Source organism: Pseudomonas sp. B21-054, from assembly GCF_026016345.1.
Lineage (GTDB): Bacteria > Pseudomonadota > Gammaproteobacteria > Pseudomonadales > Pseudomonadaceae > Aquipseudomonas.
This window is the reverse complement of record NZ_CP087204.1, coordinates 1,319,627-1,376,408: the sequence shown is the minus strand read 5'-3', so window position 1 is coordinate 1,376,408 and position 56,782 is coordinate 1,319,627. Positions and strand designations below refer to the sequence as shown.

General features: G+C 61.3%; 53 protein-coding genes and 1 pseudogene (2 of these 54 cut by a window edge). 20 read left to right on the top strand and 34 right to left on the bottom strand.

Annotated elements, in window-relative coordinates; genetic code table 11:
- From fabZ to rpsB, 12 genes and pseudogenes are all read right to left on the bottom strand, one after another.
- Positions 1-427, bottom strand: the 5' portion of a protein-coding gene (gene fabZ, locus LOY70_RS06025; protein ID WP_008154051.1) for a 3-hydroxyacyl-ACP dehydratase FabZ. 14 nt of this gene lie to the left of the window's left edge; 427 of the gene's 441 nt are visible here — the first part of the coding sequence; it begins with the start codon at positions 425-427; its stop codon lies off the left edge, out of view.
- A gap of 102 nt (positions 428-529) precedes the next feature.
- Positions 530-1,585 (bottom strand): UDP-3-O-(3-hydroxymyristoyl)glucosamine N-acyltransferase, encoded by a 1,056-nt coding sequence (gene lpxD, locus LOY70_RS06020; RefSeq protein WP_123415582.1) that lies wholly within the window; start codon positions 1,583-1,585, stop codon positions 530-532.
- Positions 1,586-1,588: 3 nt separating this feature from the next.
- Positions 1,589-2,092, bottom strand: a complete 504-nt coding sequence (locus LOY70_RS06015; RefSeq protein ID WP_003184901.1) for an OmpH family outer membrane protein — start codon at positions 2,090-2,092, stop codon at positions 1,589-1,591.
- 45 nt (positions 2,093-2,137) lie between these two features.
- The gene (gene bamA / locus LOY70_RS06010; protein WP_123342542.1) at positions 2,138-4,513 is read right to left on the bottom strand and encodes an outer membrane protein assembly factor BamA; all 2,376 of its coding nucleotides are present in this window, start codon (positions 4,511-4,513) and stop codon (positions 2,138-2,140) included.
- A 74-nt stretch (positions 4,514-4,587) separates the two neighbouring features.
- Positions 4,588-5,941: pseudogene (rseP, locus tag LOY70_RS06005) on the bottom strand (sigma E protease regulator RseP).
- 52 nt (positions 5,942-5,993) lie between these two features.
- Positions 5,994-7,184: a 1-deoxy-D-xylulose-5-phosphate reductoisomerase gene (gene ispC / locus LOY70_RS06000; protein ID WP_265034162.1), complete on the bottom strand. Its 1,191-nt coding sequence runs from the start codon at positions 7,182-7,184 to the stop codon at positions 5,994-5,996.
- Positions 7,181-7,987 (bottom strand): phosphatidate cytidylyltransferase, encoded by an 807-nt coding sequence (locus tag LOY70_RS05995; RefSeq protein WP_123342545.1) that lies wholly within the window; start codon positions 7,985-7,987, stop codon positions 7,181-7,183. Before LOY70_RS05995 ends, ispC begins: the two co-directional genes overlap by 4 nt.
- Positions 7,987-8,742, bottom strand: a complete 756-nt coding sequence (gene uppS, locus LOY70_RS05990) for a polyprenyl diphosphate synthase (protein ID WP_025212115.1) — start codon at positions 8,740-8,742, stop codon at positions 7,987-7,989. Before uppS ends, LOY70_RS05995 begins: the two co-directional genes overlap by 1 nt.
- A 13-nt stretch (positions 8,743-8,755) precedes the next feature.
- Entirely contained in the window at positions 8,756-9,313 is a 558-nt protein-coding gene (gene frr, locus LOY70_RS05985) for a ribosome recycling factor (protein ID WP_123342546.1), read from the bottom strand.
- A complete protein-coding gene (gene pyrH, locus LOY70_RS05980) occupies positions 9,310-10,053 on the bottom strand; it encodes a UMP kinase (protein WP_003184915.1) in 744 nt (247 codons plus the stop codon). The genes frr and pyrH overlap by 4 nt, the downstream gene beginning before the upstream one ends.
- Before the next feature lie 213 nt (positions 10,054-10,266).
- Positions 10,267-11,133: a translation elongation factor Ts gene (gene tsf / locus LOY70_RS05975; protein ID WP_265034159.1), complete on the bottom strand. Its 867-nt coding sequence runs from the start codon at positions 11,131-11,133 to the stop codon at positions 10,267-10,269.
- 191 nt (positions 11,134-11,324) lie between these two features.
- Entirely contained in the window at positions 11,325-12,062 is a 738-nt protein-coding gene (rpsB, locus tag LOY70_RS05970) for a 30S ribosomal protein S2 (protein WP_003198231.1), read from the bottom strand.
- Positions 12,063-12,509: 447 nt separating this feature from the next.
- Between rpsB and map the strand changes: the two genes are divergently transcribed.
- The 4 genes from map to LOY70_RS05950 all read left to right on the top strand — a co-directional run bounded on the left by map (position 12,510) and on the right by LOY70_RS05950 (position 17,879).
- A complete protein-coding gene (gene map / locus LOY70_RS05965; RefSeq protein WP_003184921.1) occupies positions 12,510-13,292 on the top strand; it encodes a type I methionyl aminopeptidase in 783 nt (260 codons plus the stop codon).
- Positions 13,293-13,336: 44 nt separating this feature from the next.
- A complete protein-coding gene (locus LOY70_RS05960) occupies positions 13,337-16,039 on the top strand; it encodes a [protein-PII] uridylyltransferase (protein ID WP_265034156.1) in 2,703 nt (900 codons plus the stop codon).
- A gap of 135 nt (positions 16,040-16,174) precedes the next feature.
- A complete protein-coding gene (dapC, locus tag LOY70_RS05955; RefSeq protein WP_265034154.1) occupies positions 16,175-17,374 on the top strand; it encodes a succinyldiaminopimelate transaminase in 1,200 nt (399 codons plus the stop codon).
- A 202-nt stretch (positions 17,375-17,576) separates the two neighbouring features.
- On the top strand, positions 17,577-17,879 hold the full coding sequence (locus LOY70_RS05950) for an XRE family transcriptional regulator (RefSeq protein WP_092330670.1): 303 nt from the start codon (positions 17,577-17,579) through the stop codon (positions 17,877-17,879).
- A 293-nt stretch (positions 17,880-18,172) separates the two neighbouring features.
- On the opposite strand, the gene LOY70_RS05945 is transcribed toward LOY70_RS05950, so the two are convergent.
- Complete coding sequence (locus LOY70_RS05945) at positions 18,173-18,532, bottom strand: DUF6124 family protein (RefSeq protein WP_265034152.1); 360 nt, start codon at positions 18,530-18,532, stop codon at positions 18,173-18,175.
- Between the two features lie 479 nt (positions 18,533-19,011).
- Here LOY70_RS05945 and LOY70_RS05940 point away from each other — a divergent pair, with 479 nt between their 5' ends.
- Positions 19,012-19,407, top strand: a complete 396-nt coding sequence (locus LOY70_RS05940) for a type II toxin-antitoxin system PemK/MazF family toxin (protein WP_265034150.1) — start codon at positions 19,012-19,014, stop codon at positions 19,405-19,407.
- Positions 19,408-19,414: 7 nt separating this feature from the next.
- Here LOY70_RS05940 and LOY70_RS05935 read toward each other — a convergent pair whose 3' ends face one another.
- On the bottom strand, positions 19,415-21,061 hold the full coding sequence (locus tag LOY70_RS05935) for a Na+/H+ antiporter (protein ID WP_265034148.1): 1,647 nt from the start codon (positions 21,059-21,061) through the stop codon (positions 19,415-19,417).
- Positions 21,062-21,348: 287 nt separating this feature from the next.
- Here LOY70_RS05935 and LOY70_RS05930 point away from each other — a divergent pair, with 287 nt between their 5' ends.
- The 4 genes from LOY70_RS05930 to LOY70_RS05915 all read left to right on the top strand — a co-directional run bounded on the left by LOY70_RS05930 (position 21,349) and on the right by LOY70_RS05915 (position 24,406).
- Positions 21,349-21,657: an arsenate reductase gene (locus LOY70_RS05930; protein ID WP_246883136.1), complete on the top strand. Its 309-nt coding sequence runs from the start codon at positions 21,349-21,351 to the stop codon at positions 21,655-21,657.
- Between the two features lie 32 nt (positions 21,658-21,689).
- Positions 21,690-22,724, top strand: coding sequence for a 2,3,4,5-tetrahydropyridine-2,6-dicarboxylate N-succinyltransferase (dapD, locus tag LOY70_RS05925; RefSeq protein WP_265034146.1), 1,035 nt, complete (start codon positions 21,690-21,692; stop codon positions 22,722-22,724).
- Between the two features lie 75 nt (positions 22,725-22,799).
- Positions 22,800-24,005 carry an aminotransferase class V-fold PLP-dependent enzyme gene (locus tag LOY70_RS05920; protein ID WP_265034144.1) on the top strand — a complete coding sequence of 402 codons (1,206 nt, stop codon included), beginning with the start codon at positions 22,800-22,802 and terminating at the stop codon, positions 24,003-24,005.
- Positions 24,002-24,406: a SufE family protein gene (locus tag LOY70_RS05915; protein ID WP_265034143.1), complete on the top strand. Its 405-nt coding sequence runs from the start codon at positions 24,002-24,004 to the stop codon at positions 24,404-24,406. The genes LOY70_RS05920 and LOY70_RS05915 overlap by 4 nt, the downstream gene beginning before the upstream one ends.
- A gap of 140 nt (positions 24,407-24,546) precedes the next feature.
- On the opposite strand, the gene tcdA is transcribed toward LOY70_RS05915, so the two are convergent.
- Entirely contained in the window at positions 24,547-25,365 is an 819-nt protein-coding gene (gene tcdA / locus LOY70_RS05910) for a tRNA cyclic N6-threonylcarbamoyladenosine(37) synthase TcdA (protein WP_265034141.1), read from the bottom strand.
- A 392-nt stretch (positions 25,366-25,757) separates the two neighbouring features.
- On the opposite strand from tcdA, the gene dapE reads away from it, so the two are divergent.
- From dapE to LOY70_RS05895, 3 genes are all read left to right on the top strand, one after another.
- Complete coding sequence (gene dapE, locus LOY70_RS05905) at positions 25,758-26,909, top strand: succinyl-diaminopimelate desuccinylase (RefSeq protein WP_123415569.1); 1,152 nt, start codon at positions 25,758-25,760, stop codon at positions 26,907-26,909.
- Positions 26,909-27,718 (top strand): putative RNA methyltransferase, encoded by an 810-nt coding sequence (locus tag LOY70_RS05900; RefSeq protein WP_265034138.1) that lies wholly within the window; start codon positions 26,909-26,911, stop codon positions 27,716-27,718. The genes dapE and LOY70_RS05900 overlap by 1 nt, the downstream gene beginning before the upstream one ends.
- An 82-nt stretch (positions 27,719-27,800) precedes the next feature.
- Complete coding sequence (locus LOY70_RS05895; RefSeq protein WP_265034136.1) at positions 27,801-28,178, top strand: hypothetical protein; 378 nt, start codon at positions 27,801-27,803, stop codon at positions 28,176-28,178.
- Between the two features lie 279 nt (positions 28,179-28,457).
- Here the strand turns inward: LOY70_RS05895 and LOY70_RS05890 are convergent, their stop codons facing one another.
- On the bottom strand, positions 28,458-28,667 hold the full coding sequence (locus LOY70_RS05890; protein ID WP_007927922.1) for a cold-shock protein: 210 nt from the start codon (positions 28,665-28,667) through the stop codon (positions 28,458-28,460).
- 224 nt (positions 28,668-28,891) lie between these two features.
- Between LOY70_RS05890 and plsB the strand changes: the two genes are divergently transcribed.
- The 3 genes from plsB to LOY70_RS05875 are packed head-to-tail and all read left to right on the top strand — an operon-like array spanning position 28,892 to position 32,569.
- Positions 28,892-31,393: a glycerol-3-phosphate 1-O-acyltransferase PlsB gene (gene plsB, locus LOY70_RS05885; protein WP_265034104.1), complete on the top strand. Its 2,502-nt coding sequence runs from the start codon at positions 28,892-28,894 to the stop codon at positions 31,391-31,393.
- A gap of 55 nt (positions 31,394-31,448) precedes the next feature.
- On the top strand, positions 31,449-31,847 hold the full coding sequence (locus LOY70_RS05880) for a YbaY family lipoprotein (RefSeq protein WP_123415567.1): 399 nt from the start codon (positions 31,449-31,451) through the stop codon (positions 31,845-31,847).
- 32 nt (positions 31,848-31,879) lie between these two features.
- Positions 31,880-32,569 (top strand): DUF4197 domain-containing protein, encoded by a 690-nt coding sequence (locus LOY70_RS05875; protein ID WP_025212095.1) that lies wholly within the window; start codon positions 31,880-31,882, stop codon positions 32,567-32,569.
- A gap of 137 nt (positions 32,570-32,706) precedes the next feature.
- Here LOY70_RS05875 and LOY70_RS05870 read toward each other — a convergent pair whose 3' ends face one another.
- Both LOY70_RS05870 and LOY70_RS05865 read right to left on the bottom strand, forming a co-directional pair.
- Positions 32,707-35,772: an efflux RND transporter permease subunit gene (locus tag LOY70_RS05870; protein WP_265034101.1), complete on the bottom strand. Its 3,066-nt coding sequence runs from the start codon at positions 35,770-35,772 to the stop codon at positions 32,707-32,709.
- A gap of 6 nt (positions 35,773-35,778) precedes the next feature.
- A complete protein-coding gene (locus LOY70_RS05865) occupies positions 35,779-36,879 on the bottom strand; it encodes an efflux RND transporter periplasmic adaptor subunit (RefSeq protein WP_265034099.1) in 1,101 nt (366 codons plus the stop codon).
- 94 nt (positions 36,880-36,973) lie between these two features.
- Here LOY70_RS05865 and LOY70_RS05860 point away from each other — a divergent pair, with 94 nt between their 5' ends.
- Positions 36,974-37,609 carry a TetR/AcrR family transcriptional regulator gene (locus LOY70_RS05860; RefSeq protein ID WP_265034097.1) on the top strand — a complete coding sequence of 212 codons (636 nt, stop codon included), beginning with the start codon at positions 36,974-36,976 and terminating at the stop codon, positions 37,607-37,609.
- Positions 37,610-37,731: 122 nt separating this feature from the next.
- On the opposite strand, the gene LOY70_RS05855 is transcribed toward LOY70_RS05860, so the two are convergent.
- Positions 37,732-38,514, bottom strand: a complete 783-nt coding sequence (locus LOY70_RS05855; protein WP_265034095.1) for a class I SAM-dependent methyltransferase — start codon at positions 38,512-38,514, stop codon at positions 37,732-37,734.
- A 108-nt stretch (positions 38,515-38,622) separates the two neighbouring features.
- On the opposite strand from LOY70_RS05855, the gene LOY70_RS05850 reads away from it, so the two are divergent.
- Positions 38,623-39,243, top strand: coding sequence for an energy transducer TonB (locus LOY70_RS05850; RefSeq protein ID WP_265034094.1), 621 nt, complete (start codon positions 38,623-38,625; stop codon positions 39,241-39,243).
- A 13-nt stretch (positions 39,244-39,256) separates the two neighbouring features.
- Here LOY70_RS05850 and LOY70_RS05845 read toward each other — a convergent pair whose 3' ends face one another.
- The 7 genes from LOY70_RS05845 to ppc all read right to left on the bottom strand — a co-directional run bounded on the left by LOY70_RS05845 (position 39,257) and on the right by ppc (position 46,750).
- Positions 39,257-39,955, bottom strand: coding sequence for an extensin family protein (locus LOY70_RS05845; RefSeq protein WP_265034092.1), 699 nt, complete (start codon positions 39,953-39,955; stop codon positions 39,257-39,259).
- A gap of 16 nt (positions 39,956-39,971) precedes the next feature.
- Positions 39,972-40,793 carry an isocitrate lyase/PEP mutase family protein gene (locus tag LOY70_RS05840; protein ID WP_265034090.1) on the bottom strand — a complete coding sequence of 274 codons (822 nt, stop codon included), beginning with the start codon at positions 40,791-40,793 and terminating at the stop codon, positions 39,972-39,974.
- 33 nt (positions 40,794-40,826) lie between these two features.
- Positions 40,827-41,687: a DUF72 domain-containing protein gene (locus LOY70_RS05835; RefSeq protein WP_265034089.1), complete on the bottom strand. Its 861-nt coding sequence runs from the start codon at positions 41,685-41,687 to the stop codon at positions 40,827-40,829.
- A complete protein-coding gene (locus LOY70_RS05830; protein WP_265034087.1) occupies positions 41,687-41,995 on the bottom strand; it encodes a hypothetical protein in 309 nt (102 codons plus the stop codon). Before LOY70_RS05830 ends, LOY70_RS05835 begins: the two co-directional genes overlap by 1 nt.
- A gap of 412 nt (positions 41,996-42,407) precedes the next feature.
- Complete coding sequence (gene tsaB / locus LOY70_RS05825; RefSeq protein ID WP_265034086.1) at positions 42,408-43,085, bottom strand: tRNA (adenosine(37)-N6)-threonylcarbamoyltransferase complex dimerization subunit type 1 TsaB; 678 nt, start codon at positions 43,083-43,085, stop codon at positions 42,408-42,410.
- Between the two features lie 94 nt (positions 43,086-43,179).
- Entirely contained in the window at positions 43,180-43,830 is a 651-nt protein-coding gene (adk, locus tag LOY70_RS05820) for an adenylate kinase (RefSeq protein ID WP_265034084.1), read from the bottom strand.
- Between the two features lie 289 nt (positions 43,831-44,119).
- A complete protein-coding gene (gene ppc / locus LOY70_RS05815) occupies positions 44,120-46,750 on the bottom strand; it encodes a phosphoenolpyruvate carboxylase (RefSeq protein WP_265034083.1) in 2,631 nt (876 codons plus the stop codon).
- 191 nt (positions 46,751-46,941) lie between these two features.
- On the opposite strand from ppc, the gene LOY70_RS05810 reads away from it, so the two are divergent.
- The 3 genes from LOY70_RS05810 (at position 46,942) to LOY70_RS05800 (ending at position 48,826) form a co-directional block, all read left to right on the top strand.
- Positions 46,942-47,286, top strand: coding sequence for a hypothetical protein (locus tag LOY70_RS05810; RefSeq protein WP_025212083.1), 345 nt, complete (start codon positions 46,942-46,944; stop codon positions 47,284-47,286).
- A gap of 286 nt (positions 47,287-47,572) precedes the next feature.
- Positions 47,573-47,986, top strand: a complete 414-nt coding sequence (locus LOY70_RS05805) for a DUF4398 domain-containing protein (protein ID WP_025212082.1) — start codon at positions 47,573-47,575, stop codon at positions 47,984-47,986.
- Positions 47,987-48,037: 51 nt separating this feature from the next.
- Positions 48,038-48,826 (top strand): OmpA family protein, encoded by a 789-nt coding sequence (locus tag LOY70_RS05800; RefSeq protein ID WP_123342964.1) that lies wholly within the window; start codon positions 48,038-48,040, stop codon positions 48,824-48,826.
- A 192-nt stretch (positions 48,827-49,018) separates the two neighbouring features.
- Here the strand turns inward: LOY70_RS05800 and LOY70_RS05795 are convergent, their stop codons facing one another.
- The 8 genes from LOY70_RS05795 to LOY70_RS05760 all read right to left on the bottom strand — a co-directional run.
- Positions 49,019-49,348, bottom strand: coding sequence for a hypothetical protein (locus tag LOY70_RS05795; protein ID WP_123415556.1), 330 nt, complete (start codon positions 49,346-49,348; stop codon positions 49,019-49,021).
- On the bottom strand, positions 49,345-50,250 hold the full coding sequence (locus tag LOY70_RS05790; RefSeq protein WP_265034081.1) for an alpha/beta hydrolase: 906 nt from the start codon (positions 50,248-50,250) through the stop codon (positions 49,345-49,347). Before LOY70_RS05790 ends, LOY70_RS05795 begins: the two co-directional genes overlap by 4 nt.
- 148 nt (positions 50,251-50,398) lie before the next feature.
- Complete coding sequence (locus LOY70_RS05785) at positions 50,399-51,676, bottom strand: flavohemoglobin expression-modulating QEGLA motif protein (protein ID WP_265034080.1); 1,278 nt, start codon at positions 51,674-51,676, stop codon at positions 50,399-50,401.
- A gap of 36 nt (positions 51,677-51,712) precedes the next feature.
- Positions 51,713-52,267, bottom strand: a complete 555-nt coding sequence (locus LOY70_RS05780; RefSeq protein WP_123342577.1) for a hypothetical protein — start codon at positions 52,265-52,267, stop codon at positions 51,713-51,715.
- Between the two features lie 158 nt (positions 52,268-52,425).
- Positions 52,426-53,130: a TetR/AcrR family transcriptional regulator gene (locus LOY70_RS05775; RefSeq protein ID WP_265037974.1), complete on the bottom strand. Its 705-nt coding sequence runs from the start codon at positions 53,128-53,130 to the stop codon at positions 52,426-52,428.
- A 113-nt stretch (positions 53,131-53,243) separates the two neighbouring features.
- Positions 53,244-54,746, bottom strand: a complete 1,503-nt coding sequence (gene lysS / locus LOY70_RS05770) for a lysine--tRNA ligase (protein WP_265034079.1) — start codon at positions 54,744-54,746, stop codon at positions 53,244-53,246.
- Positions 54,747-54,854: 108 nt separating this feature from the next.
- Positions 54,855-55,950, bottom strand: a protein-coding gene (gene prfB, locus LOY70_RS05765; RefSeq protein WP_265034078.1) for a peptide chain release factor 2 whose coding sequence is annotated in 2 segments (ribosomal slippage) — positions 54,855-55,877 and positions 55,879-55,950 — 1,095 coding nt in all. Because the reading frame shifts where the segments join, the coding sequence is not laid out codon by codon here.
- 276 nt (positions 55,951-56,226) lie between these two features.
- On the bottom strand, positions 56,227-56,782 hold the 3' portion of the coding sequence (locus LOY70_RS05760) for a diguanylate cyclase domain-containing protein (protein ID WP_265034077.1). The gene runs 446 nt beyond the window's last position; only the last 556 of its 1,002 coding nucleotides appear in the window; its start codon lies beyond the right edge, outside the window; it ends in the stop codon at positions 56,227-56,229.

Sequence of the window (56,782 nt, the reverse complement as noted above, 5' to 3'; positions counted from 1 at the left end):
CCGCACAGATGATTTCAGCGGAGCAGACCGGCTTGCCGTCGACCGAAGCCTGGCATTCGAACTTCCAGATCTGGCGCTTGCAACTGATGAACCTGGCCTCGAGGATCAACTGATCGCCCGGGGTGACCGGCTGGCGGAAACGCAGCTTGTCGGAGCCGACAAAGTAGTAAAGCGTGCCGTCGGCTGGCTTTACGTCGAGCATTTTGAAACCAAGGATCCCGGCAGCCTGAGCCATCGCTTCGATGATCAGCACGCCCGGCATGATTGGATGCGCGGGGAAGTGACCATTGAAGAACGGCTCGTTGATGCTGACATTCTTGTAGGCGCGAATGCGCTTGCCTTCAACATCCAGGTCCACCACCCGATCCACCAACAGGAACGGGTAACGGTGAGGCAGGTATTCGCGAATCTCGTTGATGTCCATCATTTCGGGGGAAGCCTATGTAAAGATTGGGGGCGCGAGTGGCGCGCACTCCGCTAGCAAATCAAGGAGCCTTAACGGCCGTGAACACTTGATATGAAAATGGTATCAGCCATCTGATGAAGCATTACCGTCAGGGGTCACGTCCCCTACACGCTTTTCCACCTGTCGCAGACGTCGCGCGATGTCATCGAGCTGACGAATACGGGCCGCGCTCTTGCGCCATTCGGCCGCCGGCTGCATCGCCGTACCGGAAGAATAGGCACCCGGCTCGGTAATCGAGTGGGTCACCATGGTCATCCCGGTCAGGAATACGTTGTCGCAGATATCGATATGTCCCACCAACCCCACGCCACCAGCCAGCATGCAGTGCTTGCCGATCTTGGTGCTGCCGGAGATGCCCACGCAGGCGGCCATGGCCGTGTGGTCACCGACCTGGACGTTGTGGGCGATCTGGATCTGGTTGTCGAGCTTGACGCCATTGCCAATGACCGTATCGGCCAGTGCACCACGGTCGATCGCGGTGTTGACGCCGATTTCCACATCATCGCCAACCGTGACGCCACCGATCTGGGCGATCTTCTGCCAGATGCCTTTCTCGTTGGCGAAACCGAATCCTTCGCCACCCAGCACCGCGCCAGACTGAATCACCACGCGCTTGCCGATGCGAACATCGTGATACAGGGTGACCCGCGGAGCCAGCCAGCCGCCTTCGCCGACCTCGCTGCGCGCCCCGATGAAGCAATGGGCGCCCAACGTGACACCGGCACCGATGCGGGCCGCACTTTCGATGACCACAAAAGGGCCGATGCTGGCCGTGGGATCGACCACCGCATCTGCCGCGATCACGGCACTGGGATGGATACCCGCGGCCGGCTTGGGCTTGGGATCGAACAGATGGGATATCCGCGCATACGCCAGGTACGGATCGGGCACGATCAGCGCATCGCCGGCAAACCCTTCGGCATCAGCGGCCTTGAGCAACAGCGCGGCAGCCCGGCTGTCGGCCAGGTACTTGCGGTATTGGGGATTTGCCAGAAAGCTCAACTGAGCTGGGCCAGCCTCTTGCAAAGTGGCTAGCCCAGTAATTGTCTTCTCCGGGTCGCCACGCAGGGTGGCGCCGAGGAACTCGGCCAATTGGCCGAGCTTGATGGTCGCGCTCATGGATTACTTCAGCTGATTCATGCGCTCGATGACCTGACGCGTGATGTCGTACTGAGGCTTGACATCAATCACTGCGCCACGCTCGAACACCAGGTCAAAACCACCTTTCTTGATGACTTCTTCCACCGCACTGTCGAGCTTCGGCTTGAGCTGCTTGAGCATTTCGCGGTCGGCAACGGCTTTCGCTTCGTTCAGTTCCTTGGACTGGAACTGGAAGTCACGGGCCTTTTGCTTGAATTCAAGCTCCAGGCGCTCGCGCTCGCCTTGGGCCATCTTGTCGCCACCGGCGACCAGGCGGTCCTGGATCCCCTTGGCGCTGCTTTCCAGGCCCTTGAGCTTGGTCAGCTGCGGGCCGAATTTTTTCTCGGCATCCACGGCGTATTTCTTCGCCGCATCGGATTCCAGCAGGGCCATCTGATAATTCAGTACGGCGATCTTCATGTCGGCAAAAGCCGGGCCCGCGACCAGTACGGTCGCCAGGAGAACCAATTGAGTCAACTTACGCACGATGTACTCCTACAAAATCCATTGTCGTTATCTTGGGTCAGACGCTTAGAACGTCTGGCCGAGGGAGAATTGGAACACTTGAGTTTCAGCGTCATCCGGTTTCTTGATCGGCATCGCCAGGGCGAAGCTCAACGGACCCAGTGCGGTGACCCAAGTCACGCCCACACCTACGGAACTGGCCATATTGCTCAAGCTGATGTCGTTGCACTTGGTGTTGGAACTAGTACCGTTGGTGTTGGTGGTGTCGCTGCACGAAGAATCGAATACGTTACCCACGTCCCAGAATACCGAGGTACGCAGGGAGCGCTGATCCTTGACGAACGGCATCGGGAACAGAACCTCGACGCCACCCTGGATCAGCACGTTGCCACCGAATGGAAGCGGATCCTGGTCCGGGTCAGCGATGGTTCCAGGGTTGGTGCCCCGGCTCGGCGTACTACGCGGCCCAAGGGTGTTGTCCTTGAAACCACGGACCGAGTTGAAGCCACCGGCATAGTAGTTCTCGTAGAACGGCAAGCCATCAGTCGAACCGTAACCGTCGCCATAGCCCAGCTCGGTGTGCAGGCGCATGGTGTAGGTGTCAGTCAGCGGCTGGAACAGCTGGCCGCGATAATCGAGCTTGAAGAACGACAGGTCGCTACCAGGCGTGGTGGTTTCCAATACCAGGCTCTGGGAATGGCCACGAGTCGCCAGTACGCCCTTGTTCAGGGTCGACTCAGACCAACCGGCGGACGCCTTGAAGTTCAGGTAGTTATCGCCTTCCTTCTCAACGAAGTCGAAGATCTCGTCAACGGTATACCGACCGGTGTTGATCTTGTCCTGCTGGGCGGTAAGACCGAATGTCAGGCGCGAGGTCTCGCTGATTGGATAACCCACGTTGACGCCGGCACCCAGGCTGTCCACCGCATAGCTGGAGATATCCGCATCGAGCTCGTCATAGTCAGTGGTGCGATAGAAGGCGTTATAGCCCAGGCTCACACCGTCAGCGGTCCAGTAGGGGTCTACATAACCGAAGTTGTAGCGGGTCTGGTACTCACTGCGGGTCAAGCCGATGCTGACCTTGTTACCAGTACCCAGGAAGTTGTTCTGGGTGATCGAGCCGCCCAGGATCAGGCCGGCACTCTGGGCGAAACCGACACTGGCGGTGATCGAACCGGAGGCCTGCTCTTCGACGCTGTAGTTCACATCGACCTGGTCATCGACGCCCGGTACTGCCGGGGTCTCGACGTTGACTTCCTTGAAGAAGCCCAGGCGCTCCAGACGGGTCTTGGACTGGTCTATCAGGTAGGTCGATGCCCAGCCACCTTCCATCTGGCGCATTTCGCGGCGCAGCACTTCGTCCTCGGACTTGGTGTTGCCACGGAAGTTGATGCGGTTGACGTAGGCACGCTTGCCCGGGTCCACGGCGAAGGTGATGTCGACGGTGTGGTCTTCATCATGGGGCTGCGGCACGCCGTTGACGTTGGCGAAGGTATAACCCTCGTTACCCAGGCGACGGGTGATCAGCTCGGACGTGGTGGTCATCAGCTTGCGCGAGAACACCTGGCCCTTCTGCACCAGCAGCAGCGACTTGACCTGGTCTTCAGGCACCTTCAGGTCACCGCTGAGCTTGACGTCACGAACGGTGTACTTCTCGCCTTCGTTGACGTTGACGGTGATGTAGACGTGCTTCTTGTCCGGGGTGATGGACACCTGGGTGGAAGCGATGTCCATGTTGATGTAGCCGCGGTCCAGGTAGTAGGAACGCAGGCGCTCCAGGTCACCGGAGAGTTTTTCACGGGCGTACTTGTCGTCGTTCTTGAAGAACGACAGCCAGTTGGTGGTCTTGAGTTCGAAGAGATCGATCAGGTCTTCATCAGGGAAAACCGTGTTGCCCACCACGTTGATGTGCTGGATGGCCGCCACGGTGCCTTCGTTGATGTTGACCTTCAGGCCGACGCGGTTGCGCGGCTGCGGCACCACTTCGGTGTCGACGGTGGCCGAGTAGCGACCCTGGGCGACGTATTGACGCTGCAGTTCGTTACGCACGCCTTCGAGGGTGGCACGCTGGAAGATCTCGCCTTCGGCCAGGCCGGATTGCTTGAGGCCTTTCATCAGGTCTTCAGTGGAGATCGCCTTGTTGCCTTCGATCTCGATACTGGCGACCGATGGGCGCTCGACAACCGTGATGACCAGGACATTGCCGTCACGACCCAATTGGATATCTTGAAAGAAGCCGGTTTTGAACAGCGCACGAGTGGATTCCACCAGGCGCCGATCATCCGCCTGCTCGCCGACGTTCAACGGCAAGGCACCAAAGACGCTACCCGCGGAGACCCGCTGGAGGCCATTGACGCGAATATCAGAGATAGTGAAGGACTCGGCGTGAACTTCGGCGATCATCAATACGGTGAGAACCGCAGTTAGCAGCAGACGTTTCATGAAGTCCTTTCTTATTCCAACTGGCAATAAACAAACTGCCGCAAAATGCGGCAGATTCGCAATTCAGCGACGCGTTACAGACGACCCAGATCGTTGACCAGGGCAAGCAACATGACCCCGACCACCAAGCTGATACCGATCTGTATCCCCCAACCTTGCACCCGATCCGACAAGGGACGACCACGCGCCCACTCGATCAGATAGAACAGCAAATGCCCCCCATCCAGTACTGGAATGGGTAGCAAATTCAGAACCCCCAGGCTAATGCTCAGATAAGCAAGGAAATTCAGGAAATCAGCGACGCCCGACTGGGCAGAAGCGCCCGCCACTTTAGCAATGGTTATCGGTCCACTCAAGTTTTTTACCGAGAGCTCACCGAACAACATTTTCTTGAGTGAGTCCAGGGTCAGGACACTCATGGTCCAGGTACGACGCGCACCCTCGCCAATCGCCGCCACAGGGCCGAAGCTGACCTCGCGAATCATCTCCGGTGGCCAGTCGACCGCCTTGACGCCCGCCCCCAGGTAACCGGTCGGTGCCTTGCTCTCGCCACGGGCAGCCAAGGCTACCGGGACGTCGATTGAAGCACCGTCGCGCTCGACGCGCAGGACAATTTTGGCGTCAGGACGGACACGGACCGAATCGACCACCTGCTGCCAGTCGCTGACCGGTTGGCCATCGAGCGTCAGCAATCGGTCACCGGTCTTCAGGCCCGCGGCCTGGGCCGGGCCTTTCGGATCGAGTTCGGCGAGCACCGGTGGCAACGCCGGACGCCATGGACGGATGCCCAGGGAACGGATCGGATCCGGCTCGTCGGCGCCCTTGAGCCAGCTATCCAGCACCAGCTCCCGAGGCGAATCCGTCGTAGAGCCCTGCTCACGCACCATCAATTGCAACGAACCGCTCTCGCCCAGGCGCCGCACCAGCTGCAGATTGACGGCGGCCCAACCCGAAGTCGGCTCGCCATCGATAGCGACGATTTCCTCCCCCGCGCCGAGCCCGGCCCGGGCCGCAATACTGCCGGCCTCCACCGCACCGATGACAGGACGCACCTGCTCGCTGCCCAGCATGGCCAACGCCCAGAAAAAAAACCATGGCCAACAGAAAGTTGGCAATCGGCCCCGCCGCCACGATGGCGATACGCTGGCGGACCGTCTTGCGATTGAAGGATTGATCGAGCTGATCGGCAGGTACTTCACCCTCGCGCTCGTCAAGCATCTTCACGTAGCCACCCAACGGGATGGCCGCCACGACGAACTCGGTGCCGTGCTTGTCGTGCCAGCGCAGCAACGGCATGCCAAAGCCCACGGAAAAACGCAGGACCTTGACGCCACAGCGACGCGCGACCCAGAAATGACCGAATTCGTGAAATGTGACCAGCACCCCCAACGCAACCAGGGTGCCGACAATCATATAGAGCGCGCTCATCTGTTTTCTCCGCAATCCTGTCCAGGGCAGCCCTGGCTAACGTCTCGCAGCTTCAACGCCCGTGGCGCCGCAGCCATTGGCCCGCCAACTCGCGAGCCCTGGCGTCCGCAGTGAATACCGCGTCGAGGTCATCGACCGAAACCACGGCCTCGAGGTTCAAGACCTCCTCGATGATACTCGCGATCTCGGGGTAACGGACACGTTCCTCGAGAAACGCTGCAACCGCCACTTCATTGGCGGCGTTGAGCATGGCCGGCGCACTGTTGCCCGCCTCGGCCGCCTGTCGCGCCAGGCGCAGACAGGGGAAACGCTGCTCATCGGGCGCCTGGAAATCCAGGCGAGCGATGGCAAACAGGTCCAGCGGCGCCACGCCCGAATCGATTCGCTCCGGCCAGGCCAGCGCATTGGCGATCGGCGTGCGCATGTCCGGGTTGCCCAACTGGGCCAGCACCGACCCGTCTATATAATCCACCAGGGAGTGAATCACGCTCTGCGGATGGATCACCACCTCGACCTGGGATGGCTTGGCATCGAACAGCCAGCAGGCCTCGATCAGCTCCAACCCCTTGTTCATCATGCTGGCCGAATCCACGGAAATCTTGCGCCCCATGGACCAATTCGGATGCGCACAGGCTTGCTCGGGCGAAACATGCACCAATTCTTCCAGCGGTGTCTGCCGGAACGGACCACCGGACGCTGTCAGCAAAATCCGCCGGACGCCCACAGCACCCAGGCCACGGGAAAAATCCTGCGGCATGCACTGAAAAATCGCGTTGTGTTCACTGTCGATGGGCAGCAGCACCGAACCGCTTTTGCGCACAGCCTGCATGAACAGCGCACCCGACATCACCAGCGCTTCTTTATTGGCCAACAGGATCTTCTTGCCAGCCTCCACCGCCGCCAACGTCGGACGCAGGCCCGCCGCCCCGACGATCGCCGCCATCACCGCGTCGACTTCAGGGTCGGAGGCCACCTGACACAAACCCTCTTCTCCCACCAGGACCCGCGTAGGCAAACCGGCCGCTCGCAGATCATCCTGCAACGCCCGCGCCACGCCGGCCTCGGGCACCACGGCAAAGCGCGGCGTGTGGCGTATGCACAACGCCAGCAACTCGCTCAAGCGCGTAAAACCACTCAGGGCGAAAACCTGGTAGCGCCCGGGGTGCCGGCCGATGACGTCAAGCGTACTCAGGCCAATCGAGCCGGTCGCACCCAGGACAGTGACCTGCTGAGGACGACTCACGGCGCCGCCATCCACAGCAGCACGGCGAAGATCGGGATCGCGGCGGTCAGGCTGTCGATGCGATCCAGCACACCACCGTGACCCGGCAACAGATTACTGCTGTCCTTGATCCCGGACTGACGCTTGAACATGCTTTCGGTCAGGTCGCCGACCACCGACACAAATACGATAAGCGCGGCACCAAACAGGCCCATCAGCAGCTGGGCGACCGTCCAGTCCCGCACGAAACCGACCACGGTCGTAATCACCAGGCTCAGGGCCAGGCCACCGTAGACACCTTCCCAGCTCTTGCCGGGGCTGACCTTCGGTGCCAGCTTGCGCTTGCCGAAGGCCTTGCCAGAGAAATAAGCCCCGACGTCGGCGCCCCAGACCAGCACCATCACGGCCATGATCTGCCAGTTACCCAACACGCCTTGCTTGATCCAGATCAGCCCCTGCCAGGCCGGCAACAGGATCAACAGGCCGATCATCAGCTTGGTCGCCGCATTGGCCCAATGGTGCGTGGTACGCGGATAGGTGAGCACCAGGAAGGTTGCCGTCGCCCACCACAGGACCGCTGCTCCCAGCACCCAAGGCGCGATGCCTGGCACCAGGTACATGACGAAGAGCATGGCCGCCACGACTGCTGCGTAGGTGACGCGCGCCGACTGCGCAGGAAAACCTGCCAGACGCGCCCACTCCCACGCCCCCAAGGTCACCACCAGCCCGATGAACAGGGCAAAACTTGCCCCTTCGAGCAAAAAGAACCCGCACAGGGCGATGGGCAACAGGATCAGGGCAGTGATGATTCGTTGTTTGAGCATTAAACCCGGGCTCCAGCTTCGATCTGCTCGCTCGTTTTACCGAAGCGACGCTGACGGGAAGCGAAATCGGCCAGTGCGGTGCGCATGGCTTCGTGTTTGAAGTCCGGCCAGAACAGGTCGGAGAAGTACAACTCGGCATACGCCAGCTGCCAGAGCAGAAAATTGCTGATGCGATGTTCGCCACCGGTACGGATGCACAAGTCCGGCAGCGGCAGGTCGCCGGTAGCCAGACAGGTTTGCAACAGCTCGGGGGTGATGTCTTCGGGCCGCAGGTGGCCGGCCTGGACTTCCCGCGCCAACCGCTGGGCCGCCTGGGCGATGTCCCACTGGCCGCCATAGTTGGCGGCGATCTGCAGGACAAACCGGTCGGCACCGGCGGTCGCAGCCTCGGCTTCACGCATCGCGGCTTGCAGCTCAGGATGAAAACGCGAGCGATCGCCAATGATGCGCAGGCTGATGCTGTTCTCGTTGAGACGCTTGGCCTCACGACGCAAGGCCTTGAGGAACAGATCCATCAAGGCACTGACTTCATCGGCCGGACGCTGCCAGTTCTCGCTGGAGAACGCGAACAGGGTCAACACTTCGACACCGGCTTCGGCGCACACCTCGATGACCGCGCGAACCGCATCGACCCCCGCCTTGTGCCCGGCAACGCCAGGCATAAAGCGTTTCTTGGCCCAGCGATTATTGCCGTCCATGATGATCGCCACGTGGCGCGGCACCGCGAACGGCACGGCCTGCTTGGTCTTATCCATGAAAACGAGACCCTTATACGGCCATCAGGTCTTTTTCTTTCTGCGCCAAATCCGCGTCGATTTTAGCCACGTACTTCTTGGTCAGATCATCAATTTCGCCGGTAGCGCGACGCTCTTCGTCTTCGCTGATTTCCTTTTCCTTGACCAGGTCCTTGAGCTGACTGTTGGCATCACGGCGGATGTTGCGCACGGCAACGCGGGCGTCTTCAGCCACGTCACGAGCCTGTTTGGTGAAGCCCTTGCGGGTTTCCTCGGTCAGGGCCGGCATGGAGATCAGCAGCAGCTCACCCAGGTTGGTCGGGTTCAGGTTCAGGCCGGCACTGCCGATGGCCTTGTCGACCGCGCCCAGCATGTTGCGCTCAAACGCCACGACTTGCAGGGTGCGAGCGTCTTTAACGGTGATGTTGGCCACTTGCTTGATCGGCGTGTCAGCGCCGTAGTACGGCACCATCACACCTTCCAGGATGCTCGGATGCGCCTGGCCGGTACGAATGCGACCGAAGTTGTGCGCCAGGGATTCCAGGGATTTCTGCATGCGCTGTTCAGCGTCTTTCTTGATTTCGTTGATCATTGTTGCGCTTCCTCGATCAGTGTTCCTTCGGCGCCGCCATGCACGATATTCAGCAGGGCGCCAGGCTTGTTCATATTAAAGACACGTAGCGGCATCTTGTGGTCACGGCAAAGGCAGATAGCCGTCAGATCCATTACACCCAGCTTGCGATCCAGCACTTCATCGTAGGTCAGATGATCGAACTTCTCGGCATGCGGGTCTTTGAACGGGTCAGCGGTATAGACGCCGTCGACCTTGGTTGCCTTGAGCACGACATCGGCATCGATCTCGATCGCTCGCAGGCAGGCGGCCGAATCCGTGGTGAAGAACGGATTGCCGGTACCCGCGGCAAAAATCACCACTTCCTTGGCATTGAGGTGACGCATGGCTTTGCGGCGGTCGTAGTGATCGGTCACGCCGACCATGGAAATGGCCGACATGACGATGGCCGAGATATTGGCACGCTCGAGCGCATCGCGCATAGCCAGGGCGTTCATCACAGTGGCCAGCATGCCCATGTGGTCGCCCGTGACCCGATCCATGCCGGCCGCGCTCAGCGCCGCGCCGCGAAACAGGTTGCCGCCGCCGATGACCAGGCCGACCTGAACGCCGATCCCGACCAGCTGGCCGACTTCCAGCGCCATGCGATCCAGCACCTTCGGATCGATCCCGAACTCTTCCGAGCCCATCAGGGCCTCGCCGCTAAGCTTGAGTAGAATGCGTTTATAGCGAGCCTGATAACCACTGCCCTGCTGAGCCATTGCGAATCTCTCCTGCGGCGTATTTTCGAAAATTCTTTTCAGACTGTTTGCAGCCTGCTCTTACTCTAGTCTGGCGCTGACACAGCACCATCGGAACACGGCTTTGTAAGCCAGTTCCGACAGGAAACCAATAGAAATCGGCGTCCCCATCCAAAAAGAGGCTGCGCGCGTTAAGCGGGCAGCCTCTTCAGGGCGACAGTTATAAAAACTGTCTTATTGCTTGGACGCAGCCGCAAGCTGGGCAGCAACTTCATCAGCGAAGTTGTCTACTGGCTTCTCGATGCCTTCGCCCACTTTGAAGTAGGTGAAGGAAACGATTTCAGCGCCGCCTTTCTTGGCCAGTTCACCGACCTTGATTTCAGGGTTCTTGACGAACGCCTGCTCAACCAGGCTCGCTTCAGCCAGGAACTTGGTGATACGACCGGCAACCATTTTTTCAACGATTTCGGCTGGCTTGCCTTTGATCTTGTCTTCGTTGAGCTGCATGAACACAGCTTTTTCACGCTCGATGGCGTCAGCGGAGACTTCCGAAGGCAGCAGGAACTCAGGGTTGCTGGCAGCGACGTGCATCGCGATGTCCTTGGCCAGTTCCACGTTGCCGCCTTTGAGGGCTACAACGACGCCGATCTTGTTGCCGTGCAGGTAAGAACCGACAACGTCACCTTCGATGCGAACCAGGCGACGGATGTTGACGTTTTCGCCTACTTTGGCAACCAGTGCTTCACGCGCCGATTCCTGGGCGGCGATCAGCGGAGCGGCGTCGGTCAGCTTGTCAGCGAAGGCTTTTTCTACGCTGGCAGCAACGAATGCCTTGAAGTCGTCTTGCAGGGCCAGGAAGTCAGTCTGCGAGTTGACTTCAATGATAACGGCAGCCTTGCCGTCTTCCTTGATGCCGATCGCGCCTTCAGCGGCAATGTTGCCGGCTTTCTTGGCAGCCTTGATGGCGCCCGAAGCACGCATGTCATCAATGGCTTTCTCGATGTCGCCGCCAGCCTTGGTCAAGGCCTTCTTGCAGTCCATCATGCCTTCGCCGGTACGCTCGCGCAGTTCTTTGACCAACGCTGCAGTAATCTCTGCCATTTCAAAATCCTCTTGGATAGGTTTTCAACCATTCCACCCGACCGAACGGGCGTTCAATTCTTCCCGAACCACCCTTGTTAGCCGCTGCACGTTACAGATGCTGTAGCTGCGCTGCCGACAAATGGTTTTCGAGGTGGCAAAAAGGGGGCCAAGCCCCCTTTTTGCTTACTGAGTCAACGCCAGGGCGTCACTTACTCAGCGGCTGCTGCCGGAGCTTCTTCAGCGAAGACTTCGGTGCCGCCATTCACGTTGTTGCGACCACGGATCACGGCGTCAGCCATCGAACCCATGTACAGCTGGATGGCGCGAATGGCGTCATCGTTGCCTGGGATGATGTAGTCAACGCCTTCCGGGCTGCTGTTGGTATCGACAACGCCGATGACCGGGATACCCAGCTTGTTGGCTTCGGTGATCGCGATGCGCTCGTGGTCAACGTCGATCACGAACAGTGCGTCAGGCAGACCGCCCATGTCCTTGATACCGCCCAGGGAGCGGTCCAGCTTCTCAAGATCGCGAGTGCGCATCAGCGCTTCTTTCTTGGTCAGCTTGGCGAAAGTACCGTCTTCGGACTGGACTTCAAGGTCACGCAGACGCTTGATGGAAGCGCGAATGGTCTTGAAGTTGGTCAGCATGCCGCCCAACCAGCGGTGGTCGACGTACGGCGAACCGCAACGTGCTGCTTCTTCAGCAACGATCTTGCCAGCGGAACGCTTGGTGCCGACGAACAGAATCTTGTTTTTGCCCTGGGCCAGGCGTTCTACGAAGGTCAGTGCCTCGTTGAACATCGGCAGGGTTTTTTCAAGGTTGATGATGTGGATCTTGTTACGCGCGCCGAAAATGTACTTGCCCATTTTCGGGTTCCAGTAACGGGTCTGGTGACCGAAGTGCACACCGGCCTTCAGCATATCGCGCATGTTGACTTGGGACATGATAGTTCCTTGATAAGTCGGGTTTGGCCTCCACGTATCCCAATGACCAACCAGCGGCCTATATAAGCCGAGGCACCCAGGTCATCGTGTCGACACGTGTGTGGATTTAAGCTTGCGGGGTCATCCCCGGAAAGCGGCGCATTTTATACCACAGCAAGGGCGAAAACGGAACATGGATTCTGAAAACCTCTTGTGGCGAGGGGATTTATCCCCGCTGGGACGCGTAGCGGCCCCATACCAGGCGATTCAATCGACTTGATAGACCATGCTGCCTGATTTGGGGCTGCTGCGCAGCCCAACGGGGATAAATCCCCTCACCACAGAGTTCCAGCCTGGAGAGCTCATTGTACTGATCGTCTGTTAGAATCGCGTTTTCAGGGCCGCACGGATCCCCATCCGCCGCCTATTTCGCTTTGAACAGCGCCGTCGAGCGCAGAGAGAGCCTGTATGACTGTCACCCTCAAGACCCCCGAGGACATCGCAAAAATGCGTGTCGCCGGCAAACTCGCCGCCGACGTCCTGGAAATGATTGCCGATTACGTCAAGCCGGGTGTAACCACCGAAGAGCTGGACCGCATCTGCCATGACTACATCGTCAACGAGCAGAAGGCCATCCCTGCTCCGCTCAACTATAAAGGCTTCCCGAAGTCGATCTGCACCTCGATCAACCACGTGGTCTGCCATGGCATTCCCAACGAAAAACCGTTGAAGGATGGCGACACCCTGAACATCGACGTCACCGTCATCAAGGACGGCTACCACGGCGATACCAGCCGCATGTTCCATGTCGGCAACGTGCCGGAGTGGGCTCAGCGCCTGTCGAAAGTCACCCAGGAATGCATGTACATGGCCATCGAGCTGGTGAAACCGGGCTGCCGCCTGGGGGACATCGGCGAGGTGATCCAGAAGCACGCGCAGAAGAACGGCTTCTCGGTGGTGCGCGAATTCTGCGGCCACGGTATCGGCAAGGTGTTTCATGAAGAGCCACAGATCCTGCACTACGGCCGCGCCGGCACCGGCATGGAACTGCAGGCGGGCATGACCTTCACCATCGAGCCGATGATCAACCAGGGTCGCGCCGACACCAAGGTACTGGGCGACGGCTGGACCGCCATTACCAAGGACCGCAAATTGTCGGCCCAGTGGGAACACACCCTGCTGGTCACCGAGACCGGCTACGAAATCTTCACCCTGCGCAGCGACGACACCATCGCCCGCGTTTCCGCCTGACCCGCACACAGTCTTTAGCTATAGATAGAAAGGAAAGCCATTCAATGCCGCAGGTGGATCCCGAACTCTTCGACCGCGGCCAGTTCCAGGCGGAACTGGCCCTGAAGGCAAGCCCCATCTCGGCGTTCAAGAAGGCGATCCGCCAGGCCCATGATGTGCTCGACCAACGCTTTCGCAATGGCCGGGATATCCGTCGACTGATCGAGGACCGCGCCTGGTTCGTCGATAACATCCTGCAAAAGGCCTGGGACCAGTTCGACTGGAGCGAAGACGCCGACATCGCCCTGGTGGCGGTGGGCGGCTATGGGCGCGGCGAACTGCACCCCTACTCCGACATCGACCTGCTGATCCTGCTGGACAGCGCCGATCACGAAGTTTTCCGCGATTCCATCGAGCGGTTCCTGACGCTGCTGTGGGACATCGGCCTGGAAGTCGGCCAGAGCGTGCGCTCGGTGCAGGAATGCGCCGAGGAGGCCCGCGCCGACCTGACGGTGATCACCAACCTGATGGAAAGCCGCACCATCGCCGGCCCCGAGCGCCTGCGCCAGCGCATGCTCGATGTCACCAGCACGGCGCACATGTGGCCGAGCAAGGATTTTTTCCTGGCCAAGCACGCCGAGCAGAAAGCCCGTCACCATAAGTACAACGACACCGAATACAACCTGGAACCCAACGTCAAGGGCTCGCCCGGCGGGCTGCGGGACATCCAGACGATCCTCTGGGTAGCCCGTCGCCAGTACGGCACGCTAAACCTGCGCGCCCTGGCCGGCGAAGGGTTCCTGGTGGAAAGCGAAAATGCCTTGCTGGCCTCGTCCCAGGAATTCCTGTGGAAGGTCCGCTACGCCCTGCACATGCTCGCCGGGCGCTCCGAGGATCGCCTGCTGTTTGATCACCAACGCTCCATCGCCGGCCTGTTGGGTTTCGAAGGGCAGGATGCCAAGCAGTCCATCGAAAACTTCATGCAGCAGTACTACCGCGTGGTGATGAGCATCGCCCAGCTCAGCGAGCTGATCATCCAGCACTTCGAGGAAGTCATCCTCGCCCCCGAGGACGAAGAGCCGCCGCAGCCGATCAACTCACGCTTCCAACTGCACGACGGCTACATCGAAGCGCGCAACGCCAATGTGTTCCGCCGCACGCCCTTCGCCATGCTCGAGATCTTCGTGCTCATGGCCCAGCAGCCGGAAATCAAGGGCGTACGCGCCGACACCATCCGCTTGCTGCGGGAAAACCGTCATCTGATCGATGAAGATTTCCGTCACGACATCCGCAACACCAGCCTGTTCATCGAGTTGTTCAAGTGCAAGATCGGCGTGCACCGCAACCTGCGCCGGATGAACCGCTACGGGATCCTCGGGCGCTATCTGCCGGAGTTCGGTTTCATCGTCGGACAGATGCAGCACGACCTGTTCCACATCTATACGGTCGATGCCCATACCCTGAACCTGATCAAGCACCTGCGTAAGCTGCAGTACACCCAGGTGTCGGAGAAATTCCCGCTGGCCAGCAAGCTCATGGGCAAGCTGCCCAAGCCCGAGCTGATCTACATGGCCGGGCTGTACCACGACATTGGCAAGGGCCGCCAGGGTGACCACTCCGAAATCGGCGCGGTGGATGCCGAGGCGTTCTGTCAGCGCCATCAATTGCCCCTGTGGGATAGCCGGCTGATCGTCTGGCTGGTGCAGAACCACCTGGTGATGTCCACCACCGCCCAGCGCAAGGACTTGTCCGACCCGCAGGTGATCCACGACTTCGCCCAGATCGTCGGCGATGAAACGCGCCTGGATTACCTCTACGTGCTGACCGTGGCCGACATCAACGCCACCAACCCGAGCCTGTGGAACTCCTGGCGCGCCAGCCTGTTGCGCCAGCTCTACACCGAGACCAAGCGGGCCTTGCGCCGCGGCCTGGAAAACCCGGTGGACCGCGAAGAGCAGATCCGTCGCACCCAAAGCGCGGCCCTGGACATCCTGGTGCGCGGCGGCACCGATCCAGACGATGTCGAGCAGCTCTGGTCGCAATTGGGCGATGACTATTTCCTGCGCCACACCGCCGGCGACGTCGCCTGGCACAGCGACGCGATCTTGCAGCAACCGGCCGATGGCGGGCCGCTGGTGCTGATCAAGGAAACCACCCAGCGCGAGTTCGAGGGCGGCACGCAGATCTTCATCTACGCGCCGGACCAGCACGACTTCTTCGCCGTGACCGTGGCGGCGATGGACCAGCTCAACCTCAACATCCATGACGCCCGGGTCATCACCTCCAGCAGCCAGTTCACCCTCGACACCTACATCGTGCTCGACACCGACGGCGACTCGATTGGCGACAACCCGGCGCGGGTCAAGCAGATTCGCGACGGCCTCACCGAAGCCCTGCGCAACCCGGCGGACTACCCGACCATCATCCAGCGCCGGGTGCCGCGCCAGCTCAAGCACTTCGCCTTTGCGCCCCAGGTGACGATCCACAACGACGCCCAGCGCCAGGTCACCGTGTTGGAACTCAGCGCCCCGGATCGCCCGGGCCTGCTGGCGCGGATCGGCCATATTTTCCTGGAGTTCGATCTGTCGCTGCAAAACGCCAAGATCGCCACCCTCGGCGAACGGGTAGAAGACGTGTTTTTCATCACCGACGCTCACAACCAGCCGCTGTCCGATCCGCAACTGTGCAGCCGCCTGCAGGAGGCCATCGTCCGGCACCTGAGCGTCAACCAGGAACCCGATGCTCACCTGACACGCATCAGCATCTGAACGAACAATCCCCCTCTGTGGGAGCGAGCTTGCTCGCGATAGCGGCGGAACATCCAGCATTGATGCTGCTGACACACCGCCATCGCGAGCAAGCTCGCTCCCACAAGGACCGCGCCCACATTGACGAGGCCCTCGATGAACAACGCTTTGAACCAGTTGCAGCCCTACCCGTTCGAAAAGCTCCGCGCCCTGCTCGGCAGCGTCACGCCCAATTCCGACAAACGCCCCATTGCGTTGTCCATCGGTGAACCCAAGCATCGCTCGCCCAGCTTCGTGGCTGAAGCCCTGGCCAGTAATCTGGAAAAAATGGCCGTGTACCCGACCACCCTCGGCATCCCGGAACTGCGTGAAGCCATCACCGGCTGGTGCGAGCGTCGCTTCAACGTGCCGAACGGCTGGCTGGACCCAGCGCGCCACGTGCTGCCGGTCAATGGCACCCGTGAAGCCTTGTTCGCCTTCACCCAGACCGTGGTCAACCGTGGCGACGACGCCCTGGTGGTCAGCCCGAACCCGTTCTACCAGATCTACGAAGGCGCGGCGTTCCTGGCGGGGGCCAAGCCGCACTACCTGCCGTGCCTGGACGCGAACGGCTTCAACCCGGATTTCGACGCCGTCTCGCCGGACATCTGGAAACGCTGCCAGATCCTGTTCCTGTGCTCCCCGGGCAACCCGACCGGTGCGTTGATCCCGGTGGACGTGCTGAAAAAACTCATCGCCCTGGCTGACAAACATGACTTCGTCATCGCCGCGGATGAGTGCTACAGCGAACTGTACTTCGACGAACAGACCCCGCCGCCAGGGCTGCTCAGCGCCTGCGTCGAACTGGGTCGCCAGGATTTCAAGCGCTGCGTGGTGTTCCACAGCCTGTCCAAGCGCTCCAACCTGCCCGGCCTGCGCTCCGGTTTCGTCGCTGGCGACGCGGACATCCTCAAGGGCTTCCTGCTGTACCGCACCTATCACGGCTGCGCCATGCCGGTTCAGACCCAACTGGCGAGCATCGCCGCGTGGAACGACGAAGTGCACGTACGCGCCAACCGTGCGCTGTACCGGGAAAAATTCGACGCCGTGCTGGAAATCCTCAGCCCGGTGCTGGACGTGCAGCGTCCCGATGGCAGTTTCTACCTGTGGCCAAACGTGGCCGGCGATGATGCAGCGTTCTGTCGCGACCTGTTCGAACAGGAACACGTCACCGTGGTGCCGGGCTCCTACCTGTCCCGCGATGTGGATGGCGTCAACCCGGGCGCCGGGCGCGTGCGCATGGCCCTGGTTGCGCCATTGGCCGAATGCGTGGAAGCGGCGGAGCGGATTCGCGCGTTTATCCAGCGTCGAGGCTGATGGCTGTACCGGGCTGAAGTGGACCGCTGTTGTGGCGAGGGAGCTTGCTCCCGCTGGGCTGCGCAGCGGCCCCAACAGCAACATCCGTACCGGCCACCACCTACCCCTGTACAAATACTCAGTGATGTCTAGGTTGCGCAATGCACCTATTTCGGTACACCTCATTCATAATGGATATCGCGCCATTATGATGAGGTACGGCATGAACAAGCACATCGGATCTGATTTTGACGATTTCCTCGCCGAGCAAGGCATCGCCGAAGAAGTTTCCGCCGCTGCGCTCAAACGCGTTATTGCCTGGCAGATTGCCGAAGCCATGAAGCTTCAGAAAGTGACCAAAAAGGCCTTGGCACAACGGATGCACACCAGTCGCACTGCTGTTGATCGTGCGCTGGATCAGAACGATGCAGGAATGACACTGGCAACGCTTGCCAGCGCGGCGCGTGCGTTGGGTCAGAGGGTGGAAGTGCGGCTGGTTCCTGAGCAGGAAGGGGCTCACGCATAAATGCTGTTGTGGCGAGGGGATTTATCCCCGCTGGGCTGCGAAGCGGCCCCAAAGCAGTCCACTCAATCTGCCTGACACACCGAGGCGCCAGATTTTAGGGCTGCTGCGCAGCCCAGCGGGGATAAATCCCCTCGCCACAGGTCCAGTGTTCTGCCGGGATTTTTGTGTTTGCCTTTCGATTTATCGCGAGCAAGCTCGCTCCCACAGTGGATGGGTGTTGTTCACAAAACCTGTGATCGACACTGCCACCTGTGTGAGCGAGCTTGCTCGCGATGGGGCCGGCACTTACTACATCAGGCCCGAAGCTCTGCCCGATCCAGGCACTTGTTCGCCAGCAACTCCCCCAACTCGATCATCTGCGCCACTCCCAATGCTACATGCCGCCGCGAGCCGTCCAGGTCAAACGCCAGGTCGCTGAGCATCGCATTGGCCGAAGCCAGGGTTTCGCTGAGGTTGGCTAGCAAGGCTTCGGTATCGACACTGTCCACCACCGTGAACAACTGCACCGAGGGCTTGGGGTCTGACTCGCTGTCGTCAGGCTTGAGGTAATGATCCAGCGCACGATCAGCGGCTTCTTGCAGCTTTTCAGGGGCGTAGTCGCCGTAGGGGAAGGTGGAGGCAAGTTTGGGTGAGGTTTGAGATTCTTTGGTCATGAAACTGCTACCTAGAGCTGAGGTATTGGAAACTCTGCACTTAATAGCGCAGAAGTATGTGCTCCTAGGGAAAGTTCGGATTCTCACGTCCGGTCGCTGATTTGGCAGCGACACCCAAAGGCTAGAGCCCTCGCTTCCGACGGACAACCTTAAAAACTTGTCGGAAACTTCGGTGCGTCTGACAGACCGCGACCGCCAGCTCAGACAAGAAAAGAAATAAAACGTACTGAGATACGCGAAGACATTGATTTCGTTGGCTTAGTACACCGACCCATCCCATGCAACACTGTTTCAAGCGTTCAAGCTGGCTTGAATTCGCTATCGCCGGTAGCCATAATCGATCCCGTCACCAGCGAAAGCTGGCAGGAGTCTGGGTCCCTCTCGGGGTTGACCCAGCGGCGCAGAAAGGGCGAAGCAAGCTCAACTGCGCGTCGATTGAAGCCGCCTTCGGGCGGCTTTGCTTTTTATGAGGATAAGGAATGCCTCTCTATTACCATCCCAAGCAAGGCGATGTTCTTCTTTGCGACTTCACGCGGGGCTTTGTTGCTCCTGAAATGCTAAAAATCCGCAAGGTAGTGGTGATCTCTCTTACCGCCACACACAGTCGCAAGCTCTGTACTGTGGTGCCGATTTCCTCCACGGCACCACAAACTCAGCAGGACTGGCACCACCTTCTCCATACCAACCCACGCCAATCCGATGGCTACAAAGAGCTGTGGGTAAAGTGCGACATGATCTATACCGTGAGCTTCGAGCGTTTGGACAAGCTGCACCGAAGGACTCGATCCAAGGGACGAGAGTACTTTGTTCCTCGCCTGGGTTCTGAAGACATGCAAGGCGTGATTGCCGGTGTGAAGGCCTACCTACCGCTCTGACCCCAACCTATTTACCCAACCCCAAATTCGCCTCCGCCAAATCCAACTCCCCCAGCACCTCACGCAACACATCATCGCCAATCTGGTGGTGACGGCTGAGGCGATACAACTCCAGCCGCTGCGCCCGGAAAGCCTTCAAGCGCAGCCGGCGCTCCAGCAGGTCCATTTCGAACGCCAGCGCCTGGGCTTCGGCGGAATCGTTGAACACGTCGAGCTGGTGGCGATACTCGGACATCAGCCGCGCCTTGACCTCGGTCGCCAGCGCCGCCTGGGCTGCATCCGGCGTACTGCCCGCCTCGATCGGTTCTTCCACTTCCAGCGCATGGATCGCCGCTTCAGCGGTTTTGCGCCAGGCCTCGCGGACTTCGTTGCGCCGTTTGTCATCAGGGCTCTTTTCGATGCCCCGCAGCAACAACGGCAAGGCGATGCACGCCGCGATCAGCGACAGCAGAATCACCCCGGCGGCGATGAAGATCAGCAGGTCCCGCTCGGGAAACGCCTCGCCCGCGCCCAACAGCAATGGCACCGACAGCACGCCCGCCAGCGTCACCGCACCGCGCACTCCGCCGAAGGTCAACAGCCAGCATGAACGTGCGTTCGGAACCAAGGTCAGCTCGCCCTGACCACGCCAGCGTCGCAGCAGCCCGGACAGGCGCCAGATACTTTGTACCCAGACAAACCGCAGCACCAGCAACACCAGGAAAATCGCCACTACATCCAGGCAGCGGTAGAACAGCGTTGGCCACAGCGTGGTCTCGAGGTGAGTCACCGCCTTGATGATGTCCGGCAACTGCAGCCCCAGCAGAAGGAAGATCAGGCCGTTGAAAGCGAACTCCAACAGCGACCAGACACTGCGATTGAGCAACCGCGTGCCGGTCTGGCGCGGCAGCAGGTCGAGCCAGCTCTGCATCATCCCCGCCGCCACCGCCGAGAGAATGCCCGAGGCGCCCAAGCGCTCAGCCAGTACATAGGCGGCAAACGGCAGCAGCAACATGAACACCACATGAGTGGCTGGGTCATCCCAACCCCGGGCAATCATCCACGCCCGCAGCCGGCCCAGCAGCCAACTCAGGGCCACGCCGACCAGCAGGCCGCCGACCGCCACCAATACGAACGTCAGGCTCGCACTGGCCAGGGAAAAGACCCCGGTAATGGCCGCCGCCAGGGCGAACTTGAAGGTCACCAGGCCCGACGCATCGTTCATCAGCGCCTCACCCTGGAGCATGTGCATCAGGGGGCCGGGCAAGCGGTCGCGGGCAATCGCCGACACCGCCACCGCGTCGGTCGGCGACAGCACCGCCGCCAGGGCGAAGGCCACTGGCAACGGGATACTCGGCAGCAGCCAATGAATGAAATAACCGGCGCCCACCACGGTGAACAACACCAGCCCCACCGCCAGCGTCAGGATCGGCCCCCGCAGGCGCCACAACTCGCGCTTGGGCATGCGCCAGCCGTCGGAGAACAGCAGCGGCGGCAGGAACAGAAACAGGAACAACTCAGGATCGAGGGCCACGTGCAGGCCCAGGGACGGCCAGGCCAGCAAGGCGCCCGCGCCAATCTGTACCAGCGGCAACGGCAGCGGGATCAACCGTCCGAGCAGGCGCGAAACACCCACCAGCATCAACAGGATCAGGACGGTATAGGCGCTCTGCATAGCGGTTTCCAATGACAGCGACACACATCCGGCAACAGCTTGCCGTTGAAGTGCCATATTAACCGCCTAGGATTAACTTGGCCGTTACACCTATGTCGCAGCCCCACCTCTTGTGGGAGCAAGCTCCCTTCCACAGGTTTTGGTGTGCATCAACCTGGGCCGTCGCGAAACCGTCCGGTCATGGCATAATCCTTCACCTTTTATTTCCAGCACCTGCAAAGGGGGCAATTTCCTTGACCGATTCAAGCAAAACGTTGCACCTTTTCGGCATCAAAGCCTGTGACACCATGAAAAAGGCGCGCACCTGGCTCGATGAACACGCTGTACGCTACGACTTTCACGATTACAAGACCGCCGGCATCGACCGTGAACACCTGACCCAATGGTGCAACGAGCATGGCTGGCAAGTAGTGTTGAACCGTGCCGGTACGACCTTTCGCAAACTCGACGACGAACGCAAAGCCGATCTCGACCAGACGAAAGCCATCGAACTGATGCTCGCCCAACCCTCGATGATCAAGCGCCCGGTGCTCGATCTCGGTGACCGAACCCTGATTGGCTTCAAGCCAGATATTTATGCGGCAGAGATCAAGTAAGCCTGCCCAGTCCATTTTGTAGAGGTAATTTCATGTCCACTACCCTGTTCAGCCTGGCCTTCGGTGTCGGCACTCAAAACCGTCAAGGCGCCTGGCTGGAAGTGTTCTACGCACAGCCGCTGCTCAACCCGTCGGCAGACATCATCAAGGCCATCGCGCCGATCCTCGGCTACAGCGAAGGCAATCAGGCCATCACCTTCACCACCGCCCAGGCCTCGCAACTGGCTGAAGCCATCAAGGGCGTCGATGCCGCGCAAGCCGCACTGCTGACCCGCCTGGCAGAAAGCCACAAGCCGCTGGTCGCCACCCTGCTGGCCGAAGATGGTCAACTGAGCTCCACGCCTGAGGCTTACCTCAAGCTGCACCTGCTGTCCCATCGCCTGGTCAAGCCCCACGGCCTGAACCTGGCCGGCATCTTCCCTCTGCTGCCGAACGTGGCCTGGACCAGCCAGGGCGCGATCGACCTGAGCGAACTGGCCGAGCACCAGCTCGAAGCCCGTCTGCGCGGCGAGTTGCTGGAAGTGTTCTCGGTGGACAAGTTCCCGAAAATGACTGATTACGTGGTTCCGGCCGGCGTGCGTATCGCCGATGCCGCACGGGTCCGCCTGGGCGCCTACGTGGGCGAAGGCACCACCGTGATGCACGAAGGTTTCGTCAACTTCAACGCCGGCACCGAAGGCCCGGGCATGATCGAAGGCCGTGTCTCGGCGGGCGTGTTCGTCGGCAAGGGTTCGGACCTGGGCGGCGGCTGCTCCACCATGGGCACCCTGTCGGGCGGCGGCAACATCGTGATCAAGGTGGGCGAAGGCTGCCTGATCGGCGCCAACGCCGGCATCGGTATCCCGCTGGGCGATCGCAACACCGTGGAGTCGGGCCTGTACGTGACCGCCGGCACCAAGGTGAAGCTGCTGGACGAGCACAACCAACTGGTCAAAGTGGTCAAGGCCCGCGACCTGGCCGGCCAGCCCGACCTGTTGTTCCGTCGCAATTCCGAGACCGGCGCGGTGGAATGCAAGACCCATAAATCGGCCATCGAGCTGAACGAAGCACTGCACGCGCACAACTAAGCCGCGTCCCCCCTCACCTGTGGGAGCAACCTTGCTCCCACAGGGTCCGGCGTAACTCCAGCAGGGCCCGAAAGCATGTTGATCCAATCCCCCTGGCGTGCCGATTTCCCGGCCATCGCCGCCCTGCAACGGCAAGGCCAGACCTACCTGGACAGCGCCGCCACCACGCAAAAACCCCAAGCACTATTGGATGCCCTGACGCATTACTACACCAACGGCGCAGCCAATGTGCACCGTGCGCAACATCTGCCAGGCGCCCATGCCACCCAGGCGTTCGAAGACAGCCGCCTCAAGGTCGCGCAATGGCTCAACGCCGGGGATGGCGGGCAGATCGTCTTCACCCACGGCGCGACTTCGGCGTTGAACCTGCTGGCCTACGGGCTGGAACACCGGTTCAACCCGGGCGATGAAATCGTCATCAGCGCCCTGGAACACCACGCCAACCTGCTGCCCTGGCAACAACTGGCCGAACGTCGCTCGTTGACGCTGGTGGTGTTGCCGCTGGATGCCGACGGGGTAATCGACCTGGGCACCGCCGCCGACCTGATCGGCCCACGCACGCGACTGCTGGCGGTGAGCCAGTTGTCCAACGTGCTGGGCACCTGGCAACCCTTGCCGGCGCTGCTGGCACTGGCCAAGGCCCAAGGGGCGTTGACGGTGATCGACGGCGCCCAGGGCGTGGTCCATGGCCGTCATGACGTGCAGGCCCTGGGTTGCGATTTCTACGTGTTTTCCAGCCACAAGCTCTACGGCCCCGAAGGCTTGGGCGTGCTGTACGGCCGTACCGAAGCGCTTCACACACTGCACCACTGGCAGTTTGGCGGCGAGATGGTGCAACAGGCCGATTACTACAGCGCCACCTTCCGTCCGGCGCCGCTGGGTTTCGAAGCCGGCACGCCGCCGATTGCCAGCGTGATCGGCCTGGGGGCGACGCTGGATTACCTGTCCGGCCTCGACCCGCAAGCGCTCATTGACCATGAGGCGGCGCTGCACGATTACCTGCTGCACGGCTTGCTGGCCCGCAACGGCGTACGCCTGGTGGGCAATCCACGCCAGGCACTGGTCAGCTTCGTGGTCGAGGGCGTACACAACGCCGACCTGGCCCACCTGCTGACCGAGCAAGGCATCGCCGTGCGCGCCGGGCATCACTGCGCCATGCCACTGTTCAGGCATCTGAAGCTTTCCGGGGCGATCCGCGTGTCGCTGGCGCTGTACAACGACTCCGCCGACATCGAGCGTTTCTTCGACGCCTTGGATCAGGCCTTGGAGATGTTGCGATGAACCTGCCGGCCGATGCCGCCATGGCGCTACAGGTTTTCCAGGACGCCTCGGGCTGGGAACAACGGGCCAGGCTGCTGATGCAATGGGGCGAACGTCTGCCGCCCCTGAGCGACGAGGACAAGTGCGAGGCCAACCTTGTCCACGGCTGTGAGAGTCAGGTGTGGTTGGTGGGGCGGTTGGCTGATGGGCATTGGCAGTTTTGCGCCAGTAGCGATGCGCGGTTGATCCGCGGGTTGGTGGCGTTGCTGCTGGCGCGGGTCAACGGGTTGACCGCCGAGGAGTTGCAGCAAGTGGATTTACCGGATTGGTTCAACCAGTTGGGATTGTCGCGGCAACTGTCGCCGTCGCGTAGCAATGGCTTGAATGCGGTGCTGCAGCGGATGCGCGAGTTGACTCAATGATTGTGGCGAGGGGATTTATCCCCGTTGGGCTGCGAAGCAGCCCTAAAGCAGTCAACTCAAGCTGTCTGACACAGCGCATTGTTAGGTTTGAGGGCTGCTTCGCAGCCCAGCGGGGATAAATCCCCTCGCCACAAAAGCGCTCACTGCCCAGGCTGGACCCTATCCGCCGGTCGCCGCACACCCGCCACAATCTTATCCACAGCCTTGGTCGCCGCGACCATGCCAAACGTCGCCGTGACCATCATCACCGCGCCAAACCCACCGGCGCAGTCGAGCTTCACACCATCCCCGACAAAACTCTTCTGCAAGCAAATGCTGCCGTCTGGCTTCGGATAGCGCAGTTGTTCGGTGGAGAACACGCAGGGCACGCTGTAGTGGCGGGTCACGGTGCGGGAGAAACCGTAGTCGCGGCGCAAGGTGGAGCGCACCTTGGAGGCCAGCGGATCGTTGAACGTACGGTTGAGGTCGCAGACCTGGATCAGCGTCGGGTCGATCTGCCCGCCCGCGCCGCCGGTGGTGATGATCTGGACCTTGCGGCGCTTGCACCAGGCGATCAGCGCCGCCTTGGCGTTGACGCTGTCGATGCAGTCGATCACGCAATCGATGTTCGGCGTGATGTATTCGGCCATGGTGTCGCGGGTGACGAAGTCGGCCACCGCATGCACCGTGCAATCGGGGTTGATTCCCCGCAGCCGCTCGGCCATCACCTCGACCTTGGGCTTGCCGACGGTGCTGTTCAGGGCATGCAACTGACGGTTGGCGTTGCTGACGCAGACGTCGTCCAGGTCGAACAACGAAATCTCGCCCACACCGCAACGGGCGATGGCTTCCGCCGCCCAGGAACCGACGCCACCGACGCCGACAATCGCCACATGGGCCGCCCGCAGGCGCTCCAGGCCGTCGATGCCATACAAGCGGGCGATGCCGGCAAACCGTGGATCTTCTGTACTCATGACCAATACCCCAAAAACCGGCGCGCATTATAGGGCTTTGTCTCGGCAATTTAAGCAAAACCTCTGTGGGAGCGAGCTTGCTCGCGATGGCGTCGGATCAGCCAGCATCGATGTCGACTGATACACCGTCATCGCGAGCAAGCTCGCTCCCACAGGTTCTGTGTCACACACCGTCGGCATACTTGGGCCCATGGTGGTCGTTTTGCTATAAGATAACCGCCATTTTTGCGAACCTTGGCCCAAATGCAATCCAACGGCCGAACTCAGGACCTGTGGGAGCGGGCTTGCTCGCGAAAGCGGTGTATCAGGCGATACATGTGTGACTGACACACCGCCTTCGCGAGCAAGCCCGCTCCCACAGAGATCCGTGTCTCCTTTCCATGTTTCCGGAGTTTTCCATGACGGCCCACGCCGACCTCTCGCCGACCCTGCAACTCGCCTGCGACCTGATCCGCCGTCCGTCCGTGACGCCGGTGGATGCCGATTGTCAGAAACTGATGATGCAGCGCCTGGGCGACGCCGGTTTCAAGCTCGAGCCGATGCGCATCGAGGATGTGGATAACTTCTGGGCCAGCCACGGTAAGCATGACGGCCCGGTGCTGTGTTTCGCCGGGCACACCGATGTGGTGCCGACCGGTCCGGTGCAAGCCTGGCAGCTCGACCCGTTCGATGCGGTCATCGATGAGCACGGCATGCTTTGCGGCCGTGGCGCGGCGGACATGAAGGGCAGCCTCGCGGCGATGATCGTGGCCGCCGAGCGCTTCGTCGCCGACTACCCGGACCACAAGGGCTCGCTGACCTTCCTGATCACCAGTGATGAAGAAGGCCCGGCCCACCATGGCACCAAGGCCGTGGTCGAGCGCCTCAAGGCGCGTCAGGAACGGCTGGACTGGTGCATCGTCGGCGAGCCGTCGAGCACCACCCTGGTGGGCGATGTGGTCAAGAACGGCCGGCGCGGTTCCCTGGGCGCGAAGCTGACCGTGCGCGGCAAGCAAGGCCACGTGGCTTATCCACACTTGGCGAAAAACCCGATTCACCTGGCCGCCCCCGCTCTGGCAGAGTTGGCCGCCGAGCATTGGGACCATGGCAACGACTTCTTCCCGCCCACCAGTTTCCAGATCTCCAACCTCAATTCCGGCACCGGCGCGACCAACGTGATCCCCGGTGACCTGGAGGCGGTGTTCAACTTCCGCTTCTCCACCGAATCCACCGTCGAAGGCCTGCAACAGCGCGTCGCCGATATCCTCGACAAGCATCAGTTGGACTGGCACATCGACTGGGCGCTGTCCGGCCTGCCGTTTCTCACCGAGCCGGGGGCGCTGCTGGACGCGGTGTCGTCGAGCATCAAGGACGTCACCGGGCGCGAGACGAAAGCGTCCACCAGCGGCGGCACGTCCGACGGTCGTTTTATCGCCACCATGGGCACGCAAGTGGTCGAGCTGGGGCCGGTCAACGCGACCATCCACCAGGTCAACGAACGGGTGCTGGCGGCCGATCTCGACGTGCTGACCGAGATCTACTACAAGACGCTGATCAAGTTGCTCGCCTGATGCTCGCCTGCCCGATCTGCAGTGAACCGCTGAATGCGGTGGACAACGGCGTGGTGTGCCCGGCCGGCCACCGCTTCGACCGTGCGCGGCAGGGTTACCTGAACCTGTTGCCGGTGCAGCACAAGAACAGCCGCGACCCCGGCGACAACCAGGCCATGGTCGAAGCCCGGCGCGATTTTCTTAACGCCGGGCATTACGCCCCCGTTGCCCGACGCCTGGCCGAACTGGCCGCCGAGCGCGCGCCCGGGCGCTGGTTGGACATCGGCTGCGGCGAGGGTTACTACACCGCACAGATCGCCGAGGCGCTGCCCAATGCCGATGGCTATGCCCTGGACATTTCCCGCGAGGCGGTCAAGCGTGCCTGCAAACGCAACCCGCAACTGACCTGGTTGATCGCCAGCATGGCCCGGGTGCCGTTGGCGGACGGTTGCTGCCAGTTCCTGGCCAGCGTGTTCAGCCCGCTGGACTGGCAAGAGGCCAAGCGCCTGCTCAGCCCGGGTGGCGGCTTGATGAAAGTCGGCCCGACCGCCGGCCATCTGATGGAATTGCGCGAGCGGTTGTACGACGAAGTGCGCGAGTACACCGATGACAAACACCTGGCCCTGGTGCCGTCGGGCATGGTGCTGGATCACAGCGAAACCCTCGAATTCAAGCTGACCCTCGACAGTGGCCAGGACCGCGCCAACCTGCTGGCCATGACGCCCCACGGCTGGCGCGCCAGTGCCGAACGCCGCGCCAGTGTGATCGAGCAGGCCGAGCCGTTCGAGGTCAGCGTGTCGATGCGCTACGATTATTTCGTTCTTCAATAACCTTTTGATTCCGGCCCCGGGCAACCGCTCGGGGCCCGTTAAATCCGCGAATGGATTTTTCAAGACCGCAGCGAGGACATCCATGCGCCAGCCCGATATCGAGATTTACCTCAAAGACGCCGACGTCGACCACAAGGCCATCGCCGCCTGGCTCAGCCAGGCCCTGGGCCCGTGCAGCGAATGGGTGCAGAAAGGCCAGACCTACAAGTGCAAGGCCGGCAGCATCCCGGTGACCTGGCTGCCAAAGGCCGTGGGCAAATGGAACAGCCTGTACCTGGAAAGCGACCAGACCCCGTGGGAAGACGACATCGCCTGCGCCCGCGCCGCCTTCGCCGCACTGAATGTCGAAGTGCGTTGCGCGCCTGGCTCGTGGGTGGAGGAAGAAGGTGAGGAATCAGCGGATCGCTGGATTCGCATCAGCGTTGATGGGGAAGAAGAGATTACCTGGAAGACGGCCTAACGCAGACCTCCAGCCCACCGAAGAGCCAATGTGGGAGCGAGCTTGCTCGCGATAGCGGTCTGCCTGAGACGATGATGTTGAATGTACCGCCGTCATCGCGAGCAAGCTCGCTCCCACAGGGAATGTGTGGCGGGCACGAAATAGTGAACACCCCATTCAAAACTGTGGGAGCGGGCTTGCTCGCGATAGCGGTAGATCAGCCAGACTAGAAGTGACTGACACACCGCTATCGCGAGCAAGCCCGCTCCCACAGGGATTTACTGTGGCGGCAAGCGCGGTTTACAACCCCACCACATCCTCAGCCTGCAAGCCCTTCTGCCCTTCCACGACTGCGTATTCGACCTGCTGGCCTTCCGTCAGGGAACGGTGCCCCTCACCGCGGATGGCACGGTAATGCACAAATACATCCGCCCCGCCTTCACGCTGAATGAAGCCGTAGCCTTTGGCGTCGTTGAACCACTTCACACTGCCGGTCTCGCGTGTTGCCATGATGCTCACTCCCATTTTTTATTTTTAAGTCGGCTTTTCGATGGAAAGCCGTACGAACTTTCACCACCGTCAGGCCGTCCATGGGGAGGCCGGGCAGCAACATGGCGAGTATATGACACCCGGAAAAACTCTCAACTGACTTTACTTCGGCGCTTTTTTGCCGATTTTCGACGAATCCGGCACACTACCGACCGCTCCACCCCACTCACTCATGCAGAAGCCGTATGACCCGCTCCCCGTTCCGCCGTCTTGTGTTTGGCACCCTGCGCCGACTGTTGTATCTCTGGGTTCGCTCCGAGACGATCAACCAGTCGTCCTTCACCCTCAACCTCGACCGCAGTCGTCCGGTGTTCTACGTCCTGCAAGATCCTTCGCTCACCGACCTGGCCGTGCTCGACACCGAGTGCACCAAGGCAGGCCTGCCGCGTCCGGTGCTGCCGGTCTCGGTGGGCAACCTGTTGGAGCCGGCGGCGTTTTTCTACCTGACACCGGCGCCGGACTGGCTCGGACGCCAGGACAAACGTGGTGCGCCGCCGACCCTGACGCGGCTGGTCAATGCCCTGTCCCACAACGCTGCCGAAGACGCACAGATCATTCCGGTCAGCGTGTTCTGGGGCCAGTCGCCCGACAGCGAATCCAGCCCGTGGAAGCTGTTGTTCGCCGACAGCTGGGCCGTCACCGGGCGCTTGCGCCGCCTGTTGAGCATCATGATCCTGGGACGCAAGACCCGCGTGCAGTTCTCCGCGCCGATCCATCTGCGCGAGCTGATCGAACACGACAAGGGCCACGAACGCACCGTGCGCATGGCCCAGCGGATCCTGCGGGTGCACTTTCGCAACTTGAAAGCGGCGGTCATCGGCCCCGACATCTCCCACCGACGCAACCTGGTCAAGGGCCTGTTGAACCAGCCGCTGGTCAAGCAGGCGATTGCCGAGGAAGCCGAGCGGGAAAAGATCGCCCCGGAAAAAGCCAAGGCCCAGGCCCTGCGCTACGGCAACGAAATCGCCTCGGATTACACCTACACCGCGATCCGCTTCCTGGAAGTGGTGTTGAGCTGGTTCTGGAACAAGATCTACGACGGCATCAAGGTCAACCACATCGAAGGCGTGCAGAACGTCGCCCAGGGCCACGAAGTCATCTACGTGCCGTGCCATCGCAGCCACATCGACTACCTGCTGCTGTCGTACCTGCTGTTTCGCAACGGCCTGACGCCACCGCACATCGCCGCCGGCATCAACCTCAACATGCCGGTCATCGGCGGCCTGCTGCGTCGTGGCGGGGCGTTTTTCATGCGCCGTACCTTCAAGGGCAACCCGCTCTACACCGCCGTGTTCAACGAATACCTGCACACGCTGTTCACCAAGGGCTTTCCGGTGGAGTATTTCGTCGAAGGCGGACGCTCGCGCACCGGGCGCATGCTGCAACCCAAGACCGGCATGCTCGCCATTACTTTGCGCAGTTTCCTGCGTTCATCGCGCATGCCCATCGTCTTCGTGCCGGTCTACATCGGCTATGAGCGGGTACTGGAAGGCCGCACCTACCTGGGCGAGCTGCGTGGGGCCAGCAAGAAGAAAGAATCGATCTTCGACATCTTCAAGGTCATCGGCGCCCTCAAGCAACGCTTCGGCCAGGTGGCGGTGAACTTCGGCGAGCCGATCAAGCTGGCGGAATTCCTCGACGGTGAACAGCCAGATTGGCGCCAACAGGAGCTGGGCCCGCAGTTCAAGCCAGCCTGGCTCAACGCGACCACCCACCGCCTCGGCGAGCGCGTGGCCCGGCACCTGAACGAAGCCGCGGCCATCAACCCGGTCAACCTCGTCGCCCTGGCGCTGCTCTCCACCAGCCGCCTGGCCCTGGACGACCGTGCCATGGCCCGGGTGCTGGACCTGTACCTGGCGCTGCTGCGCAAAGTGCCGTATTCGCCCCACACCACCTTGCCCGAAGGCGACGGCCAAGCGCTGATCGAACACGTGAAGGGCATGGACCTGCTGTCGGAACAGAGCGATGCCCTGGGCAAGATTCTGTATCTGGATGAACAGAACGCGGTGCTGATGACCTACTACCGCAATAACGTGCTGCACATCTTCGCCCTGCCCGCGTTGCTCGCCAGCTTCTTCCAGAGCAGCTCACGCATGAGCCGCGAGCAGATCCTGCGCTATACCCGCGCCTTGTACCCCTACCTGCAATCGGAGCTGTTCATTCGCTGGTCGCTGGAAGAATTGGACGGCGTGGTCGACCAATGGCTCGACGCGTTTGTGGAACAGGGCCTGCTGCGTTTCGAAAACGACCTGTACCTGCGGCCGGCGCCGAGTTCGCGGCACTTCGTGCTGCTGACCCTGCTGTCCAAAAGCATCGCCCAGACCTTGCAGCGCTTCTACATGACCGTCTCGCTGCTGCTCAACAGCGGCCAGAACACGGTCAGCGCCGAAGAACTGGAAGACCTTTGCACGGTCATGGCCCAGCGCCTGTCGATCCTGCACGGTTTGAACGCCCCGGAGTTCTTCGACAAGAGCCTGTTCCGCCACTTTATCCAGACTATGCTGGACCTTGATGTACTGCGCCGCGACGAGGCCGGCAAGCTCAGCTACCACGAGCTGCTGGGCGAATTGGCCGAAGGCGCGGCCAAGCGGGTGCTGCCGGCGGAGATTCGCCTGTCGATCCGCCAGGTGGCGTTGCATCGCAGTGAAGACGCGGCGGATCAGGTTGCCCCGGTGACGCAGGACTGATTCCCACAGGCGCCAGTTTTTTCCCCCTGGCGCCCTCAATATGGAAATACACCCCATGAAAAAACTCCTTCTCATCACCGCCGCCACGCTCCTGAGCGCCTGCTCCAGCGCACCGTTGGCGGGCAAGAGCAGCCTCGACGGCGAAGTGTTCTACCTGCAACGCATCGCCCTGCCGCCCACTGCCACCTTGAGCGTGAGCCTGCAAGACGTGTCCCTGGCCGACGCCCCCGCGGTGGTCCTCGACGAGCAACACGGCCCGGTCAAAGGCCAGGTCCCGCTGCCGTTCCACCTCAGTTATGATCCGACCCAGGTCAAGCCCGGCCACCGTTATGCCGTGAGCGCCCGCATCGAAGTGGACGGCCAGTTGATGTTTATCACCACCGAACAACACACCGTGCAACTCGATGGCAAGGATCCGCAGCCGTTGAAGATCCGCGTCAACGCCGCACGCTGATTCCTTTTCAAATTCTCTTCAAGGAAGCTGTCATGCTCCGTTCTACCCTCCGTTTCACCGGCCTGTGCGCGGGCCTGTTGATCTGCGCCAATGCCATGGCCCTGTCCCTTGGCGATCTGTCGCAAAAAGATGCCACGGGCGGTCTCAAGGACGCCCTGACCCAAGGCGCCCAAGTGGCGGTCAAGCAACTGGGCACACCCGGCGGTTTCAGCAATAACCCAGAGGTTAAGATCGAGCTGCCGGGCAAGCTCGGCAAAGTCGCCAGCAAGATGAAAGCCTTCGGCATGGGCGAGCAGGTCGATCAACTGGAAACCAGCATGAACCAGGCCGCTGAAGCCGCCGTGGTCCAGGCCCAGCCGATCCTGGTCAACGCCGTGAAAAACATGAGCGTGGACGATGCCAAGGGCATCCTCAGCGGTGGCAAGGACTCCGCCACGCAATACCTGAACAAAAGCAGCCGCGAGCAGATCCGCGCCAAGTTCCTGCCCATCGTCAAGCAAGCCACCGACAAGGTCGGCCTGGCACAGAAATACAACAGCTTCGCCGGCCAGGCCGCGACCTTCGGCGTGCTGGACGCCAAAAGCGCCAACATCGAAAACTACGTGACCGAACAGGCGCTGGATGGGTTGTTCGAGATGATCGGCAAGCAGGAAGCCACCATCCGCCAGAACCCGGCGGCTGCGGCGACCAGTTTGGCGAAGAAGGTTTTCGGCACTCTCTGAAACCCGGCGCAAAATAAGTGTGGGAGCGAGCTTGCTCGCGATGGCGGTGTAACAGTCAACGGAGATGTTGAGGCTGATACCGTCATCGCGAGCAAGCTCGCTCCCACATGGGGTCTACGGTGCACACAGGATTGGGCTCAGGTTTTCTTGACCCTGAACCACGCCGCATACAACGCCGGCAAAAACAGCAACGTCAACGCCGTCGCCACGATCAGCCCGCCCATGATCGCCACGGCCATCGGGCCGAAGAACAGGCTGCGCGACAGCGGGATCATCGCCAGTACCGCCGCCAATGCGGTGAGCACAATCGGGCGGAAGCGTCGCACGGTCGCTTCGATGATCGCCTGCCAGGGTGCGAGCCCGGCCTTGATGTCCTGTTCAATCTGGTCCACCAGAATCACCGAGTTGCGCATGATCATTCCCGACAGCGCGATGGTGCCGAGCATGGCGACAAAACCGAACGGCTGGCGGAACACTAGCAGGAACAGCGTGACACCGATCAGCCCCAGGGGCGCCGTGAGAAACACCATGGCCGTGCGTGAGAAACTGCGCAGTTGCAGCATCAGCAACGTCAGTACCACCACGATGAACAATGGCACACCGGCATTCACCGATTTTTGCCCGCGAGCCGAATCCTCCACCGTACCGCCCACTTCCAGCAAATAGCCATCCGGCAACTCTGCGCGAATCGGCTCCAGGGTCGGGAAGATCTGCTGCACCAGGGTCGCCGGTTGTTCCTTGCCGTAGATATCGGCCCGCACAGTCACGTTCGGCAGACGGTTGCGGTGCCAGATCACCCCCTCTTCGAAGCCATACTCCAGCGTCGCGATCTGTGACAGCGCAACGCTTTTACCACTGTCGGTGGGCACTGCCAGGCTCGGCAGCAGCGACAGTTCGGTGCGCTCATGCACCGTGCCGCGCAGCAGGATTTCGATCAACTCGTTGTCTTCCCGGTACTGGCTGACGCTGGACCCGGTGAGAGAACTTTGCAGGAAGCTCGACAGATTGGCCGTGCTCACGCCCAAGGCCCGGGCGCGGTCCTGATCGACGTTCAGGTACACCACTTTGCTCGGTTCTTCCCAATCCAGATGCACATTAACCACGTAGGGATTTTCACGGACCTTCGTCGCCACTTTCCGTGCAAGGGCCCGGACTTCTTCGATGTGCTCACCGGTTATGCGGAACTGCACCGGGTACCCCACAGGCGGACCGTTTTCCAGGCGCGTGACCCGCGAGCGCAGGGTCGGGAATTGTTCGTTCAAGGTGCTGATCAACCAACTGCGCAACGGCTCGCGGTCTTCGATGGTCTTGGCGAGCACCACGAACTGGGCAAAGCTCGACGCCGGCAGCTGTTGATCCAGCGGCAAGTAGAAGCGCGGTGAACCGGTGCCGACGTAGGCCACATAGTTGTCGATACCTACGTGGTCCTTGAGCAGGGCTTCAAGGCGCTTGACCTGTTCGGCGGTGTTACTCAGGGAAGCGCCTTCCTGCAGTTTCAGATCGACCATCAGCTCCAGTCGCCCCGACGCCGGGAAAAACTGTTGCGGCACAAACCGAAACAGCACCACCGAGCCGATAAACAGCAGCGCGGTCAGGGTGATGACGGTTTTGCGCCGACGCACGCACCATTCCACCAACCGCCGGACCCGTTGATAAAACGGCGTGCCGTAAGGGTCGGTCTGGCCATCGTTGGTGCCGTGTTTGGCCGCATGGATTTTCGCCAGGTCCGGCAGGAATTTCTCCCCCAGGTACGGCACGAACACCACGGCGGCCACCCACGAAGCGAGCAGCGCCAAGGTCACGACCTGGAAAATCGAACGGGTGTATTCGCCGGTGCCGGATTGCGCAGTGGCGATCGGCAGGAAGCCCGCTGCCGTGATCAACGTACCGGTGAGCATCGGGAACGCCGTGCTGGTCCAGGCGAAACTGGCGGCCTTGATCCGGTCGAAGCCCTGCTCCATTTTGATCGCCATCATCTCCACCGCGATGATCGCATCATCCACCAGCAGTCCCAGCGCCAGCACCAGCGCACCGAGGGAGATCTTGTGCAGGCCGATCCCCAGGTAGTACATCGCGGCGAAGGTCATCGCCAGCACCAACGGGATCGCCAGGGCCACCACCATGCCGGTGCGCAACCCGAGGGAGAAAAAGCTCACCAGCAACACAATCGTCAGCGCTTCGACCAAGACCTGGACGAACTCGCCCACACCGGTTTTCACCGCCGCCGGCTGGTCCGAAACCTTGCGCAGTTGCATGCCGGCCGGAAGGTTGTTCTGCAAACGGGCAAACTCGACCTCCAGGGCCTTGCCGAGGATCAGGATATCGCCGCCCTGCTTCATGGCCACGGCCAAGCCGATGGCATCTTCACCCATGAAGCGCATGCGCGGGGCCGGCGGATCGTTGAAACCGCGACGCACCTCGGCCACATCGTCGATACGGAAGGTGCGATCGGCGACCCGGATTGGAAAGTTGCGAATATCCTCTACTGTCTGAAAATTCCCTGAAACCCGTAGCTGCAGTCGCTCACTGGCGGTTTCGAAGAAGCCGGCGGTCGATACCGCGTTCTGCGCTTCAAGGGCCTGCTGGACCGCCGCCAACGGCAAGCCGAGGGTCGCCAACTTGACGTTCGACAGTTCGATCCAGATTTTTTCGTCCTGCAGACCGAGCAGCTCGACCTTGCCCACATCCTTGACCCGTTGCAGCTGGATCTGGATGCGGTCGGCGTAATCCTTGAGCACCGCGTAGTCGAATCCATCACCGGTCAGCGCGTAGATATTGCCGAAGGTGGTGCCGAACTCATCATTGAAGAACGGCCCGTGGATACCCGCCGGCAAGGTGTCGCGGATGTCTCCGATCTTCTTGCGGATCTGGTACCAAAGCTCGGGAATCTGCGCCGAATGCAAGGAATCGCGGGCCATGAAGGTCACCTGGGACTCACCCGGGCGGGAGAACGAGACAATCCTTTCGTAATCGCCGGTTTCCATCAGCTTCTTTTCGATGCGTTCGGTGACCTGGCGCGAGACTTCCTCGGCCGTGGCGCCCGGCCAGTTGGTATGAATGACCATGGCTTTGAAGGTGAACGGCGGGTCTTCGCTCTGGCCGAGCTTGGTGTAGGAAAGCGCACCGACGACGGCCAGCAACAGCATCAGGAACAGCACGATCTGGCGATTACGCAGCGCCCATTCGGAAAGATTGAAGCCCATCGGGGATTACTCCTTGGCCGCCAGGTTGACCACGCGGTTGGAGCGATCCACCGGCCGCACCTGCTGGCCGTCGAGGAGCACATGCACGCCAGCTGCCACGACCCAATCATCGGGGCCCAGGCCTTCCAGCACCGGAACGGTTTTTTCACCGAAGGCGCCGACGCGCACCGGGACTTTTTTCACGGTGTTGTTGGCGTTGAGCACCCAGACAAAAGTCGCGCCGTTCTCGGCAGTCAGGGCCGACAACGGCACCGACAGCGAGACCTTGTCGGCGGCCTGGATAAACACCCGGGCGCTCTGGCCCAACTCAGCCGGAACGCTGCCAGCGGTGAACGCGACACGGGCGGCGAAGGTGCGAGACTTGGGGTCGGCGGCTGGCGAGAGTTCGCGGATGCGCCCGCTGAAACGCTGGTCGGGCTGGCTCCACAGCTCCACCGAAACCGGCTGGCCGATCTTGAACCGACCAAAACTCTGCTCCGGCAGGTCGATCAGCACTTCCCGCTCGCCATCGGTGGCAAGGGTGAACACCGTTTGACCTGCCGATACCACCTGCCCGACTTCCACCGAACGCCGGGCCACCACACCATCCTGCGGGGCACGCAGTACCGCGTAGCTGGCCTGATTGTTGGCGACGTCGAACTCGGCCTTGATCTGCTTGAGCCGCGCAGCGCCGGAACGGTAAAGGTTTTCCGCGTTGTCGTACTGGGAGCGGCTGACCATCTGCCGCTCCATCAAGGTCTTGTAGCGGTCACGCTCGGCACGCACCAGGTTCAGGTTGGCCTCGGCGGCGGCGACCTGGGCGCGGGAGGCTTCCAGTTGCAGGCGCACATCCTCCGGGTCGAGTTCGGCCAGTGCCTGATTGGCCTTGACCCGCTGCCCCTCTTCGACCAGTCGTCGGCTCACCTTACCGCCAATGCGAAAAGCCAGGTCGGGCTCGAAACGGGCGCGCACTTCGCCGGGGTAACTGTCCATCGCCTGGGCCGAAGGCTGTGGTTTCACCACCATGGCGGGGCGCACGGCCACGGGCACCGGCTCGTCATGACCACACGCAGACAATAAAAACGCCAGGCTGACTGGCAGGGCGAGGGACAACGCATAGCGGAACATGGCGAGTAACCTTTCGCTAATGGTGCTTGGAATAATTATACTGACGAGTATGTTATTAATAGCAAACTCACCAGTCCAGTATTAAAAGCGAAGAATGTCGAACAATCTTTCCCCCCCAAACGGCCCTGGCCGTCCGAAGGACCTGGCCAAACGCCAAGCCATTCTCGACGCGGCAAAAAAACTGTTCCTGAGCCTGGGGTATGCCAGTACCAGCATGGACGCCGTCGCCGCTGAGGCGGGCGTATCTAAACTGACGGTCTACAGCCACTTCAACGACAAGGAAACGCTGTTTTCCGCTGCCGTCGTGGCCAAGTGCGAAGAACAGGTGCCGCCGCTGTTTTACGAATGGCCTGATGGCGTGCCGATCGAGAATGTGTTGTTGAACATTGCCCGTGGCTTTAACCAACTGATCAACAGCGACGAATCGGTGAACCTGCATCGGCTGATCATGGCCCTGGGCAGCCAGGATCCGAAGCTCTCGACGATTTTCTACGAAGCCGGGCCCCAGCGGATGCTCTCAGGCATGGAGCGGCTGCTGAGCAAGGTCAACCAAAGCGGTGCCCTGAGCATCGACAAACCGCGCAATGCCGCCGAGCATTTCTTCTGCCTGATCAAGGGCGCGGCGAACTTCCGCTTGTTATTCGGCTGCGGCCCTCAATTGGAAGGCGAAGCGGCCGAGGCCCATGTACAGGAAGTGGTGGGGTTGTTTGTGCGGGCTTATCGGCCATAGGTCGAGCCCGTAGCCTTTCGCTGGCTGGGAGGGCCTCATCGCGAGCAAGCTCCCACAGGGTTTGATAAACGCTACAGATCCAATGTGGGAGCGAGCTTGCTCGCGATGCAGGCGACGCGGCCTCAGGGCTTGAGCGCTTTCTTGGGATAGATGTCATACCGGCTGGATTTGCCATCGAGCCCATGACTCGGCTTCGGCCCTTCGATGCACGGGGCCTTGCGTGGGCGCTTGACCACCACCCGGTGAGTCGCCAGGGCCAGGGCCGCGGCCAGCAGTGCCGGGGCGTCCTGGTCATCGCCCACCAAGGGCCGGAACAGGCGCATTTCCTTCTTCACCAGGGCGGTTTTCTCACGATGAGGAAACATCGGGTCCAGGTAGATGACCTGGGGGGGCTCGCCCTCCCAGTTGCGCATCACCTCGATGGAATTGCCCTTGAGCAAGCGCATGCGCGCCACGATGGGCGCCACGTCGAAATCCTCCGCCGCACGGGCCAGGCCGTCTTCCAGCAGCGCTCCAATCAGCGGCTGGCGCTCGATCAGGCTCATTTCACACCCCAGGCTGGCCAGCACAAAGGCATCCTTGCCCAACCCGGCGGTGGCATCCAGCACCCGCGGACGCACACCCTGGGCGATCCCGACCGCCTTGGCGATCATCTGGCCGCTGCCGCCGCCGTACAACCGACGATGGGCCGCACCGCCTTCGACGAAGTCCACCCGCACCGGCCCCGGCGCGTCCGGCCCCAGTTGCTGCAATTGCAGCCCTTGTTCGCCGACCTGCAAGGCAAACTCGCCATCGTCCACCTGCATAGGCAGGCCAAGCCGCTCGGCCCACTGCTCGGCCTGGGGCTGGAAGGCGGGGGCCAAGGCTTGGACATGGATGCGGCAGGCCACCGGTTGCTCACTCATGGACGTTGTTCATTCATGGAAACATGCTCAAAAAATTAATGATCGGCAAAAACGGCCGATAACAAAGGTGAACGGCATTTTGCCAGAGCTGAGCGTCGACCGAGAAAAATGTCAGACATTCAATCCACATCGATAGGCGTTATCTCCCCTTACGGCGATTACAGCCTGCGAAACACCCAAGCCCTGAGCGGCGTCAGTCACCTGTGGCAAGATTTTTTCGCCCGGGCCCTGGCCGATCAACTGGGTGATAACGCTCCGGCGCCTGGCAGCTATCAGCCAGTCGCCCTCGATGAAGCGGTTGAACCAACCCTCGGCGCCGAACTGCTGGAACACATTGTCAGCCAGCGCACCTGCGAAGTGATCGAAACCCCGGTCAAACCGCCTGAGCCGCTGTTCCTGCCCATCGCCGAATTCGAACTCGACCTGCTGGACAAACCTTTCCCGCCCTTCCCACCGGAAGAAATCGCCGCCCAGCAAAAACAGCAGACCTTCGAGAGCCACTGGGTTCGCCCACTCGTCCTCGCCGCCGGCCAACCGCTGCCTGAACCTGGCCCGGCGCCGCAGCCGCGTCCATTGCACCTGCCGATTGCCGAATTCGAACTCGACCTGCTGGACAAGCCCTTCCCGCCGTTCCCGGAAGAAGAGCTCGTGGCACAGCAGAAGCAACTGGACTTCGACACCCGCTGGGCACGCCCGATCGTGCTGCAGAACCTGCGTATCGCTGCCTGACCCGCTCAGGACACTAGCGACAGATCCACCATGGCCCGACATCCAGATGAAAATGGTTGCGGTGCGCCGCGTTGTAATCCGGACTCAAGACCACACTGAACATATCGCAGGCACCCTCGCGTACCTGCCGTAGGAACCGCGCATCGGCGTTGTCCTTCGGCCAGTCCCTGAGCACGCTGACCGTGCGGCCATCGGCCAGGCGAAACCCGGCGATATCCAACGCACTGGCCGTGGCGTGCTGGCTGCGCGCCCCACTTTCCCGACCGTACATGTTGCGACAGGCAAAACTGCCGAGGTGATCGACCCGCGTCACTTTCTGTCCATAGGTCGCCGCTGCCGCCGGTTGTAGCGCATGACGCTCGAACAGCGCGAACGCCACCGCCAATGGGCAACTGGCGAGGAAACTGCTGCTCAGTGCCACCTCCCCACCCTGCACCCTCAACACGTTGGTCAACGGGCACGACGTATTGGCGCCACTGTCGGCTTGGCGAGCGGTCCGCAGCCCCGAGGTGGCGAGGGCCTGGTCACACAGCTGCGGGTCGTTGCGCAGGGCCATGAGCTTGTAGCGGGTCAGCAGGTTGGGTGGCTGGTTGACATCCAGGGGCGCCCAGGGATTCCACTGTGGCGGCAGCGGCAGCCAGCCACGCCATACCGCCAGCGCGGCGAAGCCAACGATCAGCGCCACGACCATTAAACCTTTCAAAAACCGCACGACACTGCCTCGGGCATCAACCCTTGAATAATTGGTTGGCCTGTTTGAACGGCATCGAGCGACGGGTGAACGTGAACGTGCCCTGCTGCTGGATTTCCTCGGCCGCGCGGAAAAACTCGCCATACGCGGCCAAGGCCAGGGCCGATCCGACGCTGATGCGCTTGACCCCCAACTCGCTCAACTGCGCCACTGTCAGGTCCAGTGCCCCAGACATCAACACATTCACCGGCTTCGGCGCCACGGCCTGCACCACCGCGAGCACTTGTTTGGCCGAACTCAGCCCCGGGGCGTAGAGCACGTCGGCACCGGCCTCGGCAAACGCCTTCAGGCGACGAATCGTGTCATCCAGATCGGGATTGCCGTGCAGGAAATTCTCCGCACGGGCAGTCAGCAGGAACGGATACGGCAAGCTGCGCACGGCGTCAGCAGCGGCTTTGACCCGCGCCACGGCATGCTCGAAGCAATAGATCGGGCTGTCTTCGCGCCCCGTGGCATCTTCGATGGAGCCACCTACCGCACCGGCATGCGCCGCACGGAGCAGGTTGCGGGCGCAATCCTCGGGCGCGTCGGCAAAGCCGTTCTCCAGGTCGACCGCCACTGGCAGGTCGGTGGTGGCGACAATCGCCCGTACGTTGGCCAGGGTGTCTTCCAACCCCAATGCACCATCAGGCCGTGCCAGGGAAAAAGCGTGGCCGGCACTGGTGGTCGCCAAGGCCTCGAAACCGAGGCTGGCCAGCATCTTGGCGGAACCGGCGTCCCACGGATTGGGAATGACAAAAGCCTCTTCGCGTTCGTGCAAGGCCTTGAACGCCTGGGCTCGACGGGTTTGCGCATCCATGTTGTTCGCTCCGGAGCAGAGAAGGATCAGGCCTCAGAGCAAACCCAGTTGCTCGGCGGCGGGCTCTCTATATAGCTCAGGCAGGGCCGGCAAGCCAGGCAAACGACTCATCAAGCGGCGGTGAAAGTGCTGGGCGAGCTTTGCTGCCAGCAGGTTGTCGGCGGTGTGCAGGAAGATATAAGGCGTACGCCCCTCTTCGATCCACCCGGCGATTTTTTCTACCCAGGGCGTCAGGAATGGCTCGTTGGCCTCCAACACGGGATGGCCGATAAAGCGCACCTGCGGACATTGGGTGAACGCCGTCGGCCGCGGTGGCACTCGCGGTTTTTTCGATTGGGCATGGAGCACGCCGGGGTCGGTCGAGGTGCAACTGAACAGCGCCCGGGGATCGAGGCAGATGCGTTCGATACCGCGGTCGAGCAACAGGCGATTGAGGCGCCGTTCGGCATCGCCCTTGGCAAAGAACTCATCGTGGCGCACTTCCACGGCCAACGGCCGCTCGAAGGCGTCGATGAAACCTGCCAACTCGGGCAATCGATTGGGGGTAAAGACCTTGGATAATTGCAGCCAGAACGGCGAAACCCGCTCACCCAGGGGGCTGAGCAATTGTACGAAGGTTTCGGCGGCTGTCAGGCGTTCGCGCAAGTCGCCATTGTGGCTGATGTCACCGGGTAGTTTGGCAGTGAAGCGAAAATGCCCGGGCATGGTTTCGGCCCAACGCTGGACGATGGCCGCAGAGGGACTGGCGTAGAAAGTCGTATTGCCTTCCACGGCATTGAACACTTGGGAATAGAGATTCAGGAAGTCGGAGGTTTTGGCGTCCTGGGGATAAAGGTAATCGCGCCAGGCGTTTTCGCTCCAGGACGGGCAGCCCAGGTAATAAGGCAACACCATCAGATGTAGAGGTCGAGTCCCAGCACTTCCATATCCCAATCGACGAAACCGGCGGTGCTCAGGTAGCTGGCCAGGGCGGTAGCCACGCTGCGGCTCATGGAACGGTGATACAGCATGTCTTGCTGACGGGCGGGAAGATTGCTCAGGCGTTGCGCAGAAGCTTTGGCGGCACGGGCGGCCAGTTGCTCTTCAGACGGAAATTCCAGTTCGCCATCGATGTCCTCGAAAGACTCAGGCTCAGTCGCCTTGCCTGCACGAGGCTTGCGCTTGATGGGGTAGGACTGGGATGGAACGCCGTCTATACGCATAACAGAATGCTCGGTATCAATGATGGCAATTTAGCGGCACTTTCGCAGCCGCGCAAATGCGCAAGTGATAACTAGAACACATAAAGTCAAAAAGGTTTAAAAACGGGCGGAAAAAGTGACGACTGGCAATATTTGACGTGACTTTTGGGTGGGGAAATGACTTTTGGTGGGGAGGGTCGGTGTGGCGAGGGAGTGCCTTTGTGGCAGGGATCCTTTGTGGCAGGGATCCTTTGTGGCAGGGATCCTTTGTGGCAGGGATCCTTTGTGGCGAGGGGATTTATCCCCGCTCGAGTGCGCAGCACTCGCCAAATGAGCGCATGGCACAACACTGTCGGGGGGGGTGCTTCGCACCCCAGCGGGGATAAATCCCCTCGCCACAATGGTGTTCGCCTGAATACCCGTTGCTGTCGAGTTACCGCTCGGACTTGGGCGTCGCGACCTTGTCCCGCAGGTACACCGGTTGCGCATCATCGGCCGGGATGGCTTCGCCCCGCGCCCAGGCAAAACGTGCCAGGGCCAGCAGGTCTTCGGCGTGGGGCAGCAGACTGGCATCCTGGCCACTGAGGTTGACGGCTATCCGCTCACCATAGCCCCAGCCGGTCCCGGCGCCGAACCAATCACCGTCGGCCCCAGCCGGCAAAGCTGCAGCCTCGGGTGGCAGTACCGCTTCAGCACCGACCAGGCGCATTTCGCCGTCGGTTTCGCGATAGCAACCCCAATACACCTCATCCATCCGCGCATCGATGGCCGCCGCGACTTGCCGGGCGCCCTGTTCGCGCAAGGCACGCTGGGCCAGCACCGCCAGGTTCGACACCGGCAACACCGGGCGCTCCAACGCAAACGCCAGCCCTTGCACCACACCGATGGCGATGCGCACGCCGGTAAAAGCCCCCGGCCCACGGCCAAAGGCAATCGCATCCACCGCCAGCAGGGTGGTCCCGGCATCGCTGAGCAATTGCTGGATCATCGGCAACAGCTTTTGCGCATGCAGGCGCGGGATCACCTCGTAATGGCTCGTGACCTTGCCGTCGTGCAGCAAGGCAACGGAGCAAGCTTCAGTCGCGGTGTCCAGGGCCAGCAAGGTGCTCATCGATGTGTCCGTAAATCAGGTGGGAAAAAAGTGCGCCAGTATAAACAACTACGGCCCGCAAGCGGGCCGTAGTTGATGCATCTGATCAGACTTTTCAGCTCAGCGCTTCGAGCACCTTGCCGGTGATCGCATCGACCGAACCAACGCCCGGGATGTGGCTGTATTTCGGCTTGCCATGCGTCTTGGCCGACAGCTCCTGGTAGAACGCCACCAGCGGCTTGGTCTGGGAATGGTAGACCGACAGGCGATGACGCACGGTTTCTTCAGTGTCGTCCTTGCGCTGCACCAGGTCTTCACCGGTGACGTCGTCCTTGCCCGCGGTTTTCGGCGGGTTGTAGACGGTGTGGTAGACACGACCGGATGGCTCGTGGACACGACGACCGGCGATGCGCTGGACGATCTCTTCGTCGTCGACGGCGATCTCGACCACGTGATCGAGCTCCACGCCGGCGTCTACCAGGGCTTCGGCCTGGGGAATGGTGCGCGGGAAACCGTCGAACAGGAAGCCGTTGACGCAGTCGGGTTGAGCGATGCGATCCTTGACCAGCGCGATGATCAGGTCATCCGACACCAGGCCGCCGGCATCCATGATGCTCTTGGCTTGAACGCCCAGTGGAGTGCCCGCCTTGACCGCGGCACGCAGCATGTCGCCAGTGGAGATTTGCGGGATACCAAATTTTTCGGTGATGAACTTTGCCTGAGTACCTTTACCGGCCCCGGGAGCTCCCAGCAGAATGACGCGCATCGATGTGCTCCTCAATTTTTTTATGTAAACGCTCGGATTCGCCTCGTGGGGCCAATCTCGGAAAACAGGATCGTGACCGCCCAAACGGCCAAAGGCTGATCAAGATACACAGCAGGCCCGACCCACACAAGCCGCCGAAAGTCGGAGGAACCCGCGCCCGATACGACCTTCGAAGGAGGTGGCGAGAGGCGCAACCGGACCACGAACTGTCGCCCGGCTGACCGGTTCCCTCCCCTCCAGTACCACGCCCCGAGACACCGGACGAGCCGTTTCGGTGCGCTGCCTAACCTTAGCCGGTATTGCGCAAACCGGCGGCAATCCCTGCCACAGACACTAGCAACGCCTGTTCCACGGGGCTCCCCTGGGCCACCTCCTGCTGCCGCGAGCGGGCCAGCAGTTCGGCTTGCAACAGGTGCAACGGATCGAGGTAGGTGTTGCGCAGGCGAATGAATTCCAGCGTGGCTGGGCTATGTGCCAGTAGCTGCGACTGCCCGGTCAACCCCAGGACCACCGAGCACGCCTGCGACAATAGGTCGCGTAAATGCGCACCCAACGGTAGCAGTCCAGGTTCCACCAAACGCTCATCGTAGGAACGGGCAATGTCGGCGTCGGCCTTGGCGAGCACCATTTCCAGCATATCGATGCGGGTACGGAAGAACGGCCACTGTTCACGCATCTGTCCCAGCAACTCGCCTTCGCCCCGCTCCAGTGCCTTGCTCAGGGCGGTTTCCCAACCGAGCCAGGCCGGCAACATCAGGCGGGTCTGGGTCCAGCCGAAGATCCACGGGATCGCCCGCAGGCTTTCGATACCACCGGCCCGGCGCTTGGCCGGCCGGCTGCCCAGAGGCAAGCGTCCCAGTTCCTGCTCCGGCGTGGACTGGCGGAAGTACTCGACGAATTGCGGATTCTCGCGCACCACGGCGCGGTAGGCGTTGACACCATCGGCGGCCAGCTCGTCCATCAGATGCCGCCACTGGGGCGTCGGCGGCGGCGGTGGCAGCAAGGTCGCTTCAAGCACGGCGGCGAGGTACAGATTGAGGTTCTGTTCGGCGATGTCCGGCAGGCCGAATTTGAAACGAATCATTTCGCCCTGCTCGGTGGTGCGGAAACGCCCGGCCACCGAACCCGGCGGCTGGGACAGGATCGCCGCGTGCGCCGGGCCGCCGCCACGGCCCACGGTGCCGCCACGGCCATGGAACAGCAGCAGTTCGACTTGCTGTTCGCGGCAGATGTCCACCAGCCGTTCCTGGGCTCGATATTGCGCCCAGGCCGCCGCCGTGGTCCCGGCGTCCTTGGCCGAGTCGGAGTAGCCGATCATCACTTCCTGGGGCCCTTGCAGCCGTGAGCGATAGCCCGGCAACAGCAGCAACCGCTCGATCACCGGCCCGGCGTTGTCCAGGTCGGCCAGGGTTTCGAACAGCGGCACCACCCGCATGGGCCGCAATACGCCGGCCTCTTTCAACAACAGCTGCACCGCGAGGACATCGGAAGCCGCGCCGGCCATGGAGATCACGTACGACCCCAGGGACGCCGCCGGTGCCGCCGCCACTTCCCGGCACGTAGCCAGGACCTCCGCCGTATCGGCCGATGGCTTGAAATGGGCGGGCAACAGCGGACGTCGGTTGTTCAGCTCGTCCAGCAAGAAGCTGATGCGCTGCTCCTCGCTCCAATCTTCATAGCGACCCAGGCCCAGGTAATCGGTGATTTCGGTCATCGCCGCGGTATGGCGCGTCGAGTCCTGGCGCACATCGAGACGCACCAGGAACAACCCGAACGTCACCGCCCGGCGCAGGCAATCGAGCAGCGGCCCGTCGGCGATCACGCCCATGCCGCATTCATGCAGGGAGTGGTAACACAGCTCCAGGGGGTCCAGCAGCTCGCGGTTGTGCTGCAACACATCGGCGGTGGCCGGCGTGGTTTCTTTCAAGGATGCATGGGCCCAATTACGGGTGGCGCGCAAGCGCTCACGCAATTGCTTGAGCACCGCACGATAGGGTTCGGCGCTTTCGCCCGCCTGGGCACGCAAAGCCTCGCTGGCGTTTTGCATGGACAGCTCGGCGGCCAGGTGATCGACGTCGCGCAGGTAGAGGTCCGCCGCCATCCACCGGGCCAGCAACAGCACTTCGCGGGTGACCGCGGCGGTCACATTCGGGTTGCCGTCACGGTCGCCGCCCATCCACGAAGCAAAGCGGATCGGCGCGGCTTCCAACGGCAGGCGCAGCCCGGTGGCGGCGTGTAAAGCCTGGTCGGCCTTGCGCAGGTAATTGGGAATGGCCTGCCACAGTGAATGCTCGATCACCGCAAAGCCCCATTTGGCTTCATCCACGGGGGTCGGCCGGGTGCGGCGAATTTCTTCGGTGTGCCAGGCCTCGGCAATCAGCCGCTGCAGACGCTCGTGGATTTGCGCGCGCTCGGCGCTGGTCAGGTCGCGGTGGTCCTGGGCCGCCAGTTGCGCGGCGATGGCGTCGTACTTCTGGATCAGCGTGCGGCGGGCCACTTCAGTGGGGTGGGCCGTGAGGACCAGTTCGATCTCCAGCCGCCCCAATTGCCGCGCCAGGGATTCGGCGCCATGGCCCTCGGCGCGCAAGCGGGCGAGCAGCTCGGGCAACACGCGCGCCTCGAACGGTTCCGGTTGCGACTCTTCGCGACGGTGGATCAGTTGGTATTGCTCGGCGATATTGGCCAGGTTGAGGAACTGGTTAAACGCCCGCGCCACCGGCAGCAATTCATCCTCGCTCAACTGGTTGAGGCTGGCACTGAGCTCGGCGTCCACGGAACCGCGTCGATCCGCCTTGGCGCCTTTACGGATCTGCTCGATCTTGTCGAGAAACGTGTCCCCGTACTGTTCGCGGATGGTGTTGCCCAGCAGCTCGCCGAGCAGGTGGACATCCTCGCGCAAGCGGGCATCGATATCGGTCATCAGCAGTTCTCCAGCAAAAAGGTCCGGACAGCTATCGGGTTAGACGTATGACCTAGAGAGTGCCGATGCAACTCGGTTATGACAAGCGACGAAGGGACTTTAAACCTTGTCGGACAAAGCTAGTCTCATATGTAAGCCACACAACGGCTTGCCACTCACCGCCTGCCACGAGCAGGCTTATTGAGGCCATCATGAAAATTCGTGAGCTCGCCCAGCATTGGGAAGAAAACGCCAAGGGTCGCCTGACCCAGACTGGCTACACGATTCACCTGGACGTGGAAGCCGCCGCACGCCTGGCGGCGATCTGCGACATGTACCCCAAGCGCCACCCCGAAGAACTGCTGGGCGAATTGATCGGCGCGGCCTTGGAAGAGCTGGAAGCGAGCTTCCCCTACATCAAGGGTTCGCAGGTGGTGGCCACCGATGAAGAAGGTGACCCGCTGTACGAAGACGTAGGGCCAACCCCGCGTTTTCTCGCCTTGTCCCGCCGTCATCTGCACGAACTCTCCTCGCAGAACGACAAATCTAAACACTGATTTCCGCCTTGCGAATGGCGGCCTCCCGGCACTGTCTTTTCCTTTCCCAGTGCCGTGGATACCGCTGCGCGCCTTGAAAGTTCAGCTTTTCGAGCGCTGACCGATCAGTCAGTAATTCTTTTGGCGAGTGGCCATCTTTGCTGAACTTTTGAAAAAAGCCTCGGGTCACACCCAGTAACCATACTGGAACAGTCGTTTAAATAAACGCGCCCTGGCGCCAGCGCCAAAACAGACGTCAAGGCTTCGGTCCCAGCATGGATCAGTCGTTTTTTCAGGAGTTTCCCCAATGGAGTTGAAGCCTATGAATACCTGCATTGCCAAACCCTCATCCACTGGCCTGCGCGGCCTGAAGTTGGCTGCCCTGGCCATCGGTAGCAGCTTCATCCTGGCCGGCTGTGCTGGCAATCCTCCTTCCGAGCAATACGCAGTGACCCAATCGGCGGTCAACAGCGCAGTCAGCGCCGGCGGTACCGAATTTGCCGCCGTGGAAATGAAGTCGGCCCAGGACAAGCTCAAGCAGGCCGAGATCGCCATGCACGACAAGAAATACGACGAAGCCAAGCGTCTGGCCGAACAGGCCGAGTGGGATGCCCGCGTCGCCGAGCGCAAGGCCCAGGCCGCCAAGGCCGAACAAGCACTCAAGGATTCTCAGAAAGGGGTTCAGGAACTGCGTCAGGAAGGCATGAACAAGGTTCAGTAAACCGTTCACGCCACGACGTACTTCTCATTGATAAAAGGACGACAGACTATGATGCACAAACACTTGATGATGCCCGCCCTGCTCGCTGCCTGCGTAGCCCTGGCCGCTTGCTCCCACGACCCGAACGCCAACCTGGAACAGGCCCGCACCAACTACAACGGCCTGCAGGCTGACCCGGCCGCGACGAAGGTGGCTGCGCTGGAAACCAAGGACGCCGCCGACTTCCTGGCCAAGGCCGACAAAGCCTATATGGACAAGGAAGACGAAGCCAAGGTTGACCAGTTGGCCTACCTGACCAACCAGCGCGTTGAAGTGGCCAAGCAGACCATCGCCCTGCGCAACGCCGAAGCCGAGCTGAAAAACGCCGGCGACGAACGCGCCCGTGCATTGCTCGATGCGCGTAACGCGCAGATCAAGCAACTGCAGGACAGCCTGAACGCCAAGCAGACCGAACGCGGCACCCTGGTGACCTTCGGCGACGTGCTGTTCGCTACCAACAAGTCCGACCTGCGCTCAAGCGGCCTGGTCAATGTGAACAAACTGGCCCAGTTCCTCCAGGAAAACCCGGACCGCAAGGTGATCATCGAAGGCTATACCGATAGCACCGGTTCGGATTCCTACAACCAGTCGCTGTCGGAACGCCGCGCGGGTTCCGTGCGCACCGAACTGGTGAAGATGGGCGTCGATCCAGCCCGTATCGTGACCCAGGGTTATGGCAAGGAATTCCCGGTCGCTGACAACACCAGCGTCTCGGGCCGCGCCATGAACCGTCGGGTAGAAGTGACCATTTCCAACGACAACCAACCCGTCGCCCCGCGTTCGACCATGAGCGCCAATTGATCGGCTGAGTGCAACAAAAAAGCCCCGCCTGATTTCGTCAGGCGGGGCTTTTTGTTGGCTGACATGCATAAAAATTGTGGGAGCGAGCTTGCTCGCGATAGCGGTATGTCAGTCACAGCTGTATTGACTGTCCTATCGCTATCGCGAGCAAGCTCGCTCCCACAGGAGATTGCTGGCGCCCTTAGGAATGGCTCACGGCAGAAGCTTCTGCGGCGTCTCCTGCCCCATGCACCGCACCGCGCGCTTCTTCTCGTTGATCAGCACGCCAGTCAGGCCTTTCTGTTGGGTGTCAAACAGCACCAGCACGCCGTCGATGCATTGGGCCACCTGGGGAGCCGGCTCCAGGGAGATCTTGTAGTCCTCGCCCGGCACGGTCTTGAGCAGGGTGAATTGGTCGAGCAGCAACGCGTCCTCGGGCTTGGCGAAGTGCAGGTAACCGTAGTACCACAGCACCGCGACGGTACCGAGGATGCTGCAGATGCCGGTGATGATCAGGGGGATGGCGTTACGTTCTTCGCTCATTGCGCACTCTCAGCAGATTCAACGGGTGATTTCGGGTAATTCGGGACCTCGCCCAGGCGGCGCAGGCCGTCGAAGTGCTGGGGGTCGTCGAGGTAGCGCAGCATCACGGTGCGCCAGGTCGGGTCGGCGAACGTCTGCACATGCCCGCCGCGGGTCAGTTGCAGGACCCGGGGCGGGGGCGCAGCTTGATACAGACGGATGCCATTGGAAAGAGGCACGATAGGATCATCCAGGCTGTGATAGATCAATTTCGGCACGCCATTCAATTGCGCCACGGAACTGATCGCGCTATCACCGTCCGGCACCAGCCAGGACAACGGCACCTGGAACGGCCAAGTCAGCCACGATGTGCTCAGGGCAAAACGTCCGACGTCGCGGTAACTGGCCGGCACGCCATCGAGCACCAAGGCCTTGAGCTGCCGTTGCCGCTGGGGATGCTCCACCAGGTAATGCACCGCCAGCGCGCCGCCCAAGCTTTGGCCGAGCAGCACCAGCGGCTTGCCCTGGACCTCGGGCGACTGGTCGAGCCATTGGAACGCGGCGTCGATGTCCTGGTAAATCGCCGGCAGGCTCGGCTCGCCTTCGGACACACCATAGCCCCGGTAATCGACCATCAACACCTGATAACCCTGCTCCGGCAACCACCAGCTCCCGCCCAGGTGCCAGGCCAGGTTGCCGCCGTTGCCGTGCAGGTGCAGCACCGTGCCCTTGACCTCGACACCTGGCTTGACCGGCAGCCACCAGCCGTGGAGCTTGAGGCCGTCAGCGGTGGTCAAGGTGACGTCGCGGTACTCGAGCTTGGCCCGCTCGGGGGTAAACGGCAGACCGCGCTCGGGGTAGAACAGCAGTGAGCTGCAGCCGCCCAGGGCCAGCAACAAGCAAAAGATGCCGAGGATTCGCATCCGGTGAAACCTCGCAAGATCAGGGTTGAAACATAACCTCCTTGTGGGAGCGAGCTTGCTCGCGATAGCGGCGGTTCAGTCACAGCTGTGCTGACTGTCCTGACGCTATCGCGAGCAAGCTCGCTCCCACAGGGGGGCTGTGTTGTGATTAAAGAATATTGGAATAATCCGCTTCGATCCGGTCCAGGCTCAGGTGGTTCAGGAAGTTGGAGAAACACATCCAGGCCGACAGCGCGTTCATGTCGCGAAACTGCTCGGGCAAGTACTTGGGCGCTACGACCAGGCCTTCGTCCACCAGTTGCCGCAGGGTACGCATGTCCTCCAGGGTGGTCTTGCCGCAGAACAGCAGCGGCACCTGTTCCAGCTTGCCCTTGCGCACGGCCAACTGAATGTAGTTGTAAACCATGATGAAGCCCTTGAGGTAGGACAAGTCTTTGGTGAATGGCAGGCCGGTCGGCACCGAGCCACGGAAAACCCGGCTCGCGTTGCCGTAGCTTTCGGCCATTTCAAAACCTTGCTCGCGGAAGAACTCGAAGATCTGCAGGAAATCGGCGCCCTCCTCCACCATATGAATGGCCCGGGTACGGTTGGTGAGTTTACGCAGGCGACTCGGGTAGGACGCGAAGGTGATGATTTCCATCAGGATCGCCAGGCCTTCCTGGGTCACCGTGGACGAGGGTGGGCCCTTGGACAGGAACGTGCAGATCGGCTGGTTCAGGCCATTGAGCGTCGTGCCGACATGCACCAGCCCCTCGTGGACCTCCAAGGCCCGCACGTCGCGCTCGTTGAACATCGCATCGGTGCGGATCTTGATGTAGTCCGCGCCCGCCGCCGCGTCGGCCACGATCCCGTCGGACTCGAACACCCGGATGGTTTCTTCGGCTTCGCCGAACACCCGGTTGAGGCGATGTTGCAGCAAACTCACGGCGTCCTTGGCCGTCAGGATCTTCGGCTCGTCCTTCAGGTCGCCACGGCCATCGATGTTGTTCAGGTAGTCGGACAGCATCAGGCCCAGGTCCGCCAGGGTCGGGTCGCCCGCGTGGAAGGCGTCGGAGGCCGCGCCGTACAACTCCTGGGAAATCAGCCCGAAATCCTCGGTGCCGCGCGCTTCGAGCATGCGCACCACCATGCGGTATTCCTTGCACATGCGGCGCATGATCTGGCCGACCGGATTGAACTGCCCGAGCTGGCGAGTGATGTCGCGCTCAATGTTCTGGAACTCCAGCTTCACCTTGCTGGAGTCGAAGGACAGCGGCCGGTTGAGGTAATAGTCGCGGTCCACGGCGGGCATTTCCTTGCCCTTGGCCTTGAGGAAGCCTTTGCGGATGCTGTCATCCCATTTCACTGCGTCGAGAATACGAATCGGCGTCTGCGCCAGCACAATGCGATCGGACAAGGTGCGTATCGTCTGCTGGTAATCGTCCACCCGGAACTCCTGTGAAAAAACGTCCGCTTGTTGCAATTATTGGGATTTGTCCAGCCGCTGGTAGCGCACGGCTTCCGAGAACACATCGGAATTGGCCGGGTCATCGAGGTAACTGAAAACCTTGCTCATGTCGCTGTCCACCAGTACGCCGTCACCCTCCTCGCTCTGGTTCGGCTGGCCGCTGAGGATCTTCTGGGCGATGGCCTGGTTGACCTGCTCCAGGTCCAGGTTGTAGACCACCAGTTCCTGCTTGTCGGTCAATTCGAAACCGGCGATCACATAATGTCCGCCATACCGGGCCGGCACCTTGGCCGACAGGTACCAGCGGCTACCGTGACGGGAAACGGTCAGCGGGATGGCTTCGCGCTCCTTGGGCCGGGCCCTGAAATAGCTGATGGCCTGGTAGCGATGCTTGCCGACCTCCGTCAGCTCCAGGTTCAACGGTTCGCCCCAGGCGTTGGTGCTGGTCCACTGGCCGAGCAGGCCCTTGGGCGCTACTTCGCTTTCAGGCAACGGTGCCTTGAAGGACACCAGACAGCCACTGAGCAGCAGCAACGACACGGCCATTACAACGGCACGCCAGGCTTTCATTTGAACTCCCTATGGCAACTGTGGCGAGGGGATTTATCCCCGTTGGGCTGCGCAGCAGTCCCCTTGCAGTCAGCTCAGTTAACCAGACGTACCGAGTTGGCTGGTTTTGGGGCCGCTACGCGCCCCAGCGGGGATAAATCCCCAGGGACCTGTGTAATTCACACCGACGCCAGTACCAGGTGCATGTAGCGGGTCAGGATGCCGAGCATTTCTTCTGCCGCGACCGGCTCGGCGCCATTGAGCAAGCCCTGATATTCCATCCGTCCGATAATCGCCGTCAACACTTTGGCATCCTGTTGCGGCTCGCGCGAGCCTAATACCTGGAAAAACTGACATGTACCGTGCAACAGGATCTGCTGATGGGAACGCACCAGTTCCGCCAGGCGCGGGTTGAGCAGCGCTTCCTGGCGGAAGGCCTGTTCGGCCATCAGGTAATCGCGGCGACTGTCCAGTTGGTGCTGCACGTAATCGGCGGTCAACCGGGCAATGTCGTCCGCCAGTTGCGAACGGGATTCGGCGCTGCCGTTTCCATAGGCAACCATTTCCCGCAACAGGCCTTCATTGTTGGTCCACAGCTTGGCCATGAACGCCGCGCTGCGCTCCACGTACTGGGCGAAGGTATCGGTGAGCAGGTCATCGATGTCCTTGAAATAGTACGTGGTGGCCGACAGCGGCACGCCCGCTTCGGCAGCCACGGCGCGGTGCCGTACCGCCCGCACGCCATCGCGCACCACAATGCGCATGGCTGCGTCAAGAATCTCCTGGCGACGCTGTTCGCTGCCCTGTCGGCTGGCCTTGCGGCCCTGGTACTGAACACTTTCAGCGACAGCAGTGGCCACGCCCGCTGCACCTTCTGGAACCATTGCACGATTCACGACAGGTCTTCCTCGCTCTTTGAAAAAGTAACCAATTGATACGTTTGTACCAGACAGGCAATAAAAAGCCGCCCTTCCAGGCGGCTTTTTATTTGAAACACTTACGCTTGGGGCCGCATGTGCGGGAAGAGGATCACATCCCGGATCGACGGTGAGTTGGTCAACAACATCACCAGGCGATCAATACCAATGCCCTCGCCCGCCGTCGGCGGCATGCCGTATTCGAGTGCACGCACGAAGTCGGCATCGTAGTGCATGGCTTCGTCGTCGCCGGCGTCCTTGTCGGCCACCTGGGCCATGAAGCGCTCGGCCTGGTCTTCGGCATCGTTGAGCTCGGAGTATGCGTTGGCGATTTCACGGCCACCGATGAACAACTCGAAACGGTCGGTCACGCTTGGGTTCTCGTCGTTACGACGGGCCAACGGCGACACTTCGAACGGATACTGGGTGATGAAGTGCGGCTGTTCCAGCTTATGCTCGACCAGCTCTTCGAAAATCATCACTTGCAGCTTGCCCAGGCCTTCGAAGCCCAGCACCTTGGCGCCGGCCTTCTTGGCGATGGCGCGGGCCTTGTCGATGTCCTGCAGGTCGGCGGCACTGATGTCCGGGTTGTACTTGAGGATCGAATCGAACACCGACAAACGCACGAACGGCTCGCCGAAGTGGAACACCTTGTCGCCGTACGGCACGTCGGTGCTGCCCAGGACCAACTGCGCCAGCTCGCGGAACAATTCCTCGGTCAGGTCCATGTTGTCTTCGTAGTCGGCGTAGGCCTGGTAGAACTCGAGCATGGTGAACTCGGGGTTGTGCCGGGTCGAAACGCCTTCGTTACGGAAGTTGCGGTTGATCTCGAAGACTTTCTCGAACCCACCGACCACCAGCCGCTTGAGGTACAGCTCCGGCGCGATACGCAGGAACATTTCCATGTCCAGGGCGTTGTGGTGAGTCTCGAACGGCTTGGCCGCCGCACCGCCGGGGATGGTCTGCAGCATCGGCGTCTCGACTTCCAGGAAGTCACGCTTCATCAGGAAGCTGCGGATGTGGGCGATGACTTGCGAACGTACGCGGAAGGTCTGGCGCACCTCTTCGTTGACGATCAGGTCGACGTAGCGCTGGCGATAGCGCTGCTCGGTGTCGGTCAGGCCGTGGTGCTTGTCCGGCAGCGGGCGCAGGGACTTGGTCAGCAGGCGCACGCTGGTCATCTCGACGTACAGGTCGCCCTTGCCGGAACGGGCCAGGGTGCCTTCGGCGGCAATGATGTCGCCCAGGTCCCAGGTCTTGACGGCCGCCAGGGTTTCTTCCGACAGGGTCTTGCGGTTGACGTAGACCTGGATGCGCCCGGTCATGTCCTGGATCACCATGAACGAACCACGATTGAGCATGATACGACCGGCCACCTTGACTGGAATCGCCGCCTCGGCCAGCTCTTCCTTGGTCTTGTCCGCATACTGCTTCTGCAAGACGTCGCAGTAGGCGTCGCGGCGGAAGTCGTTGGGGAAGGCCTGGCCCTTGGCGCGCTCGGCAGCAAGCTTTTCCTTGCGCAGGGCGATCAGGGAGTTTTCTTCCTGTTGCAGGGCTTGCGGGTCGAGTTCTAGGTCGCTCATGTCTTTAAGGATTCCATCACAGGTTCGTTGCCCCCGGCCCCGGGCCGGAGTTTGCGGGCAAGCCTCGCTTCCTGTGGAAACGTGCCTGCCCACCGCATGGGTGTCGCGTTACAGCCCTTGTTTGAGGCTCGCCACCAGGTACTCGTCGATGTCGCCGTCGAGCACCTTGTCGCAGTCGCTGCGTTCGATATTGGTGCGCAGGTCCTTGATCCGCGAGGCGTCGAGCACGTACGAACGGATCTGGTGACCCCAGCCGATGTCCGACTTGGTGTCTTCCAGGGCCTGGGACGCCGCGTTGCGCTTCTGCACTTCCTGCTCGTACAAGCGGGCCCGCAACATTTTCATCGCGGTGTCTTTGTTGGCGTGCTGGGAGCGCTCGTTCTGGCAACTGACCACGGTGTTGGTCGGTACGTGGGTGATCCGTACGGCCGAGTCGGTGGTGTTAACGTGCTGGCCACCGGCCCCGGAGGAACGGTAGGTGTCGATGCGCAGGTCCGCTGGGTTGATCTCGATTTCGATGTTGTCATCGATTTCCGGCGATACGAAGACGGCCGAGAACGAGGTGTGGCGACGGTTGCCGGAATCGAACGGGCTCTTGCGCACCAGGCGGTGGACGCCGATCTCGGTACGCAGCCAGCCAAAGGCGTATTCGCCCTTGATATGCACGGTGGCGCCCTTGATCCCGGCGACTTCACCGGCCGACAGTTCCATGATGGTGGCGTCGAAACCACGTTTGTCGGCCCAGCGCAGGTACATGCGCAGCAGGATGTTGGCCCAGTCCTGGGCCTCGGTGCCGCCGGAGCCGGCCTGGATGTCCAGGTAGGCGTTGTTCATGTCCATCTCGCCGCTGAACATGCGACGGAACTCCAGCTTGGCCAGGGCCTCGTCGAGGCGTGTCAGCTCGGCGACCACATCGTCGACCGCGCCTTCATCGTTTTCTTCGACAGCCATGTCCAGCAGGTCGCGGCAGTCGGCCAGACCGCTGGACAACTCGTCCAGGGTCTCGACGATCTGCGCCAGCGCAGAGCGCTCGCGGCCCAGTTCCTGGGCGTATTCAGGTTTGCTCCAGACGTTCGGATCTTCAAGCTCGCGATTGACCTCGGTCAGACGCTCATGCTTTTGATCGTAGTCAAAGATACCCCCGAATAGTTTCGGAGCGCTCGGACAGGTCCTTGATGGTGTTAAGGATCGGGTTGATTTCCATGGCGGGCAGCACTCGTTGGCGAACTTTTGAAAGCCGGCGAGTATAACGTAATCAAGCGCCAGCGGCAGCCCGCCTGGCGGCTTTAGGGGCAATGAGATCAAGACCGAGCCAGGGGGCCCCTGTGGTGAGGGGATTTATCCCCGCTGGGCTGCGAAGCAGCCCCAAATGCAGCCGACGCGATTTGCCCGAAGCACGGCAGTGTCCGGTTTTAGGGCTGCTGCGCAGCCCAACGGGGATAAATCCCCTCGCCACAAAAGCATCATTATCGACCGAAGGTTATTCGAAGCCCACCCGATTACGCCCATTGTGCTTGGCGATGTACAACCCTTTGTCCGCCGCCGAAATCAGCTGCCGGCAATCGCTACCCTGCTGAGGCGTCACGGTCGCCACACCGACGCTGACGGTGAGGTTCGCGCCACCATCGGGGGTGGTGTGGGGGATGTTCAGGGCGACGACGCTCTGGCGCAGCTTTTCGGCCATCAGCCGGGCGCCGCCGGGCGAGGTACTGGGCAAGACCAGGGCAAACTCCTCGCCGCCGTAGCGAGCCGGCAGGTCGGACGGGCGACTGCACGCGTCACGGATCGCCGTGGCCACCTTGCGCAGGGCTTCGTCGCCCTCCAGGTGGCCCAGGTTGTCGTTGTAGGACTTGAAGTAATCCACGTCGATCATCAACAGCGACACTTGGCTCTGGTCCCGCAGCGCCCTGCGCCACTCCAGCTCGAGGTATTCATCGAAGTGCCGGCGGTTCGACAGCCCGGTCAGGCCATCGGAGTTCATCAGCCGCTGCAGCACCAGGTTGGTGTCGAGCAACTGCTGCTGGCTGACCCGCAGG

Bases quoted from the DNA above. Each gene is read 5' to 3' on its own strand.
- LOY70_RS05840 (WP_265034090.1), bottom strand. From the start codon at position 40,793: ATGGATGCGCAAACCCGTCGAGCCCAGGCGTTCAAGGCCTTGCACGAA.
- LOY70_RS05890 (WP_007927922.1), bottom strand. From the start codon at position 28,667: ATGGCAACACGCGAGACCGGCAGTGTGAAGTGGTTCAACGACGCCAAA.
- ppc (WP_265034083.1), bottom strand. From the start codon at position 46,750: ATGACCGATATCGATGCCCGCTTGCGCGAGGATGTCCACCTGCTCGGC.
- LOY70_RS05780 (WP_123342577.1), bottom strand. From the start codon at position 52,267: ATGAAAGCCTGGCGTGCCGTTGTAATGGCCGTGTCGTTGCTGCTGCTC.
- uppS (WP_025212115.1), bottom strand. From the start codon at position 8,742: ATGGATAAGACCAAGCAGGCCGTGCCGTTCGCGGTGCCGCGCCACGTG.
- LOY70_RS05795 (WP_123415556.1), bottom strand. From the start codon at position 49,348: ATGAGCGAAGAACGTAACGCCATCCCCCTGATCATCACCGGCATCTGC.
- LOY70_RS05805 (WP_025212082.1), top strand. From the start codon at position 47,573: ATGGAGTTGAAGCCTATGAATACCTGCATTGCCAAACCCTCATCCACT.
- LOY70_RS05880 (WP_123415567.1), top strand. From the start codon at position 31,449: ATGAAAAAACTCCTTCTCATCACCGCCGCCACGCTCCTGAGCGCCTGC.
- LOY70_RS05945 (WP_265034152.1), bottom strand. From the start codon at position 18,532: ATGACCAAAGAATCTCAAACCTCACCCAAACTTGCCTCCACCTTCCCC.
- LOY70_RS05900 (WP_265034138.1), top strand. From the start codon at position 26,909: ATGCTCGCCTGCCCGATCTGCAGTGAACCGCTGAATGCGGTGGACAAC.
- LOY70_RS05855 (WP_265034095.1), bottom strand. From the start codon at position 38,514: ATGAGTGAGCAACCGGTGGCCTGCCGCATCCATGTCCAAGCCTTGGCC.
- frr (WP_123342546.1), bottom strand. From the start codon at position 9,313: ATGATCAACGAAATCAAGAAAGACGCTGAACAGCGCATGCAGAAATCC.
- lpxD (WP_123415582.1), bottom strand. From the start codon at position 1,585: ATGAGCGCGACCATCAAGCTCGGCCAATTGGCCGAGTTCCTCGGCGCC.
- plsB (WP_265034104.1), top strand. From the start codon at position 28,892: ATGACCCGCTCCCCGTTCCGCCGTCTTGTGTTTGGCACCCTGCGCCGA.
- lysS (WP_265034079.1), bottom strand. From the start codon at position 54,746: ATGAGCGACCTAGAACTCGACCCGCAAGCCCTGCAACAGGAAGAAAAC.
- map (WP_003184921.1), top strand. From the start codon at position 12,510: ATGACTGTCACCCTCAAGACCCCCGAGGACATCGCAAAAATGCGTGTC.
- LOY70_RS05995 (WP_123342545.1), bottom strand. From the start codon at position 7,987: ATGCTCAAACAACGAATCATCACTGCCCTGATCCTGTTGCCCATCGCC.
- LOY70_RS05850 (WP_265034094.1), top strand. From the start codon at position 38,623: ATGTCAGACATTCAATCCACATCGATAGGCGTTATCTCCCCTTACGGC.
- LOY70_RS05875 (WP_025212095.1), top strand. From the start codon at position 31,880: ATGCTCCGTTCTACCCTCCGTTTCACCGGCCTGTGCGCGGGCCTGTTG.
- LOY70_RS05915 (WP_265034143.1), top strand. From the start codon at position 24,002: ATGAACCTGCCGGCCGATGCCGCCATGGCGCTACAGGTTTTCCAGGAC.
- LOY70_RS05830 (WP_265034087.1), bottom strand. From the start codon at position 41,995: ATGCGTATAGACGGCGTTCCATCCCAGTCCTACCCCATCAAGCGCAAG.
- LOY70_RS05800 (WP_123342964.1), top strand. From the start codon at position 48,038: ATGCACAAACACTTGATGATGCCCGCCCTGCTCGCTGCCTGCGTAGCC.
- dapD (WP_265034146.1), top strand. From the start codon at position 21,690: ATGTCCACTACCCTGTTCAGCCTGGCCTTCGGTGTCGGCACTCAAAAC.
- LOY70_RS05835 (WP_265034089.1), bottom strand. From the start codon at position 41,687: ATGGTGTTGCCTTATTACCTGGGCTGCCCGTCCTGGAGCGAAAACGCC.
- LOY70_RS05860 (WP_265034097.1), top strand. From the start codon at position 36,974: ATGTCGAACAATCTTTCCCCCCCAAACGGCCCTGGCCGTCCGAAGGAC.
- LOY70_RS05935 (WP_265034148.1), bottom strand. From the start codon at position 21,061: ATGCAGAGCGCCTATACCGTCCTGATCCTGTTGATGCTGGTGGGTGTT.
- bamA (WP_123342542.1), bottom strand. From the start codon at position 4,513: ATGAAACGTCTGCTGCTAACTGCGGTTCTCACCGTATTGATGATCGCC.
- rpsB (WP_003198231.1), bottom strand. From the start codon at position 12,062: ATGTCCCAAGTCAACATGCGCGATATGCTGAAGGCCGGTGTGCACTTC.
- LOY70_RS05870 (WP_265034101.1), bottom strand. From the start codon at position 35,772: ATGGGCTTCAATCTTTCCGAATGGGCGCTGCGTAATCGCCAGATCGTG.
- LOY70_RS05775 (WP_265037974.1), bottom strand. From the start codon at position 53,130: ATGGTTCCAGAAGGTGCAGCGGGCGTGGCCACTGCTGTCGCTGAAAGT.
- dapE (WP_123415569.1), top strand. From the start codon at position 25,758: ATGACGGCCCACGCCGACCTCTCGCCGACCCTGCAACTCGCCTGCGAC.
- LOY70_RS05930 (WP_246883136.1), top strand. From the start codon at position 21,349: ATGAAAAAGGCGCGCACCTGGCTCGATGAACACGCTGTACGCTACGAC.
- tsaB (WP_265034086.1), bottom strand. From the start codon at position 43,085: ATGAGCACCTTGCTGGCCCTGGACACCGCGACTGAAGCTTGCTCCGTT.
- LOY70_RS05920 (WP_265034144.1), top strand. From the start codon at position 22,800: ATGTTGATCCAATCCCCCTGGCGTGCCGATTTCCCGGCCATCGCCGCC.
- LOY70_RS05865 (WP_265034099.1), bottom strand. From the start codon at position 36,879: ATGTTCCGCTATGCGTTGTCCCTCGCCCTGCCAGTCAGCCTGGCGTTT.
- pyrH (WP_003184915.1), bottom strand. From the start codon at position 10,053: ATGGCTCAGCAGGGCAGTGGTTATCAGGCTCGCTATAAACGCATTCTA.
- LOY70_RS05940 (WP_265034150.1), top strand. From the start codon at position 19,012: ATGCCTCTCTATTACCATCCCAAGCAAGGCGATGTTCTTCTTTGCGAC.
- adk (WP_265034084.1), bottom strand. From the start codon at position 43,830: ATGCGCGTCATTCTGCTGGGAGCTCCCGGGGCCGGTAAAGGTACTCAG.
- dapC (WP_265034154.1), top strand. From the start codon at position 16,175: ATGAACAACGCTTTGAACCAGTTGCAGCCCTACCCGTTCGAAAAGCTC.
- tsf (WP_265034159.1), bottom strand. From the start codon at position 11,133: ATGGCAGAGATTACTGCAGCGTTGGTCAAAGAACTGCGCGAGCGTACC.
- LOY70_RS05895 (WP_265034136.1), top strand. From the start codon at position 27,801: ATGCGCCAGCCCGATATCGAGATTTACCTCAAAGACGCCGACGTCGAC.
- LOY70_RS05950 (WP_092330670.1), top strand. From the start codon at position 17,577: ATGAACAAGCACATCGGATCTGATTTTGACGATTTCCTCGCCGAGCAA.
- LOY70_RS05810 (WP_025212083.1), top strand. From the start codon at position 46,942: ATGAAAATTCGTGAGCTCGCCCAGCATTGGGAAGAAAACGCCAAGGGT.
- LOY70_RS05960 (WP_265034156.1), top strand. From the start codon at position 13,337: ATGCCGCAGGTGGATCCCGAACTCTTCGACCGCGGCCAGTTCCAGGCG.
- LOY70_RS05790 (WP_265034081.1), bottom strand. From the start codon at position 50,250: ATGCGAATCCTCGGCATCTTTTGCTTGTTGCTGGCCCTGGGCGGCTGC.